Raw genomic sequence first — 49,789 nt, 5'->3', positions numbered from 1 at the left:
GCTTGTCAAGGCATCTTTCCCGCCTTGACAAGCACCCCCGAACCGTCAGCACACTGGGCTTCGGGGTGCCCCAAGAAGAACCACAAGCAATGTCGCCGCCAGGCGACGAGCCGCCCCCACCCCTACTTCAACAACCGAGACATCCGCCGATCAGCCAACGGCTTCCCCCCGGTCTGACAAGTCGCACAGTACTGAAACGACTTATCCGCAAACGAAATCTCCCGAATAGTGTCCCCGCAAACCGGACAAGGCAGCCCAGTCCGAGCATGCACCCGCAGCCCAGACCGCTTCTCCCCCTTCAACCTCGCCGCCTTCTGCCCCACCGACCGCTCGACCGCGTCCGTCTCCACCTCACGGATCGCCTCGGCCAGCACCTCCAACGCCCCCTCGTCCAGCTTCCCCACCGTCGCATACGGCGACAGCTTCGCCCGATGCATGATCTCGTCCGAATACGCGTTCCCGATCCCCGCGATCAACGACTGATCAGTCAACGCCCACTTCAGCCGAGTCCCCTTGCCCTGGAACAACTCCCGCAACCGCGAAGCATCGACCGCCAGCGCGTCCGGCCCCAACCGAGCCACACTCGCCACCTCGGAAGGATCCGCGACGATCCACACCGCGAGCCCCTTCTTCGTCCCCGCCTCGGTCAGATCGAAGCCAGGACCAGACGCCGACTCCAGATGCACCCGCAGCGAGATCGGCCCCTTCCCCGGCTTCAGCGGAGCCGGGGACAACCCGTCCGACCAGCGCAGCCAGCCAGCACGCGCCAAATGCACCACCAGGTGCAGATCGCCGAGGACCACGTCCAGATGCTTGCCGTGCCGAGTCGCGTCGGTGATCTCGCGGCCGTGCAGCTCGGTGTACGGCGGCACCGCGGTCTTCAGCACGCTGAGCGACGCGACGTCGAGCCGGAAAACGGTGCTCCCCACGGCGTGTTCGCGCAGGTGATGGGCCAGTGCTTCGACCTCGGGCAACTCGGGCATGGCACCAGTCTCGCGCGCCAGTCCCGTTCCGGCCAGGTCTATTCGACCGGGTGCAGCGGACCGTCGAAGTCCGGCAGCGAATGCTTCTGGATCGTCTTCGAGATCCGCTTCACCTCGCCGGACACGGTGAACATGCCGCGGATCGTGCCGACCCAGCGCTCCGAGGGACGGTCGCCCGCGACGTCGCCCTCGGTCTCGGCGACCACCGTCCACGGACGGCGCAGGATCCACCGCAGCGGGAAGAACAACACCACCAGCAGCAACGCCAGCAGCACCCACGCGGGCACCTTCACGACATCCGGTGTCCAGACCACCAGGGCGATCACCAGGAACGCCATGACCACGACCATCGCGATGCCAGGTCCGTAACTGCCTGCGACGTCGTGTTCGAAATCGTCTGCGGTGGCGGGAGCCCGCCACTCCATCTGGGCACGGACCACCCAATGGCGACCGTCTTCGCCGCGCACCAGCCGGTTCATCCTGTTGCCTCCCGGGCGACGTCGAACTCGGTCAACGTTACCGTGACCGTGCCGTCGAGCGCGAGGTGCTCACTGAGAGTTACTGATGGTTTGCCGGGTTTTGGCTGTTCGGGAGCTTGTGTCCGCTGAGGAATCGGCCGAACCGGTGACATCCTGCCCGGAAGTGGAATCCGTCCTGGCCGACTCCACCGGCTTGCCGGACTCGGCCGACCGGGAAGACGGGGCGGACTTGACGGGCTTTGAAGGCTTCGCGGACTTGGCGGACTTCGGGCACCCACGCGAGCCAGCGGGATCGGACGACATCGGAGCGGCCGGGGCGACGTGCCGCGACCCCGCCGGCGTCGTCGTGATCGACGGCGGCACGTACGAATCCGGCGACGGCACATACGACGAGGTCGGCGGAACGTACGACGGAGAAGTCGTGCCGTCCGTCGTCGTGCTCAGCACGCCCGGGCTGGACGAATTCGTGGACGTGTCCAGATCCGACCGCGACTCAGTGCTCGACGACCGGCTCGTCATCGGCGAACCCGAATGACTGCTTTCCTGGCCGGGAAGATCATCGCGCGGCGTCGAACCGGCCGAATCCGACGTCGAGGACGACGACGAATCCGGATCAGACACCGGCTGATGCACCGGCGGCAACGGCGGCACCTCGGCCGCGCCCAAATGCTGCGAAACACCCGGATGCACCGCCACGTGCGCCGGCCGGGCGCTGCCGTTCAACTTCCCGGAGATGACCCGCGGACCCTGCTGCGGCACCGGCGGCGGAGGCTGCTCCGGCGGCTGCAACGCCAGCTCCGGCGCACCGCCGCCCAGACCGACGTCCTGCACCGGATGCGAACCGAACACCAGCGGACCAGCGGTCAGGCTCACCGCGCCCGCCGCCGCGGTCGACGCCAACGCCAGCCCGACCTTCACCTTCGAGCCGAACAGCACGCTCTTCACCGTCGCGACCGCACCAGCGGCCTTCCCGACCCCGGCCAGCGCCGGAACCGCGAGCACCAGCACCCCGGCATGCGCCCGCAACGACGAACACACATCCCGCAGCTCGTCCTGCGTCGCCCGGCACGACGGACACCCCAGCAAATGCGCCTTGATCCGCTCCGCCTCCGCGCCGGTGACACTGCCCGCGGTGAACCCGCCCAGTTTCTCCACCACCGCCCGGCACGTCTCCGGACCGCGATTCACCGACAAATGCGCCTGCAGATACGCCGCCCGCAACCCCTGCCGCGCCCGCCGCGCCAACGCCGCCGTCGCGTTCGCCGACAACCCGAAATGCGGAGCCACCATCGCCGGCTGCTCGCCCTCGACCTCGGTCTGCCACAAAACCGTGCGCCACCGCTCCGGCAAACTCGTGAACGCCGTCGTGATCAACGTGTGCTCAGCCGTCCGCGCAGGCGTGTCCACCCCGGCGCCCGCCCGGAACGTCAGCTCGTCGTCAGTCACCGGGACATCGCGCCGCGCCCCATGCCACTCCCACGACACCCGGCGCGCGACCGTCAGCAGATAAGCCCGGATGTAATCCCGCGGACCCGCACCACGGCGCAACGCCTGCAGCACGCGGAAGAAGGTCTCCGCGGTGATGTCCTCAGCCTCAGAGCGATCCGCGGCAAGACTCTGCGCCAATCTGCGCACCGCCGCGGCATGCAGCTCGAACAACTCCCCGAACGCGGCGTCCTCGCCGTCGCGCAGCCGCTTCAAAAGTGCCTGCTCGTCGGATTCCGAGGCCGCTGGTGGCGGCGCCGTGCCCAGCTCGGTCATCCGGCAAGGCACCTCCTCCCCCGAAGGACTCACCACTGAAGTCGATTGGGGACACCATACGGAGCAGAGCGCCCGTCGTCACCCCTTGTGCGCTAGGCGTAACGCGCAAGCACCACATCTCAGCAGGTCCACGCGGATAACGGGGCCCCCGAAAGTGTCACCGAGGCGACGGTATAGAGTGTCTTCAACACCGAGCACCAAGCGGTTAACGCGGATGTAGCGCAGCTGGTAGCGCATCACCTTGCCAAGGTGAGGGTCGCGGGTTCGAATCCCGTCATCCGCTCGCGACTGAGCGGCCCGTATCCACAAAAAGCGTGGATACGGGCCGCTCGTCATATCTCCCGGGGGGCCGAGCCCCCCGGACCCCCGCGGTGCTGGTGAGTGGCGGATGGGTAGTGGGGTGGCTTTGTAGCTTGCGCAGCAAGCGGAAAAGGTCTCAGGCCGGTCTAGCGGGTTCCGTGCACAGCATCTGGTGGTTATAGCTCGTAGGTGTCCAGGACTGTGGGGGCTATTGGGGACAGGTGCGGGTCGCTTTGGCTCGTTATTTGGCCTCTGGCCATTCGGTAGACCTGGAAAGCGTTGTCGTTTTCTGGGTCTTGGTCGTCCCAGATGTGCAAAAGGCCGTAGGAGCCGGGGGCCAGTTCTCCTACTCGGGCGAACGTTTCCAGGAGTTGCGGGGTGATGGCTCCGCCGTGTTTGTCTAGACCACCCAGATGGAGCATGGGCAGGCCCGCGCTCCAGCGCAGGTCCACCAGGTCCAGCATGGCTGTGTCGCGCAGGGAGCGGTGCACTCGCTCGACCAGGCGCTCCAGCAGGGCGGCGTCGTCGTCGCCGGTCGTGGTGGCGGCGATGGTCACCCAGCCGTGGTATTCGAACACGTGCGAGACGGTAGCAGCGGCGGTGCTCAGCGGGTCAGCGCAGAGGGCTGGCCGTCCCGGCGCAGCTGGTTCGTGAGGATGCCGTCGGCGTGCTTTTCGACCGCGGGGAGCAGTTTGTCGCCGAAGACGCACAGGGTGCGCTCCCACGGGTGGCCGAGAGTGCCGTAGCTGAAGTCCGCAGCCAGGAACAGGTGGTAGTCGCCGCGCGGGAAGACCGAGACCGGCCAAGGCGCGTCCGGCTGCATGCGGTGCGGCCAGAACTTGAACGACTGGTGCTGCCAGTGCAGGACCCACAGCCAGTCGTCCTCGGCGGTGACTTCCTGCAGGGCGGCCAGGACCGCGCGGGCCACGTCGTGTTCTTCGACCGCGTACGGGCCGAGGCGGAACTCGGCCGAGGCGCGGTCGTACTCGCCGGTGGAGAGATCCCAGGCGGCCGACGGGCGCGGCTCATGGAAGCCGGGCCAATCGTGCGCGAAGGTGCTCGGCCAGAACCTGAGCTTGTCGTGCACCCAATACCAAGCTGGTTCGTCAGCCACTCGCGAGAGCGGCTCCCAGGCTGCAGCAGCGTTCACTTGTCGACCTCGAAGTCATCGGCCGGGCTCGAAACTGCCGAAAGCTTCGTGTCCGGGGCCGGGATTGTCCAGTCCACCGGAGCCGAGCGCCAAGCTGTCACTCGACCGGGTGGCCCGCGGACCGGGAAACACCGCCCGGTCCGCAGGTTCCTTACCCGAGGCCCCCGCCAGTCATGCACGCAGCCGTTATGCGGCGCGCCACAGCGTGACGAACGCGGACGCCTCGCTGAACGCCCACGGCCGCAGCCGCTCCCGGTCCCGCGCCGACAAGGTGAACTCCTTCGCCCGGCGCACGTCCACGACCAGCGCCTCCCCGCCCGGCAGCAGATCCGGCATGCCCTCGGTGAGCAGCCACAACGCGAGCTGCGCGGCGTCCCGGGTGAGCGGCTCCTCCTTGAAGTACAGCCAGGTGGCGAACCGGCGGCCGTTCGACTTCCGCAGGCCCAGCTGCGGGCTGATCCCGATCTCCAGCTCGCCGAGCGCGAACTTCGCCCGGCCGACCTCCACCAGCTTCGGATCCCGCCTGCCGAGATAGCGCAGCCAGCCCTCGGCGATGGCGGCGTAATGCGGACGGGTGCGCTCGTCGGCGTTGTTGACCAGCGCGCGCATGGCCACCTCGTCCTGGTGCGCCGCCCGGCCGGCCCGGATCGCGTTCGCCGCGCGCCGGTAGTAGTTGAACGCCGCCCGGGCCGGGTCCTCGTACAACCGGCGCTGCCTGCGGACGAACGACGAACGCGACGGGCCCTTGCTGGCGCTGTATCCGACGAACGTGGGCAACGTGACGTAAGCCGGCTTGGGAGAGGTCATGGGCGGCCGCCTTCCGGTGGATGGTTTCCCCAGTACACGCCCAATTTTAGAACATATGTACGACAGTTTTTGCCGCTTAACGGGTGACCGGCGGCCAGGGACCGGCCAGTACCGCGCGCGCCTGCTGCAGCACCTGTTGCTCGCAGTAGCTGACCGGCGTGACGTCGGTCGGGATCCAGGTCGCGAGCATCGCCAGCCACTGGCGCAACTCGGCGAGAGCGGCGGGGCGGCCGAGCCGTCCGTCGAGGGCTTTGACGCTCTTCGCCCCTTCGGCGAGCGGGACGTCCCCGCGAACCATCTCGCCGAGGTGTTCGCCGAGCAGCTGCCATTGGGCGGCGGTCGCGTCGGCCGGGAGTTCGATGCCCAGCTCTTCGACCACGTGCGAGAAGGCGTCGGAAACCGCCTGGTGGTTCCGGTGGTCGAGGGCGGCCAGTTCGGGCAGGGAGGGCGCTTCGAGGCCCTCGCCGACGGCTCGTGCCCCGGCCTCGACGAGTTCGGCAGCGGTGATGTCGAGACCGGCGAGCCGATCCACGGCAAGGGCGGCGAGCGCACCGCGCGCGGAGGACATGCTCCCGATCGTACGGACGCCCGCGCTTTACCGGCCGGCTCGCGAAGCGGGTGCCTGATCTGGGCAGATCTCGGCTGATCTTGTGCACCTGAGCCCCACGGAGCCGGGGCGCGTGGAACACTGTCGCCCGAACCGGTGACAGGGGGTTGCGTGATGAGCTGGCAGGAAGAGCTCCGGCGCTTGGACGCGGAGTTGGCCGCCGGCCGCCTCGGACACGCCGAACACCGCCGCCAGCGCGACGAACTGCTCGCCGAGGCGTCGGGCGGCGGGGCGGCTTCGCCAGTGGCGTCGCCGTTGCGGCAGGACGCGCCGTCGACCAGTGGGTCGCCCACTTGGAGCACCCCGGACGCCCAGGCGACCGCCAGCAGCTCTGACACGCCCGCCCCGGGCAACCAGGCAGCGAGCACCTCCACGGACAGCGGCTCGCCGGAAACCGCAGCAGGCACTCCGCAGGTCGTGGCGACGATGACCGGACACGGTCCGTTCGACGGCCCGACGACCAGCCTGCGGCTGGGACCGGACGGCACCGCCTTGCCGAGCACTCCGCCCGGAGGCACCGCCACGCCGGAGCAGCCCGCCGCCAATCCGGCGACCTCCACGACCGCTCCGGCAGCGCCCTTCTTCTCCCCGCCGCAGAACCCGGTCACGCCGCCGAGCCAAGCCAGCCCGCCCCCGCCGCATCAGCCCCAGCAGCCGATGCCCGCCCAGCCGGGCACGTGGCAGGGCGTCGCACCTGTCCAGTGGCACACCCCTGGCCAGCAGCAACAGCCGAGCCAGCCAGTCGTCGGATGGGCCAGCACCAACCCCGCGATGCCCGCGCCCGAACCGCCCGCGGTCGAGTCGTTCCTGAACTCCGCGAACTCCACAGCGGCGGTCCCGGCGTCCGAGAAGACCCAGCCCGCCTTCGCGCACACCCCGGGCGCCCCGTTCTCCACCGACCGGCCGACCACCGCGCCGAGCCCCGCCGACGACCGGCCCACCGCGGTCTTCGGGGCGATCCCCGCGAACGGAAACCAGCCGGAACCGCGTCGGCTCTGGGAGGACGACGCCAAACCGCGCCGGGGGAAGCCGACCTGGCTGTTCCTGTCGCTCGCCGTGCTCGTGGTGCTGGCGCTGGTCGTCGGCGGCATCTGGTTCCTCGGCAACAAGAACGATTCGAACGACACCGCCGCGCCGCCGCCCGCCGCTTCGTCCGCGCCGAACACCCAGCCCGCCTCGCTCGAGGACAAGCTGCCCACGCTGGCCGGCACGCCGAGCCCGGAAAACTCGACCATGGCGCTGGACAAGGCGGTCCAGGCCAAGGCCGTTTCCGACGCCGACGCGAACCTCATGCGCGCCGCGGGCGCGGACCAGCTCGTCTACCACGCCTACGGAAGCACTGACGGCGGCACGACGCTCATCGCCGTCCCGACGCCGTCGAAGGCGCAGGCCGGTCAGCTCGTCCAGGGACTGCGGCAGAACCTCGTCACCGGCGGGTTCGACAGCAGCCCGCTCGGCCCTGCGGCCACCGATCTGCTCTACACCGGGAGCAGCCCGGCCGGACGCGTGCTGGCCTTCTGGTACACCTCCGGCGGAGTGTCGGTCGGCATCGGCGTGTCGGGCCCGGTCGGCCAGGATCCGGCGGCACTGCGGTCGCGGATGGAAGAGATCCGCGCGAAGGTCGCGGCCGCGCTGCCCGCCAGCTGAACACACCCCGGCGCACAAGGCGACCCGCCAGGTCACGTGGGGTCGCACCCGTGCACAATGTCCACGTCGTCACACACAATCGGGTAGCGACGACGCATTGACCGTCGCCATGCCGACAGATAAGGGGGGCCCTGGTGTCCTGGCAGGAGGAGCTGCGCCGGCTGGACGAGGAGCTCGCGTCAGGGCGACTGTCCGCGGACGACTATCGCATCCGGCGTGATCAGGTGCTGTCCTCGGCCGTGGGCCAGCAGGACCAGCCCGCCCCGCCGCCGCAGAGCCAGAGCGCGGACTCGACGCAGGTGATCGCCCCGGTCAGCCCGCCCGGCGGCGTGCCGCAGCAGCAGCCGCAGGCCCCGCAGCAGCCGCCCGCCGACGGCGGTGCCGAGCGCACCCAGGTCGTGCAGTCGTGGCAGACCCAGCAGCCGCCCGCGGACGCCGGTCCCGAGCGCACCCAGGTGGTGCAGCCGCAGCAGCACCAGCCGCAGGCGCACTACTCCCCGCCCGGCGGGTTCCCGCAGGGCGCGCCGTCCTCGCCGCCCGGGGGTTTCCCGCAGCAGCAGCCGTGGAACGCGGCCGAGAGCGACCAGACCCCGCCGTGGGGCGGCGGCGATCTTCCGCCGCTCGGCCCGTCCGGCGGCGACTCCGAATGGGTCCGCCAGGGCCCGGAGTACTTCAGCGACAAGCCGAAGAAGAGCAACGGCAAGAAGATCGGCGCGATCGTCGGCGCCGTCATCGTGCTCGCCGGCATCGCGTTCGGCGCGTACTGGCTGTGGGGCCGCGACAGCGGAGGCGGCGGCACCGAGCAGACCAGCGCACAGCACCAGCCGGGTCCGTCGTCGGCTCCGAAGCCGCCGGACCCCCTCGGCGTCGCGAGCATGCCGGGCAAGGCCGAGACGCACGACGACGTCACGTCGTTCTCGCAGGTCGACACCCTGAAGTACCTCAACCCGCAGGAACTGAGCGCCTACCAGGCGGCGGGCACGTCCAAGGTCAAGTTCGTCGTGTACCACCTCGACGACGGCAACCTGATCACGCTTTTCCTCGCACAGGCCAGCAGCCCGACCGCGGCGAAGAACGCGGCCGAGAAGCTGATGGAGGTCCAGGTCACGAACGGGGCCAAGCGCGACACCACCGCCCCGAACGGCGTCTACGCCACCGCGATCGACCCGAAGGACGGCCAGTCGGCCCAGTCTCGCGGGCACTACGCGCACGGGAATGTGATCGTCCGCGTCGAGGTGTCCGGCAAGGCCGCCGAGCAGACGAAGACCGACTTCACCACCGCGCTGAACCAGCAGCTCACGGTACTGACCGCCGATGCCTGAGCCCGGTACCACCGCCTGCACGATCGTCGCCCGCAACTACGTGCCGGCCGCGCGTGTGCTGGCCCGGTCCTACCTCGAGCACCATCCGGGCGGCCGCTTCGTCATCGCGGTCATCGATGCCCCGCGCGATCAGGCGGAACGGGCCGGCGACGGACTCACCGTCGTCGGCCCGGCCGCGTTCGGCATCGACGAGGACGACTACCTGCGGATGGCGACCGCGTACTCGGTCACCGAACTGGCCACGTCGGTCAAGCCGTACCTGCTGCGCGAGCTGCTGAAAGAGTCCGAGGCCGCGATCTACCTCGACCCGGACATCGAGCTGTTCGCGCCGATTCCCGAGGTCGCCGAGCTGGCCAAGGAGCACGACATCGTGCTCGCGCCGCATTTCCTGACCCCGTTGCCGCAGGACGGCATGGAGCCGGACGACGCGGTGATCATGGGCACCGGCATGTTCAACCTCGGCTTCATCGGCGTTGGCCGCGGCGCTGGGCCGTTCCTCGACTTCTGGGCGGGAAGGCTGCGCCACGACGCGATCGTCGCGCCCGAGCAGCAGCTGTTCACCGACCAGCGCTGGGTCGACCAGGTGCCGTCGCTGTTCCGGCACCACGTCGTCACCGATCCCGGGTTCGACGTCGCGTACTGGAACCTCCACGAGCGGCCGATCGGCCGTGACAAGGACGGCAACTTGACCGCGGGCGGCGCGAAGCTGCGGTTCTTCCACTTCAGCGGCTACCGGCCGGAGAAGCCGTGGCTGCTCAGCTTCCACTGCGCGCGCAAGCCGCGCGTGCTGCTGTCGCACAACGACGACCTTCGCGCCATCTGCGATTCGTACGGCACGAAGCTGCGCGAAGCCGGGTACGCCGAGTCGCTCGACTCGATTCCGTATGGCTTCAAGGACTTCCAGGACGGCACGCCGGTGCCGAAGCTCGCGCGGCGCGTTTTCCGCGAGGGCTGGATCAAGGCCGAGCGCAAGAAGAAGCCCGCGCCGCCGCACGCGTACGCCGAGGACGGCGGGCTCGCGTTGCGCGAATGGCTTGCCACGCCGGAGGATCAGGGCCAGGCCGCGGCCGGGCTGAACCGGCTGACGCACGCGATCTGGGCGTCGCGGATCGACCTGCAGATGGCGTTCCCGCATCCCTACGGCGACGACGCCGACGGTTTCCGGCACTGGTGCGCCGGGTCCGGCGTCTCCGAGGCCGGGCTGCCGGAGTGGGCGCTGCCGTCCGAACCGGTCGCGACCCGTCCGCCGCACGACGAGTTCGGCGTGAACCTGCTCGGCTACCTGACCGCTGAGCTGGGGCTCGGCGAGATGGGCCGGATCGTGCTCGAGGCGATCGAAACCGGCGGCGTTCCGGTGGCCACGGTGCTGGAGGAGAAGGCGGTCTCTAACCGCACCGGCATCGAGCGGCCGGCAACGGTCGGCGATCCGCGGTTCCCGGTCAGCGTGTTCGCGGTGAACGCGGACCAGACGCGCACGATCCTGACCAACCACCCCGAGGTCGGCGCCGGGCGCTACCGGATCGGGCTGTGGGCGTGGGAACTCGAGGATTTCCCGCAGTGGCAGCACGAAGCGTTCGGGATGCTCGACGAGATCTGGACGGTCAGCGACTTCTGCCGCGAGGCGTTCGCCGCGCATTCGACGATCCCGGTCAAGACGATCCCGGTGCCGGTGCGCGATCCGGGCGAGCCGTCTCCGCCCGCACGCGACAAGGGCGAACCGGTGCGGTTCCTGTTCGCCTTCGACTTCAACAGCGTCGCTGAGCGCAAAAACCCTTGGGGCGCGGTCGAAGCGTTCCAGCGGGCGTTCCCTGGCCGCGACGACGTCCGGCTCACGGTCAAGGCGATCAACTCGAAGCTGCACCCGCAGGCCGCCGAACGGCTGCGCGCGGTGGTCCGCGGCGACGACCGGATCGAACTGATCGAGCGCTACCTCAGCGTCGCCGAGCTGCACGAGATGTACGAGACCAGCACCGCTTACGTTTCGCTGCACCGCAGCGAGGGCTTCGGCCTCACCGTCGCCGAGGCGATGGCGCGCGCGATGCCGGTGATCTCGACGGATTACTCCAGCACCACCGAATTCCTCGACGAGTCGACCGGCTGGCCGATCCCGTACCGGCTGGTGCCGGTCGGCGAGGGCAACTACCCGTACCACGCCGACGCGGTCTGGGCGGAGCCCGACCTGGACGCCGCCGCGGCCGCGATGGTGCGGATCGCCGACGATCCGGACGAGGCGACGGCCCGGGGCCGGCGCGCGCGGGAGGCCATCCTGCGCGACCGGTCGATGGCGACCGCGGCCGAGTGGATGCGGCGCGAACTGGAGCAGGCGCACGAGAAGTGGCAGGAGCGGCAGCGCACCGCGGCACCGCCGCCTGAGCACCCGCTGAACCCGCTGCAGCAGGCGACCGAGGCGTTGCGCTGGCGTCCGGAAGCGAGCGCGCCGTCGCGGCTGCCGCTCGCGCCCGCGCTGCGCAAGGCCGTGCTGCGCGCGATCGACCACTACGACGTGCACCAGCGCAACGTGATGGGCGCGCTGCTCGCGGCCACCGAGGAAAGCAACCGGCGGTTGCTGGACCGGATCGAAGGCCTGGAACGCACTGTCGACGAGTCTCGCCGGGCCGCGCTGTCCACGCGCACGCTCGGCGAACGGCTCGAAGCGTTGCGCGGCACGGTCAACGAGCTGCGTCGCCAGACCCCGGAAACGAACCTCGCGCTGCGCAATCTCGAAGCGGACGTGGCGAAGCTGGCCGAGGGTTACGACGGCGTCGGCGCGGAGGTCGAAGCCGCGGCGGGGACTGTGCACAAGATGTTCGCGCGCCGCGACGAACGGCTCGACGCCGACGAGAAGGCCATCCAGCGGGTGACCCTCGACGTCAGCGCGATGCGGGACGCCGCCCGGCTCCGGCACGCTCCGGTGCCGCGCGGGGCGGACGTCGTCCAGTGCGACGTCGGCGCGCTGCTGATGCCGGTCGACGAGGTCATGCTGCCGTGGATCCTGTTCCACCGGTCCTGGGAGGACAGCGAGGCCGAGCTGATGGCGTCGCTGGCGGACGGCGCGTTCCTCGACGTCGGCGCGCACGTCGGCTACCACACGCTGCGGCTGCTGCGGGCCACGCCGGAAGTGACCAGGGTGATCGCGGTGGAGGCCGATCCGGTCAACGCCGCGTACCTGCGCCGCAACGTCGAGGTCAACCTGCCCGCCGCGGCGGGCGAGCTGGTCACGGTGGTCGAGTCGGCCGCGTGGGACGAGCCCGGCACCGTGCACCTGGCGCAGGCGACCCCGGGCAACAGCGGCGACAACCGCGTCACCTTGGACGGCTCCGGCGTCGAGGTCCCGGCGGTGCGGCTGGACTCCGTGCCCGAGGTGACCGAGCAGCGGATCAGCCTGGTGAAGGTCGACCTGCAGGGCCGCGACCACCGGGCGCTGGCGGGTCTGGCCGAGGTGCTGCGCCGCGACCGGCCGCACGTCGTCTGCGAGTTCGACCCGGGCGCGATCACCGAGCTGGGCGACGACCCGGCCGCGGTGCTCGCCGGGTACCGCTCGTTCGGCTACACGCCGAAGGTGGTCACCGACGACGGTCCGGCCGACAAGGTGCTGGACGATTCGGCGATCATCGCGGCGGCGAAGGCGGACGAGAAGGAATTCGTCACGCTCTGGCTCGCGCCCTGAGCTGATCGCGCACGTGGTGCCTCAGGGTGCCACGTGCGCGATGGTCAGCAGGAACGCGCCGTACCAGGCGCTTCCGATGGTGATCACCGGCAGCAACACCGCCAGTACCCGGTTCGGCAGCTTCGCCAGCATGAGCGCGACCGGCACGGTCAGCACGAACGCCGGGAGCAGGAAACGCGCGCGGGACTGGAAGAAGTCCGACGAGCACAGCGCGATCAGCACGGTGAGCGTGCCGTAGATCTGCCACGGTAGCGGCAGCCGCGTCGCCCACGTCCAGAACTGCAGCGCGACCGCGGCGAGCACGACGAGCGCGGTCACGGTGATCCAGCTCGACTCGTCCGAGGTGAGGCCTTCGCGGACCTGGGTCCAGGTGAAGACGCCGAAATCGAAGTGCATCTGCCAGGCGTTCTGCAGCCAGAACCAGCCGTCTGGGCGGCCGGTCTGGATCCAGACGTAGCCGAGGTAGCCCAGCAGGCCGAGGGGCGCGATCAGCCCGCCGACCCACGGCCGCCAGCCGTCGCGACGCTGGAAAACCGCGATGAGCGCGGCGATGCCGACCGCGGCGATCAGCGCGCCGGAACTCGCCCGGGTCAGCCCGGCCAGCACCGCGAACCCGCCCGCGAGCAGCCATTCGCGGCGCTCGAGCAGGACGAGCGTCCAGGCCACGAGCGCCATCAGCAGCGCTTCCGAATACGCCAGGTGCAGCGCCGTCGAACCCGGCCCGATCGACCACAGCACGGCGACCAGCAGGCCCACGCGCGGTCCGGCCAGGTCGCGGCCCAGCACGAACAAGCCCCACGCCGCCGCGCACCCGGCCAGCAGCGAGATCGTCATGCCTGCCGCGAGCGGCGGGATCCCGACCAGTGTCAGCAAGGCCACCGTCGCCGGGTACAGCGGGAAGAACACCAGGCTGTTCTCTCCCGGCAGCCCGTCGGCGTCGAGCACGACCGGCTGGTCGTAGCCGTGCTGCGCGACCGAAAGGAACCAGTTCGCGTCGAAATTGTCGATGAACCGGCCCGGCGACACGTCGGCCTTCCAGCTCATCATCCACAGCACGCCGAACGCGAGGATCTGGAACAAGAGGTAGAGGCTGATCGCCGGGGCGGCTTGGCGGAAGGCGGCGCGCAGGGTCGGTGAACGCTCGACGGCTCCGTCGAGACTGGACTGCTGCACGCTCCCCGAACTCCTGAACTACCTAGCGCAAAACCGGATGAATTCGTGCCTGATCGTACCTGCCGACCGCATAATCCGAGGCCAGACCGGGTTTTGTGACTTATCCCCAGCACGGGTGCCAATTCCGGGGAGTACGTCCGGAGCGGGTCTGCGAGACGGTAACCTTCTCCGGGTTGTCGGTAGCGGAAGACGGGGGTGAGCACGCTGGCCGAGCCGAATTCCGCTGCCCTGGCCGAGCCGTCGCCCGCCGTGGCGAAGAAGACCCGGATCGTCTTCATCGACATCGGTCGCGGCCTCGGCGCGCTGCTGGTCTTCTACAGCCACATCGCCCATCCCTGGGTCATCGCGAAGAACGACAAAGCCCCGTACATCGACTTCATCGAGGCGCTCACGAGCGGCCCGATGCACATGGCGAAGCAGGGCATCGGGCAGATCGCGGTGCCGTTCTTCTTCCTGGTCAGCGGTTTCGTCGTGACGCCGATCGCGCTGCGCCAGGGTAGCGGGCGCTTCGCGCTCAACCGGTTCATCCGGGTGTACGCGCCGATGCTGTTCGTGGTGCTGCTGACCGCGTTCCTGCTGCTGGTGAACCTGCACCCGCCGTCGACCGGGCAGTCGCAGACGCTGAACCCGCTCACCGTCCTGACCAACACCGCGCTGGTCAACTACCTGATTTTCCCGCAGGTCGTGCTGGTGCCGGTGGCCTGGACGATGATCGTCGAGGTCATTTTCTACCTGCTGCTGATGGCGGTGCTGCCGCTGCTGCGCCGGTGGGTGTGGCTCGCGATCGCGGTGGAGCTGACGTTCATCTTCGTGGTGATGATGAGCCGGTCGCAGTTCGGGCCCTCGTGGTCGCTGTTCGCGGTGAACGTCTCGTACCTGCCCGCGATGGTGATCGGCCAGATCATCTGGGCGACGACCAAGAAGCAGATCCCGCTCTGGACCGGCGCGCTGTACGGCGGCTGCGCGTGGTCGCTGTACGTGCTGGCGGACGTCATCAACGTCGGCCGCGTGGACAGCTCGTACAACCTCGCGCTCGCCTTCGCCGTCGCCTGCTTCCTGATGGGCATGTTCGCCGAGGACCGGCTGAAGCAGCGCAAGATCTGGACCATGCTGTCCGAGCGCAGCTACTCGATCTACCTGCTGCACATGCTGGTCACGTTCGTGCTGCTGCAGCTGCTGCGCCCGGCGGTGCCGCTGCCGATCGCGCTGCTGATCGTGATCCCGGCGGTGTTCGGGGTGGTCGAGTTCAGCTACCGGTTCGTGGAACGGCCGAGCCACTCGCTGGCGCGGCGGTTGTCGCACCGGCCGAAGCCTCCTCCGCCCGCGCCGGAGACGCCCGAGCCTCCGGTGGAGCCGCCAGTCGAAACGCCGGGGGAAACCACCCAGCTCGTCGATGACGTCAATGACACTGAAGTGACCCTCGAGATCCCGAGGATTCCCGCCGAACCGCAGCCGCCGCGCCGTCCGGCACCTCGGCCGCTTCCGGTGCAGAACGGGCGAATGCCGAGGAACGGCGCTCCGCCGCCGAACGACGTTCCGCGCGCGATGCCGCCTCGCGCGAATGGCGGTGCGCACCGGGCGCGGCCGGTCGCCGAATCGGGCGTCGACCGCGCCGCCGAACCGCCGGTGCGCCGTGCGATGCCTCCGCGTCGCCGTCCGTCAGCTCCGCCGGAGCTGCGCTACCAGCCGGACCAGGAAAACCAGGCCCAGCGCGGCGACCAGGACGATCTCCCACGCCACCGGGACTCCTTCCGTCACACCCCTCGCTGAGGTGTGATGCTCTGCCGGTAAGGCGTGCGAGGGTGGGACGACGTTCATCGACACGGCGTAACTCACACTCCTGGCTTAGCTCACTTGTGCGAGCGGCGCGGGGTGACAAGACCGGATTCGTACGCCAGCACCACGAGCTGCGCCCGGTCGCGCGCCCCGATCTTGGTCATGATGCGGCTGACGTGCGTTCGCGCCGTTGCCGTGGAGATCACCAGGTGGGCGGCGATTTCGTCGTTCGACATCCCGCCCGCGACCAGCGCCAGCACCTCGCGTTCGCGTTCGGTCACCTCCTGCACGGCTGAGGTGTCGATCCGCCGATGTTCCGGCCGTCCGACGATCTCGGCGATCAACCGGCGCGTGACGGTCGGGGCGAGCAGCGCCTCCCCCGCCGCGACGACGCGCAGCGCGTGCAGGAGTTCGACGGGCTCGGTGTCCTTCAGCAGAAAGCCGCTGGCCCCGGCGCGGAGTGCCTCGTAGACGTACTCGTCGACGTCGAAAGTGGTCAGGACCAGCACTTTCACGCCGCCGAGGTCGGGGTGCGAGGTGATCCGGCGGGTCGCTTCGAGGCCGTCGGTGCCGGGCATCCGGATGTCCATCACCACGATGTCCGGCCGGTGCTCGACCGCCTGCGCGACGGCCTGCTCGCCGTCGCTCGCCTCGCCGGCGACCTCGAAGCCGTCCTCGGTGTCCAGCAGCAGCCGGAATCCGGCGCGGACCAGGGCCTGGTCGTCGGCCAGTACGACGCGGATGGTCATTTCTCCCCCTCCACGGGCAGTTCCGCCCGCACCTGGAAACCCTGCCCGGTGACGCTCGCCTCGACGCTGCCGCCGAGCGCGGTCGCGCGTTCCCGCATGCCGCGCAGGCCGTGCCCGGGCGTCGGCTGGACGGTGCCGCGGCCGTCGTCGCGCACGATCAGGACCAGCGTGCCCGGCTTCCGTTCGAAGCGGACTTCGACGCGCTGTGCCCCGTCGGCATGCCGGACGACGTTGGTCAGCGACTCCTGGAGGATCCGGTACGCCGCGCCGTCCACCGGCGCGGGCAGCTCGCCGGCTTCACCGTGCAGCTCGACGGCCAGCCCGGCGGCGCGTGCGTGGTCGAGCAGTTCGTCGACCTGCGCGAGACTCGGTGCGGGCGCGCGGTTCTCGCCGGAACGCAGCACGGCGAGCGTCGCGCGGAGATCGTTGAGCGCGGACGCACTGGCCGCCTTGATGTTGAGCAACGCCTCTTTCGCCTGCTCCGGCCGCCGATCCGCGACGTGTGCGGCGACGCCTGCCTGGACGTTGATCATCGCGAGGCTGTGCGCGACGACATCGTGCACTTCGCGGGCGATGCGCAAACGCTCCTGCTCAGCCATCCGGTGCCGGTGCTCGTCGGCCTGCTCGCGGCGGGCGGCGACGGCCGCGAACTGGAACCGCACCGCAGTCGCGATGCCGATCACGGCGGCCATCCAGACCACGGCGAACAATGCCCACGCACTGATCGCAAACGTTTGCGCGGCAAAGATGTGGACCACGTACGCCGCCGTGAGGACAGCCGCACCGGTGCTTCCGGCGACCACCGGACCCCTACGCCGAGTCAGCACGAACAGCGCGATGGTCGGGACGACGATCACCGGCCCGCCGGGCTCTGGCGACAGGTAGTAGGCGTAGGCCGAGGCCGCGGTGAGGACGAACAGCGGCAACGGGTACCGGTGGACGAACAGCAAGGTGAGCACGGTCGCGGCCAGCCACGCGGCACCAAGCGCGCTCAGCGGGTGCGAGGCATGCTGCCAGCGGCCGGACGCACTGGAACCGCCGAGCACGAAGGCGAGCACCACGAAGGTCCGGAACACCCGCCCGAACCACGGGTTCTGCGCCCGCCACCAGTACATGGTGCGAAAACTACCGGGGAAGACGGCCGCGCGCGTCCGTCGTGAAGCGCGGGATCCGGCTACGCGCGACGCGGTATGTCGAGAACGCTCGGCCAGCTCCGTTCACTGGTCAAACGGCGAAAAAAGGAGACGGTGATGGGCGAGGTAGTGGCCGGGGCGAGCATGTCGCTGGACGGTTTCGTGGCGGGGCCGGGCGAATCGGGGTTCGATTTGCTCTTCGGCTGGATGGGCGGCGGCACCGAAGAGGTGCAGACCGCTCAGCCGGACCGCGTACTGCGCATGTCCCCGGCGAGCGCGAAGGTCATGCGCGCGCAACTGGAGTCGACTGGGGCGCTGCTCGTCGGTCGGCGGCTGTTCGACCTCACTTCGGGCTGGGGCGGGACGCATCCGTTCGGCGGGCCGGTGGTCGTGGTGACGCATCAGCCGCCCGCCGGATGGGAGGACTCGCCGTTCACGTTCGTCACCGAAGGCATCGAGGTCGCGGTGGCGCGGGCGAAGGAACTGGCCGATGGCCGTGACGTCGGGGTGAACGCGGGCGAGATGGCCCGGCAATGCCTGGAGGCCGGGCTGCTCGACGCGGTGCGGATCGATCTGGTGCCGGTGCTGCTCGGCGGCGGGGTGCCGCTTTTCGGCGAGTTCGGTCTTGGCCCGGTACGCCTCGGCACGCCTGAAGTCACCCCCGGCGAGGGCGTGACCCACCTGCACTACCGCGTCGGCACGAACTCCCGCAGCTTCTCTAGCGTCTCGTCGTTCGCCGGGGTGTAGACCGACATCCGGATCTCTGAGCGGCGGCCGGCGTAGAGGTAGGTGAAGTCGAACGTCAGCAGGCCCGCCTCCGGGTGCAGGTACCGCTTGCTCTTGGCCAGCTCGGTGTTCACGTCGTGCTGGCTCCACAGCTCGTCGAAGCACGGCGACTCCGCCCGGAGCCGTTTGACCAGCGACTTCCAGCCGGGCTCGCCCACGTGCTCGGCCATCGCGGCACGGAAGGACGAGACCATCCGCGGCACGTTCTGTTCCCAATCGACCATCCGCTCTTTCCACTGTGGATTGAGCAGGCACTGGACGAGCGTGTTGCGGTCCTCATACGGGATCGTGTCGACACCGCCCATCAGCCAGTCGTAGCCGGCGTTGTGGCCGAGCACGTCGAAGCGCGCGTTGCGGACCGCGACCGGGAACGGCTCCAGCTGCACCATCATGTCGTGCATCGACGGCGTGATCGCGGAGCAGTGCTTCTTCTCGGTCACCGGTTCCGGAGCTCCGGCGAGGGTGAACAGGTGCACGTGCTCGTGCGGATCGAGCCGGAGCGTGCGGGAGATCGCGCTGAGCACCTGCTCGGACGCGTTGATGTCGCGGCCCTGTTCGAGCCACGTGTACCAGGTGACCCCCACCCCGGCGAGCTGCGCGACCTCCTCGCGGCGCAACCCCGGCGTGCGCCGCCGGCCGCCGATCGGCAGGCCTACCTGTTCGGGCGTGATCCGTCCGCGCCGGTTGCGAAGGAACTCTCCCAGTTCGGTCCGGCGCAGGCGGTCTTCGATGCCACTGGTCACGAGTACCAGGAAAGCACACCGCCGACCCTGTTACCAGGTAGTCGCAGTACCAGGATAAAAGCACACCTGGTACCAGGGTGTTCCGCAGCGGAACGTAGTACTCATGACGACTACCACCACCGCCCCGGCAACGGCCACCGCCGCCGTCGGGACGCCGGAGCGGACGGGACTCACGTCCGCCGGCTTGATCACTGTGCTGCTGGGGGCGGCGCTGCCGATCATCGACTTCTTCATCGTCAACGTCGCTCTGCCCACGATCGATGCCGACCTGCACGCCTCCACCGCGACGCTCGAACTCGTCGTCGCGGGCTACGGCATCGCTTACGCGGTGTTGCTCGTGCTCGGCGGACGGCTCGGCGACACCTTCGGCCGCCGCAAGCTCTTCCTGCTCGGCCTCACGCTGTTCACGCTCACCTCGCTGGCCTGCGGGGTCGCTCCGGACGCCGCGACGCTGGTCATCGCCCGCGCCGCACAGGGCGCGGCTTCGGCGATGCTGCTGCCGCAGGTGCTGTCGATCATCCAGGCCGGCACCACCGGTGAACGCCGCTCGCGGGCGATCGGCCTCTACGGCGCGACCGGCGGGATCGCCACCGTCGTCGGGCAGCTGCTCGGCGGGGCGCTGGTGGCGGCCAACCTGTGGGACCTGAGCTGGCGGCCGATCTTCCTGGTCAACGTGCCGATCGGGATCATCGGGCTGCTGCTCGCGCGCCGGACGGTGCCGGACAGCCGGGCGAGCAACCCGCTCGGCGTCGACCGCTGGGGCACCGTGCTGCTGGCCGTTTCGCTGCTGTCGCTGCTGATCCCGATCATGGAAGGCCGCGCGCTCGGCTGGCCGTGGTGGAGCATCGCGCTGCTGGTGGTCTTCCCGTTCGCGGCGTACGGCTTCGCCCGGGTAGAGCGGAATCTCGAAGCCACCGGCGGCACTCCGCTGTTGCCGCCGGCCCTGCTGCGGACCGCGAGTGTGCGGCATGGCCTGACCGTCGCGGTCCCGTTCTTCGCCACCTTCGGTTCGTTCATGTTCGTCTACGCGGTGACCCTGCAGAACGGCCTGCACCTCGGCCCGCTCGGCGCCGGACTGGCCTTGACCCCGATGGCCGTCGCGTACTTCACGACGTCGCTGGCCAGCAGCCACCTGGTCGCCCGGTTCGGCCGCAAGATCGTGCCGATCGGCGGGCTGATCCTCACCGTCGGCCTGATCGCGCTCGCCGGGACCGCGCTGCTGGACTGGCCCGACCTGTCGCTCTGGCAGCTGGCCCCGGCGATGGTGCTGATCGGGATCGGCAACGGGCTCGCGATGAGCACGCTGTTCCGCGTGGTGCTTTCGCGGGTGCCCGCCGACCTGGCCGGGGTCGGCGGAGGGGTGCTGACCACGACTCAGCAGACGTCGCTGGCGCTGGGCGTCGCGGTGCTGGGCAGTCTGTTCGCCAGCCTGAGCGTGCCGGGAGCGCTGGGTTACCAGGGGGCGTTTGTGCTGGTCATCGGGATTCTGGCGGCACTGGCGCTGCTGGTGAGCGGGCTGGCGCGCAAGCTGCCCGATCCGCGCTGAGAATTTCCCCCGACGGAAAACCCCGCTCCCGGACGACGATGGGGATGTGACGGAACCTCGGGTGCAGCCAGACCCGGCCTTCGCGCTGCTCGGCCTCTACGAGACGGCGCTGCCGGAGGTCTATGGCTACCTGCTCGCGAGGTGCGGCGACCGCGTGCTGGCGGAGGAACTGACGTCGGAGACGTTCCTCGGCGCGGTCGCCGCTTGCCGCAAGGAGCACGCGCCGCCGGTGAGCACGCCCTGGTTGATCGGGGTGGCCCGGCACAAACTGGCCGATCACTGGCGGCGCACCGAACGGGAACAGCGCGGGCTGCGGCTCGTGCACGACGCCGGATGCGACGTCGAAGATCCCTGGGACGAACAGCTCGACGCCCTGCGCGCGCGGCAGGTGCTCGAATCGCTGTCGGTCTCGCATCGGGCGGTGCTCACCTTGCGCTACGTCGACGGCCTCCCGGTGCGCGACGTCGCCGCACATCTCGGCCGGACCATCCACGCGACGGAGGCGTTGCTGACGCGGGCCAAAACCGCGTTCCGCCGCAGCTACCAGGAGAAGGAGGGACGCGATGGCTGAACCATTCGACGCGCTTGCGCTGCCCTCGACTCCGGCCGACCCCGATCCGGCCTTCGCCGAGCAGCTGCGGGACGACCTCCGCCGCCTGATCCTGAACGGAGCGGAGATGACCACCACCGAAACCCAGCAGGCCCAAGTGGGTGCGCTCACGCCATATCTCGCGGTGACCGACGCCAGGGCCGCGCTCGACTTCTACGTCGAGGTCTTCGGGGCGCGACGCCGGGCCGAGCCGATCGTGATGGACGACGGCCGGATCGGGCACGCCGAGGTCGCCATCGGCGGCAGCGTGCTGATGCTCGCCGAGGAGTTCCCGGAAATGGGCAACGTCGTCGCCCCCGAGGGCGGCGCGATGGTGCGGGTCGAGGTGCCCGACCCTCGGCGCGCGGCGCAGCGGGCGGTGGAACTGGGCGCGGAGCTGCTGCGTCCGGTCGAGGACCGCGGCTACGGACTGCACGGTGCGATCAAAGACCCGTACGGCCAGCGTTGGCTGGTCGCGCAGGCCGCGCCGCGCGCGAAGGCGCCCGAGGAGCGCACGTACCGGCACGGCGAGGCCGGGTACTTCACCTTCCAGGTGCCCGACGACGGCCGGGCCAAGGCGTTCTACGGCGCGGTGCTCGGCTGGCAGTTCACCCAGGGCAGCCTGCCGACCGCGTGGCGCATCGAAGGAGACGGTCTTCCCGGCGGGCTGTGGGGCGGGCCGGAACTGCAGACCGGCTGGAAGCTGATGTTCGCCGTCGACGACCTCGAAGCCGCGCTCAGCCGGGTGCGCGAGGCGGGCGGCCGGGCAGGCGAGGTGGAGAATCCGCCGTACGGCCGAACGGCGGATTGTGCCGACGACCAGGGGATCGAGTTCTGGTTGTGGGAACAGCCACGCACGTGACCTCGGCCAAAACCCCGGCGGCAAACCGGCTGCCGGGGCGCACACTCGGGAGATGGCCGCGCACTGGACGCCCCGCGACGAAGCCGAACTGACCGCCGGCTGGCAGCTGTGGCTCGCGCTGGGCTCGTGCGCCTGGCCGGGACCGGACTGGGACGGCACGCCCGCCGAAGCGGTCCGCGGCCTCGAACGGTGCTTCGCCGCGTGCGACGAAATTCTCGCCGCGCACGGCCAGCCGGACTCGGCGGTGGCCGGGCTGGTGCGTTCGATGATCCTGGCCGCCAACTGGACGCTCGAACTCTGGCGGGACGACGCGGCTCAGCTCGATTCCGAACGCGCCGCGCTGCTGCACGCCGACCTCGCCGCGTTCGCCGACCACGCGGAAAGCGTCCGGACCCTGCTGGCCGCGGGCGGCGGGTGGGCCTCGCTTTCGCTGTGACCCGCCCGCCGTCCGTCTACAAAGGACTTACCAGCGCGACGGCCGCTTCCGCTCCGGCTCGTACGGCTGCGTGAGGACCTCGATCCCGTTTCCGCCCGGGTCAAGGAAATACACGCCGCGGCCGCCGTGGTTGTGGTTGATCTCGCCGACCTGCTTGCCCATCGGATCGGCGTGGTACTCGACCCCGGTTTCCTTCAGCCGCGCGAAAAACGCGTCGAAGTCGTCCTCCGGAATGAGGAAGCAGTAGTGCTGCAGCTTGCGATCGGAGTCCGGAACCGTGGCGAAGTCGAGCCGTACGCCGTTGCTGGTTTCGACGGGGATGAACGGCCCCCACTGCTCGCCGATCTCGAAACCCAGCAGGTTCGCGAAGAATTCGGCGGATTCCCGGTTGTCCCGGGACGGGACCATCAGATGATTCAGTTCAAGAGAAACGGACACGAAGCAATGCCTCCAGAAGGCATCCCAGCACCTCCATGTCTCACCCAGCCGGTGACCGACACGCGATGCCGCCAAAGATCATAGCCCAACCGGAGCGAATCTCCAATCAGGAAACCGGAACTCGCCGACGGGCCGCGCGCGGACGGCCGACGCCCTGCCACGACAGCCCCGCGTCGAGGATCATCCCCGGGTCGAGCAGATTGCGGGTGTCGACGACGTCGTCGCCTTCCATCGCGTCCGCGATCGCGACCCAGTCCAGGTTCCGGAACTCGGCCCATTCGGTAAGCACCACAACAACATCCGCGTCCTTGGCAACCTGATAGGGATCGTCCACGACGGTCATCCCGGCGATCCCGCCGGACACCGCCGGGTCGTACGCGGTGATCTCCGCGCCGAGCGCGCCCAGCACGGAAGACACCGCCAGCGCCGGGGAATCGCGCAGATCGTTCGTGCCCGCCTTGAACGCCAGGCCCAGCACGCCGATCCGCGCACCGGCCAGAGTTCCGCCGCAGGCGCCGGCGATCTTCGCCACAATGCGGTCGCGCTGGGCGATGTTCTCGTCGATCGCCGAGGTCAGCATGCGGAAGTCGTAGTCGACCGACTCCGCGACCTTGACCAGCGCGCTGGTGTCCTTCGGCAGGCACGAACCGCCCCAGCCCGGGCCGGGTTTGAGGAACGTGCGGCCGATCCGCCGGTCGTAGCCCATGCCTTCGGTGACCAGGTCGATGTCCGCGCCGAGCCGTTCGCACAGTTCGGCGATCGAGTTCACATAGGACAGTTTGAGCGCGAGAAAGCAGTTGGCCGCGTACTTGACCAGTTCCGCGCTGGCCGCGTCGGCGACCACGATCGGCGCGGCGAGATCGCCGTACAACTGCCCGACCCACGCGGCCGCGGCGGGCGAATCCGATCCGACCACGATCCGGTCCGGGTTCAGGAAGTCTTGCACCGCAGTGCCTTCGCGCAGAAACTCCGGATTGGACACGATCGGCACGTCGTCGCGGCCGACCATCGCCTTGATCCGTTCCGCGGTGCCGACCGGCACCGTCGACTTCGTGATCAGCGCGCAGCCGGACGGAAGCACGTCGCCGATCTCCTCGGTCACCGCCTCCACCGCGCGCAGATCCGCGGACCCGCCCGCGCCCATCGGCGTCGGCACACAGAGGAACACGCCCTCCGCGCCGCGAACGGCTTCCCGCGCTCCGACGACGAACGACAGCCGTCCGTTCGCCAATCCGCGGGAGACCAGTTCGGCCAGTCCTGGTTCGAGGATGTCCACGCGACCGGCGGAGAGCCGGTTCACTTTCGCCACGTCCACGTCCACACAGGTGACGCGGTGCCCGAGGCTCGCGAGACAAGCCCCCGTGGTCAATCCGACGTATCCCGTCCCTACCACCACGATCCGAGCTGAGCTCATGACGCTGAAGGTGACAGCCGGAGTTGACCTCAGTGCTAACGGAAGCGGTCGTGGCCGAATACTCCTCGCGACGAGACAGCGGGTGAGGCGGCACACTCCGGCACCGGTGCGAACGAGCGTTAACCTGGGCCCGGAGGTGCACCGCGGCACCGGAGAGCAGGAGGAAGGCTGAAGATGCAGATCACCGACACCGCAGCGCTCGTCACGGGTGGCGCGTCCGGGCTCGGCGGCGCGACCGCCAAGGCACTGGCCGCGAAAGGCGCGCGAGTGTTCGCCCTCGACCTCGCGCCTTCGATCGAAAAGGCCGAGCAGATCGACGGCGTCACCTACGTCGAGGCCGACGTGACCGACCCGGACCAGGTGCAGGCCGCCGTCGACACCGCGGCCGGCTCGGGCGTACCGCTGCGCACGGTGGTCAACTGCGCGGGCATCGGGCCGTCCGCACGCATCCTGTCCCGCAAGGGCAGGCACGACCTCGCGCTGTACGCGAAGGTCGTCCAGATCAACCTGATCGGCACCTTCAACGTGGTCACCATCGCCTCCGAGGCGATCGCGAAGACCGAACCGCTGGCCGACGACGCACGCGGCGTCATCATCAACACCGCGTCCGTCGCCGCGTACGACGGCCAGATCGGGCAGGTGGCGTACGCGTCGTCCAAGGGCGGCGTAGTCGGGATGACGCTGCCCGCCGCGCGCGACCTCGCCTCGCACGGCATTCGCGTGCTGACGATCGCCCCCGGCATCGTCGACACCCCGATGCTCGCCACGGTCAGCGACGAGTTCCGCGCCGGGCTCGCCGCCGGCGTGCCGTTCCCGAAGCGGCTGGCGCGGCCGGACGAGTACGCGCAGCTCGCCCTGTCGCTGATCGACCACGACTACCTCAACGGCGAGGTCGTCCGCATGGACGGCTCGCTGCGGATGGCCCCGCGCTGACCTGCTGACGGGTGGCTGCAGCGCCCCCTCGGCGCTACAGCCACCCGCCCGGTCACTCCTTGCGCATCCGCACGTCGAGGCCGATCCCGTCGGGGGCCACCTCGCAGGTGCGGAACTTGCTCTCCGCGACGGTCGCGGAGAACTGCCCGGGCGTGTACGCCCGCCGCCGCAGGGCCCGGAGCGTGCGAACGGTGGTGAACGTGGCCACCGGGCCGAGATTCATCCGCGCGACCTCAGCGTCCAGCTCCGCGTCCGTGGTGCTCTTGCTCAGGTCCTGGATCAACGCGACGCCGCCCGGCCGCAGCACCCGGTGCATCTCGTCGAGCGCGTCCACCGGGTCGGCGAAGTTCTTGAACGCCGCCTGGCACACCAGGAAATCGAACGATCCGTCCACGAACGGCATCGCCGCCACGTCGCCGCGGCGGAAGTCCACCGAGACGCCCTGTTCCTTCGCATACTCCTTGGCCAGCTGGACGAACGTCCGGCTGACGTCCAGCCCGGTCACCGTGCACCGCCCGGAGCGGGCCAGTTCCACCGCGAAGAACCCCGGCCCCGGCGCGACCTCGAGCACGTCGGAGCCTTCGGCCAGCTCCGAAGCCAGCATTTCGGCCGATTCGCGGTACTGCACGAGCTGCGGTTCGGTTCTGCGCCCGCGCGCGTAAGCCCGGGCGACCGGCCCCTCCATCTCCGGCAGCAGTTTCGTGCGATGGCGTTTGACCTGGGTGTTCCCCATGTGCTTCTCCCTGTTCGGTTGAGACCGAACCAGAGGCCGCGGGGCCGGTATCCTTCTCGACGCAGCCTGAGGACAGGTTTCCGCACCCGCGGTTTCCGGTTCGACGGTTCCCGGTCCCGGGGGCGGTGTGCCAGCACCTCCTCCGGGACCTCTTCATTCGCCTTCGTTCGCCACGAAGGCGGCCAGGTCCGGCAGCTCTCCGGTTTCCCGGTAGCGCCGCCATTCCCCGACCCCCGGTATCGCGCCGGTGGCCAGCTCTTCGCGCAGCCCGCGGACCCATTCGGCCTCCGCGCGCCACATCGCCAGTTGGTACTCCGCCTCGACGAGAACCAGCCGCGGCACCTCGGTCCGCATCCTCGCCAGCACCTCGACGCGGTCCTCGATCATCCGCTCCAGCTCGCCTGCCCGGTGCCCCAGCTGCTGGTCGACGACCTCCGGCCGGAGCGCGAGCATCACCGACAGCCCGGTGTGAAAGCGCGTCGGCTCCGGATCCGGGACCCCGAGCAGCTCGGCGATCCAATCCTCCAGCTCGGCCTGGCCCGCCTCGGTGATCCGGTACACGGTCCGTTCCGGCCGGGCCCCGTCCCGCACGTTCTCGACCGCCTCGAGGAAGCCGTGCTTTTCGAGGTTGCCGACGACCGTGTAGAGCGAACCCCACTTGATTTTCAGGTCGCCTTCCTTGCCGCGTTCCCGCAGCAGAGTGGCGACCTCGTACGGATGCATCGGCCGTTCGAACACAGTGGCCAGCACGGCGAGGCCCAGCAGGTTGGAGACCTTCCGCCGCTTCACCTCGGACCTCCTCGCAGACGAGTACTCGCCGACGAGTATATGCAGAAGCGCGCGGAACGGCAACGCCGAAACCGGGGCGCCGCCAACGGATCAGAGGTCCAGCATGTACGGGACCTCGTCCTGGGCCCGTCCGCTCATCCACTCCCGCAGGGCCTTGGTCGCCAGCACGTCGTCCTCGTTGTAGCGCAGCAGCCGCTCGCGCTGTTCGTCGTCGGGGACCTCGCCGTCCATCCCGACCGCGTCGCGATACCACCGCATCGACGCCTCGCCGCCCGCCTCCGGATCCCGCCAGGCGAACCCGGCCACCGGCGCGATCACCTTCAGCCCCTTGCCCCGCGAGCACAGGAACTGATCCGTGACGCTGCGGAACAGATCCACCCATTCCTCGGAGTCCACAAAGGACTGAATGGTGCGCTTCTCCGGAATCCCGGGGTACTCCCCGAACCGCTCGACCGACCCGAACAGCCACCGGTTCTCCGCGAGCGCGTTGTAGCAGTACGCCCGGAAAGTCAGCCCGGCGGCGAGAGTCCGCTCCCGCACGTCGGTGAACCAAGCCCAGAACTCGGCGAACGACCGCGCCTCGTCGACCGTCGGCAGCGGCTCCCAGGTCGCGAACGCCCGGTAGCCCCGCGGCACCCCGATGTCCGCTCCGGACAGCAGCGTCCCCCACAGGTACGCCCCGGAATCGCCGAAACTCTCCATGTCCACGTCGACCTCGACGTCCGCGCGCGGCACCTCGACCTTCGGCGTCCGCCGCACCACCGTCAGATCGGCCAGCCACGCCCTGGCCAGCATGATCGCGTCGGAGAACGTGCCGCCCGTCCAGTTCATCGGCGGCATCTCGGCTGCCGGGTCCAGCGCAGCCAGTTTGTCTACAGTGGACACTCCGACGCGGCGCAGCTCTCCCGCGTCCTCGCCGCGCACCACCAGGCTCACGTCGCGGGTTTCAGTGAGCACGACCTCGCACGTTGCCCAGAACGGACACCGGCGGCACTCCAGCACCCGCGAAGGCGCGGCCAATGCCTCAGCTCCGGTGGCGGCCGCCGTCGCCACAGCCAGCCGGTCCTCGAATCGCGCGTCGTACTCTTCCAGCGCGCTGCGGCCGCCCGGCCAGGTGCCCGCGGTGAGGTCGTGCCACACGACGACATCGGCGTCGAGACCGATCACGCCGCCGACCGCCCGACCGGCCGCGGCTAGCCCGCGCGTCTCCAGCATCCGCCGCAGATGTGCGAGCCGCAGCTGGTCCCGCGGCTGCGAACGCACCTTGCGCAGCTCGTCCGGCGAACGGCGCGCCGGATCCAGCTCAGTCATCGCGGTGGTGGGCGCGCCCTGGCCGCGGTCGGTGATCCGGTGCCGGACCACCAGCACCGGCACGTATCCCTCGCCGACGCGCACGAGCAGGTCGATCCCGCCGCGCCGGTGCCCGACCGGATCGGCGGGCAGCAGCGCGCCCCAGATGTACTGCACGCCCTCAGCGAACGCTTGCTCGGTGAGCCGCACCCGCTCGCCCGCGGACGCGGTGCGCGGGACCCGCGCCCAGGTGGCCTCTGGCCCCGAGGCCGCGACCAGCTGTTCGAGAATTTCCGCGCGGTGCGCGGTCGCGTCGTCGATGCGCTGCTGCGCCGTCGGATCCGGCGGCGGCAGCGGCACGTCGCGCATCGCCGGGTCGTGTTCCAGGTGCACCCGGCGGCGGCAACGACTCACTGCTCCCGCGTCGAGCAACACCTCGTCTCCCATAGCGATCACAATAGATCGTGGGTACGACATTCCCCGCGCGAGCCGACATGCCCGTCACGTCGGGGACCAGTAAGTTCATGCGGAGAAGGCGTGGGAGGTAACGGCCATGGCGCGCAAGGCCAAGCAAGACAAGGCCAAGCAGGACGAGGGTGAAGCCCGGTTCACCCCGAAGAAGGCGAAGAACGCGGTCGCGGTGGCCAAGGTCATCGGGCCGGCGGTGCTGCCCGTGCTCGCGCCGTACGCGGTCCGTGCGGCGGGCGCGGCGCGAGAGGCATACGACCGCTACCAGGCCCGCAAGCTGGGCGTGGCGGTCGATCAGCTCGGCGAGTACACCGGCCGCGGCGCGGCGCTGCACGCCCGGATCGCGGGGCTCGTGCAGGGGCTCGGCGAGCTGAAGAAGTCGGCGAAGGCGACCGAGCAGGACCAGAAGTTCGCTGCCGAAACGCAGTCGACGCTGGAGCAGCTGTCGGCCACGGTGCGCGCTGCCGAGCGCATGCCCTCGGCTCGGCGCAAGGCCGCGCACCGCGCGGTGACCGGCGAACTCGAACGGCTGGAAGAACAGCTGCTGCACCGGTTGGGCATCTGAAAATCCGTGAAGGGCTCCTTGAGGGAATCTGATTCCCTCAAGGAGCCCTTCACGGACCTTGGGCGCTACTTGATGAAGCCCTTTTGCAGCATCCAGTCGTGCGCGACGGTTCCGGCGTCCTTGCCGTCCACGTCGACCTGTTTGCACAGCTCGACCATCTGCTTGTTGTCGATCGCCGCCGCCACCTTCTCCAGCGGCCCGCGGATTTCCGGGTGCTGGTTCAGGAAGTCGGTTCGCAGCGTCGCCGCCGCGTTGTACTGCGGGAACGCCTTCTTGTCGTCCTCGAGCACGCGCAGGTTCAGCCCGGAGATCCGGCCGTCGGTGGTGAACACCTCGCCGACCGGGCAGGTGCCGTTGGCCACCGCCGAATAGATGGTGCCGATCCCGAAGTTCTCGATCTTCGGGTTCTTGAACCCGTACGCCTTGACCGCCGCCGGGAACCCGTCCTGGCGGCTGGTGAACTCCGTCTCCAGGCAGAACCGGTTCTGGTCCGGATGCGAGGTCAGGAATTTCGCCAGGTCCGAGGTGGACTTGAGGTTGTTCTTCGCCGCGTACGCCTCGGTGGTGGCGAACGCGTACTGGTCGTTCAGCGGCGAGTAGTTCAGCCAGGTGACGCCGTACTTCTCCGCGTCGGCCTTCTTCGTGGCCTCGTACTGCGCCTTCTCCCCGCCCGGCACCGGCAGTTCGTTGCCCTGGTAGTTGATCCAGCCGGTGCCGGTGTACTCCCAGGTCACGTCGGTCTGCCCGTTGAGCAGCGCCTGCCGCGACGAGTTCGACCCCTTGATGTCGGTGAGGTCGATGACGTCCGCGCCCGCCGCGCTCAGCGCCATTTCGGCCATGTAGCCGAGGATGATGTTCTCGGTGAAGTCCTTCGACCCGACGACCACGCGCACGCCCTCGAGCGACGGGATCGGCCGGATCGACCCTGGTTCGATCTTGAACGGGATCGAGGTGTTGACGTCGAGCCCGCACGCCGAGAGCGTCCCGGCGAGCAGGGCGGCGCCGACGAGCGCGCCCGCCTTTTTCAGGACGTTCATCAGCGCAGTCCCTTCGGTCCGAAGTACTGCTCGGCGACCGCGCCCAGCCAGTCCACCAGCAGGGCCAGCGCGACGGCCAGCACCGAACCGGTGATCAGCACCTTGGTGAGGTTGAGCTTGTAGCCGGTGTCGATCAGGAGCCCGAACCCGCCTGCGTTGACGAACATGCCGAACGTCGCGGTGCCGACCGCCAGCACGAGCGACGTGCGCAGACCGGCGAGGATCAGCGGGACGGCGAGCGGGAATTCCACCCGCCACAGCACCTTCGACGCGGACATCCCGATGCCGCGGCCGGCGTCGATGAGCGACGGGTCGACCTGCTGGATGCCGACCATTGTGTTGCGCAGCACCGGGAGCAGCGAATAGAACGCCAGCGGCAGCGCCGCGACCCACAGCCCGCCGACCGCGCCGGTGAAGATGAACCACAGCACCAGCACGCCCAGCGCGGGCGCGGCCTGTCCGATGTTCGCGATCGCCAGGAACACCGGCGCGAGCCATTTCGCCCACGGCCGGGTCACGATGATGCCGAGCGGCACCGCCACCAGCACCACGATCGCGGTGACCACGACGGTCATCGCCAAGTGATCGCGCAGTGCGGTGAGCAGCGATTCCGCGTTGAGCGTTTCCTTTTCGGTCGCGGTGAGCCCGCTGGCGAACACCCAGACGAGCGTGGCCGCGACGATCAGCACGACCACGACGGGCTGGGCGAACAGCCGGACGCGTTCCGCGCGGCGGGAGCCTGATTCGGTGCTGAATCCGGTATCGACGGCAGCGGTCATGCCGTGGCCCCGTCCTCGTCGACGTGGTCGTCGGCGTGCTCGTCGCGCAGCTGCTGGATGGTGGCGATGACCGTGTCCAGCTTGATCGTGCCCGCGTACTCGCCGCGCGGGCCGGTGACCGGCACCGAACCGCCTTCGGCGAGCATCGCCTCAAGCGCGTCCTGCAGCGTCGACTGGAGGCTCACGATGTCGCGCAGCGGCTTGCCGACCGAACCCAGCGACGTGGCGTTGGTCAGCTCGCGCACGTGCACCCAGCGGATCGGCCGCCGCCGCTGGTCGAGCACCAGCGCGAACGGCTTGCGCGATTTGCTCAGCTTCTCCCGCACGTCGGCGGGCGCTTCGTCGATCGTCGTGGTGAGCGCGTCCTGTTGCAGTTCGACGTCGCGCACGCGCAGCAGAGTCAGCTGCTTGAGCGAAGCGCCGGCGCCGACGAAACCGGCGACGGTGTCGTCGGCCGGGTTCGCCAGGATCGACTCCGGCGTGTCGTACTGGAGGATCTTCGACTGGTTGCCGAGCACCGCGATCCGGTCGCCGAGCTTGACCGCCTCGTCGAAATCGTGCGTGACGAAGACGATGGTCTTCTTCAGATCGGTCTGCAGCCGCAGCAATTCGTCCTGAAGGTTGCCGCGGGTGATCGGGTCGACCGCGCCGAACGGCTCGTCCATCAGCAGCACCGGCGGGTCGGCGGCGAGCGCGCGGGCCACGCCGACGCGCTGCTGCTGCCCGCCGGACAGCTGGCGCGGATAGCGGTCGCGGAAATCGGCCGGGTCGAGCCCGACCAGGTCCATCATCTCCTCGACCCGCGCGGACACCTTCTTCTTGTCCCAGCCGAGCAGACCCGGCACGACGGCGATGTTCTGCGCGACGGTGAAGTGCGGGAACAGCCCGGCCTGCTGGATCGCGTAGCCGATCTGGCGGCGCAGGGTGTCCACGTCGAGCTTCAGCGCGTCCTGCCCGCCGATGGTGATCCGGCCGGACGTCGGCTCGATCAAGCGGTTGATCATCCGCATCGTGGTGGTCTTGCCGCAGCCGGACGGGCCGACGAACACCACGATCTTGCCGGCGGGCACGACCATCGAGAAATCGTCGACGGCCGGGGCGCGGGTGCCGGAGTAGCGCTTGGTGACGTGGTCCAGTTCGATCTCGACGCCGGAGACGTTTTCTTCGGTCGCAGTGTGCTCAGCCACGGACACCCCTAGAAATGGTGAATCGCTTGATCAGGACGTAGATGCCGTCGAGCACCAGCGCGAGGATGACGACGCCGACGGTGCCGGTGAGGGCCTGGTTGAGGGAGTTCGTGCTCCCGGCGTTGGTGAGGCCGGAGAAGACCTCCGCGCCGAGGCCGGGGCCCTTGGCGTAGGCCGCGATCACCGCGATGCCCATGAGCATCTGCGTGGCGACCCGCATCCCGGTGAGGATCGCCGGCCAGGCCAGCCGCAGTTCGACCCGGGTGAGCACGGAGATCCGGCTCATCCCGATGCCGCGGGCGGCGTCGGTGATCGCCGGGTCGACCGCGTCGAGGCCGACGATCGTGTTGCGGACGATGGGCAGCAGGCCGTACAGCACGAGCGCGATCACCGCGGTGGTCGAACCGAGGCCCGAGAGCGGGATCAGCAGACCCAGCAGGGCGAACGACGGGACGGTGAGGATCGTGCTGGCCAGCGCCGTGGCGACAGCGGAACCGATGGGGCTGCGATAGACGGCGATGCCGATCAGCACGCCAAGGATCGCGGCGAGGATCGTGCACTGCACCACCATGCTGGTGTGCAGCCACGCCTGCAGCAGCAGCCTTCCCCACCGGTCCGAGATGTACTCGAAGAGGTTCATCCGTATTCGTTCTCCCGCCAGCTTGCGAGCCCCGGACGTCACCCGTTCGGAGTAGCCCATCAATCGGCAGGGTGACTACCCGGAACGGATACGGTCGAAACCCCCACTTCTCGGTTGTGATTTCCCACCGTTTCGCATCGGCGATGGGTCGGCAACCGAAGCGAGGGGCCCCACCGGGCGGTTTTTACCGGATCGAGACCCGTCTACCTGTGCGTTTTCCGCGAGTGCTCACCATTCGAGATGCTTCAGTCACCCACCGGAGTGCCGTTAAGCTGCCCGAATGAGCACTCCGGCCCGGCACCGCGGCGCACTCGCCGCTGTCCGCGGCGGACTGCTCGCGCTGAGTTCGGCGTCACTCGCCGTCACCGCGCACGCGGCCGCCGACGGCGGGCTGCCGGATCCCGCGCTCACCCTGCTGCTGACCGGACTGCTCGGCTGGACCGCCACCGCGCTCGCCGGCCGGGCGCGCGGACCGCTCGGCACGATCGCCGTGCTCGGCGGCGGGCAGCTCGTGATGCACCTGGTGCTGACGACGCTCGGCGGGCACGACCCCAGCGGTGCGGCCACCGCGCCGGACGGCTGGGCGATGACCGCGGCGCACGCCGTCGCGACCCTGCTCACCGCGCTCGTGCTGGCGCGGGCGGACGCGATGCTGCTCGCGGTGCTGCACGTCGTGCGGATGATTCTCCCGCTGCTGATCCGGCCGGTGCCGGTTCCGGTGGCGGCGAGCGGTGTCGTGCGGCCGCGTGCGGCTGGGGCGGTGCCGCTGCTGAGCGTGGAATTGCGGCGAGTCAGGGGAAGACGCGGGCCGCCCTGGGTGCTCCTGAACTTCTCGTGAGTGTTCAAGCCGGTTAGAACCGGCTTTACCACTCACAACCCTTTCCCCCTTTCCGGCGCAGGCTTCGCCCTCCGCCGGCCCTTCCCTGTTCAGGAGCATTTGTGTCCCACCATGTCTTCCGTCGCGCCGGCGTGCTCGCCGCGACCGTCGCCGCCACCGGTCTCCTCGGCGCCGGCATCGCGTCCGCGCACGTGACCGCCAACGTCTACGGCGAACAGCCCGCCAAGGGCGGTTACGGCACGATCTTCTTCCGCGTCCCGAACGAGGACGCGAAGCTCGGCACCGTCAAGGTCGAGATCGACGTCAAACCGGACTACGGCATCGGCAACATCCGCACCAAGCCGATCCCCGGCTGGACCGCCGAGGTCACCAAGTCGAAGCTGCCGCAGCCGGTGACCACCGCGTCCGGCACGAAGATCACCGAGGCGGTCACGAAGATCGTCTGGACCGCGCAGCCGGGCACGAAGATCGGAGCCACCGAATTCCAGGAGTTCCAGATCAGCGGCGGCCCGCTGCCGTCCAATGTGGACCAGCTTGAGTTCCCGGCCGTCCAGACGTACGAGGGCGGCAAAGTGGTGGACTGGAACCAGCCCACCCCGCCCAGCGGCGAGGAGCCGGAGCACCCTGCGCCGGCGATCAAGCTCGCCGCCGAATCCTCGGAGCACGGCGGCGGCCACGCCCAGACCACGGCCGCCGAAGACAAGAACGCGGAAGCCGCGGCGGCGTCGGACAACACGGCGCGCTGGCTCGGCGGGGCCGGCCTCGTGGTCGGCGCGCTCGGGCTCGGCGTCGGCGCGGGCGCGGTGCTGCGTTCCCGTCGCCCCGCCACCGGAAAGACCGAAGGAAGCAAGTAATGCGGAAAGCGCTTCTCGCGCTGGCGATTTCCGGGGTGGCCCTGCTCGGCACGGCCACCCCGGCGCTGGCGCACAACGTGCTGATCAACTCCGATCCGGCCAACGGCGCGTCCGTCGCCAAGGGCCCGGAGAAGATCACCCTGACGTTCGACCAGTACGTGCAGAACGCCGACGTCAACCAGATCGCGGTGACCGGACCGGACAACACCCAGTGGGCCGAGGGTCCAGTGACGGTGGAGAACAACGTGCTCAGCGCGCCGCTGCGGCCGCTCGGCCCGGCGGGCAAGTACACCGTCGGCTATCGCGTGCTCTCCGCCGACGGGCACCCGGTGTCCGGGGAGATCCCGTTCACCCTCACCACCGCGGGCACCGGCACCCCGGCCACGGGCGACGCGGCCAAGGCGGCCGGGGCTCCCGCCCAGTCGTCCCCGGCGGAGGCCTCGTCGTCGAGCGGCGTGCCGATCTGGGTGTGGATCGCCGGCGCCGTCGTCCTGCTCGCGATCGGCCTCACCGTCGCGCTGCGCACCGGCCGCGACCCCGGATCGGACAAGGCGGACCAATGACGCGAGCCGAGACCACCTCCGCCGTCCGCTGGGCCACGCTCGCCTGCGTGGTCGTGGCGGGACTGCTGGGCGCGCTGATCGGCATCGCGCTCACCGCGTCCTCGCCCGTTCCGGGCGTGGTGGAACCCAGCGAGGTGGTCTCGGCGGCCATCCCGATCGTGCGAGTGCTGCTGGATCTGGCGGCGGTCGCGACGATCGGGCTGGCCCTGTTGTCCGTGCTGGTCGGGTACGACCGGCCGAAGCTCACCGAACCGGTCATGCGCCGGGCCCGTCCCGCCGCCGTCGCCGCCGCGCTGATCTGGGCGGCGACCGCGGTGGTCGCGCTGATCCTGCAGACCGCGGAGTACAAACCGGGCAACCGGATGCTGACCGCGGGCGATATCGGCAGCTACATCGCCGACGTCGGCGCGGGCAAGGCGCTGGTGATCGTGGCGGTGCTCGCGCTGCTGCACGCCGCGCTCGGATTCGTGGCGCTGCGCAAGGGCGAGAAGGTGCCCGCCGAGGTGCGAGTGGGCCTCGGCATGTTCGCGCTGCTGCCGTTGCCGGTCACCGGCCACGCGTCGAACTGGGCCTACCACGACTACACGATGATCTCGATGGAACTGCACGTCATGAGCGCGGTCGCCTGGTGCGGCGGCCTCGGCGCGATGATCGTGCTCCTCGCCGCCAACCGGACGCTGCTCGCGCACGCGCTGCCGAGGTTTTCGAAACTGGCGACGCTGTGCCTGGCGCTGTCGGCGGTGACCGGTCTGTTCAACGGCGTCGTGGAAATCCTGGCCAACCCGACGATCGGCTTCTGGGCAGGCGTCTTCACCACGCCGTACGGCCAGCTCATGGTGCTGAAGGCGCTGTGCACCGGCGCGATCGCGGTGCTGGCCGCCAACTTGCGGTGGCGGCTGATGCCGCGCATCGTGCGACATCAGCGGACGGCGCTCGCGTCGTGGGCCACGCTGGAACTGACCGTGATGGGTCTCGCTTTCGGGTTCGCGGTGGTGCTGACCCGAGCCCCGGTCGCGGTGTCCTGACCGGTCGAAGTGACGGCGGGTAGCCGCAACTTGCACAATGGGACTAGCAGTACGCTAAGTGGGGCGACCACCCGGACCGAATTATCGCTGCGCAGCGATACCTCGTCAGCCATCGACGGGAAAGCGGCGAACGGTCATCTGCAGTCGGCGAATGCACGTGCAGAATCCCGCTCAACGGTATCTCGTCCACGCGGTGGCCGTCCGGCCAGCACGCAGATCCGCTAGCCGGCGGCGCAATTCGGCCCGTACCGGCGGATGACTGCGCAGGATCGGCAGCACGCTCGTCGTCAGCTTCAGCTCCCGCACCGCCCGGAGCACCGAAAACCCTGGCCAGGACGTCACGTCGAACCCATACGCCGCGGCGAACTCCGCATACCGGCCAGGCGGGTCCCCGAACCGTTCGCGGCCGACGGCGAGCGGCGTCAGATCCCATTCCGGCGGGCCGACGCAGGAGGAATCGAAATCGCACAGCACCGGACCGTCCGGGCCGGGCAGCACGTTTCCCGGATGCGCGTCGCCGTGCACGAATCCCCTGGCCAGCGGGAATTCCAGGGTGTCAAGCCGGTCCCGCACCTCGGCGCAGCGCTCCAGCAGGAACCGCCGGTCGGCCGCGGCGAGTTCCTCGGCGTCGGCGACCCGGGCCTCGATCGAGCGCAGCGGCTCCCATTCGGGCAGACCGTCCGGCGGCGGCAGCGCGTGCACCTGACGCAGCAGTCCGGCCAGGTCGGCCGGGGTCGGCGGCGGGCCGGCGAACGGGACCAGATCCCAGACGGTGACCAGATGTCCTTGCACGTCAAGCGGTTGCTCGACCCCGGCCAGCAGCCGGACCGCGGGCACGTCGTGCCGGGCGAAATGCTCGGCGACGCGCACGACCGTGCCGACGCGGTGGCGCAGTCTGGTGGAGCCGACGATCCGGACGACGACCGGTGCGCCGTTCAGCGCGAAGACCGCGTTGTTGGTGAACCGCAGCAGCCGCGCGCCCGCCGGGTCGAGGCCGAGCCGGGCGCACGTGAGGGCCAGCACCCGGCGCAGTTTCGCAGGGGTGAACCTGCCTTCGGGCAAGGCGGATCCGGTCGGGCTCAGGCCGCGTAGAAGATCTTGAGCCGGTCGGCGAGGTCGCGGGCGTCGGGGTTGTTGCGCCGCCGTTCGGCCTCCGCCTGCAGCGGCCGCATCCGGTCCTTGACTCGGGCGGATTTGATGCTCTCCGCGCAATCGATGGCCTTGCCGCCGATCTTCACGCCATGGTCGATATCGCCCTCGAGCAGGTGATTCGTGGCGAGCGCGCTGAGCATGAACGCCTTGCTGCGCGCCATGTCGTCGGTGTAGGAGTCGACCGCCCGGCTCAGCGCCGGGATCGCGTACTTCGTGTGCTCGGGGTTCTTCATCGCCAGCACGGTGTGCACGGTGCCGGTCATCGCGTAGACGTCGGTCTCGTTGAAGAATTTGACCCACGATTCGGCCGAGGCCAAGTCGGCGCGCGCGAATTCGTCCTTGCACCGGCCGAGCAGCTTCACCGACTGCTCCTCGTTGCCCATCATCGCGTAGGCCCACGCCTCGTTGGCGCAGAGCACGGCGACCGCCAGCTCGGAACCGGATTCCTGCGCGGCGATCTGGCCGAGCTGGAACAGTTTGAGCGCGTCGTTCGCAGCGTCCTGGTGCAGGTAAACGCGGCCCATCCGGTACAGCACGTTCGCCACCAGATGGTGGTCGCCGCCCTGTTTGGCCAGGTCGAGCGCCTGCGCGAAATGGCCGCGGGCGGAATCCATCAGACCGGTGTCGAACGACGTCCAGCCCGCGAGGCTGTGCAGGTCGGCGATCGCGGTGTACAGCCGGTTCTTCACCTGCTCGACCGCGCTGGAGTCGAGCATCTGCTGGCCCCAGGACAGCTGGGCCACGACCGCGTCGCGGCAGAAACCGCCGCCGTACTGGTAATCGAGCGCGCGCAACGCCCTGGTCGCCGCCTCCACCTGGCGCACGTCGGTCGTCCCGATGCGCCCGGGGGCGGGAGTGCGCGCGGGCGCCTCCGACCACGTGCCGGATTCCGGACCGAACACCGCCGCACCCATCGTGACCTGGGCGGCGTGCGCGAGGAACCTCCGTCGCTTCACGGACTCGTCCTCCTCAGCCTGCCGGCCGTCGGACGCGCCGACGACCCGTATCGCCGTGGTCTCGTCATAGGCGAGACCCATGTATCCACGGGGGACACCCAGGCCGTCGGCGATTCTCGTGAGCACGTCGTAGGCCATGACCTGGCGACCCTTGAGGATCTCCGACACCTCGGACTGCGACTGGCCGGTCATCGCGGCGATCTGGCGCTGCGATACTCCGTGTTTGCGCAACAGCCGGTACACGGCACTGACTTCGCGGGCGGCGAGCGCCTCCCGCATTTCGGGCTGTTCCCAGGCATCGGCCGGAACCGGATTGCCTGACCGGGTGTCTGCGTTAGAGACTCCGGAACCACTGCCAGCACTGGCATCCATTGCCATTGCGCCCCCTCACCGTCTCCTGGGCGTCTGATCAGCACCCTAAGCACACGCGAGAACCTTGTGAAACGCGCGGACGCACGGGTTGATCGGCAGGGCCGAACTCCGCTGACCGCTTACCGTGGAACGCGGTCCGGTCACCGCTATGACGCGGTTTCGACCTTCTCTCGCACCCGGTTTCACTTCACTGTAGTTGCCAGATCTCCGTCACCGCCCGGACACCCGCGGCGATCACGGAGAGCGATGGACCCGACGACACAGATCTGCCGGCCCGGATGCATCCCGCAAGGTGCACCGGCCGGGACGAGAAAGCGTGGAGGGACAGTGGAGTTCGTGGATTCGCTCGGTGGAGGACAAGCCGGGACCGCGGTGCGGTCCGTCCGGCCCGCCGCACCGGGAATCGCCACGGCGCGTCCGGTGCCGCCTACTGTCGCTTCCGCCGTCGCCGCTTCGGTGTCCGCCGACCCGCGCACCGCGGGCGTGCGGCATTTCGAGGGCGGCCAGGTCGTGTGGCGCGTGCAGTGCGGAGATCTCATCAGCCGCGAGCGCGCTGTCACGGTGTTCGTCGAGGACGACGAGGTCGTCGTGGTTTCCCCTCCCGGGGAGACCGCCCGCCTCACGTCCGGTCAGCTCGGCCAGCTCCGGGCCGCGCTCAACGAAGCCGCCACTATGGCGGAAAGGTGACGGTGAGTTTCTCCATGGATCAGGTTCTCGGCCAGGTTCTCCGCAACGCCGTATGGGAGCGCCTCGACATGCTGTCCGACCTGGCGGAACGCGCCGACGCCCCGTCGCTGGTCTCGGTCGCCCGCTCGGAATTGCCCCGCCTCGCCGAAGGCTGGCGCGCGATGCTGCAGGCGCACGAGCCCGACGAGCGCGGCGATTGCCCCACCTGCTCGACGCGCTGGCACCGCTGCAAGGCCCCGTGTTCGGTGTGGCAGGTGGCGCACGAACACCTGGTCGCCGGCGGTCTCGCCCCGCAGGCGCTGTCCGCGGCCGGACACCGCCCGGCCCGCCGCCGCGCCGCGGTGCCCGCCGTCCCCGGCCAGAACCGGCGAGCCGAATCGCCCGCGGAGACCACCGGCAGGCACGCACTGGTGAAGCCGCGCCCGGTCAGCGCCTGACTCCTCGGGTGGGGTGCCTCCGGGCGGAGCACCCCACCCGGGCCCGACTGGCGAGCGCGCGACCGGCCGGAAGCCCCAACCGGCCAGGTCGTCCGGCATCCTCGCCCGGCCGAGGGCTGGTCCGTCCGTCCCCCCGAGCGAGACGGACCGCCCTCGGCCACCCCCTAGCCCCCAACGCGATTAATCGAAAAATATCCGGTAGAACACCTAGCGGACGCAGTAATCGGACGCTAGGTTGAAGATCATCGCGCTGGTTGGCAAGCCGCCAGTCGCGACCCAGAACTCCGCGGGCCGGTGCCGTTGCACTCCCCTCCCCCGACCGGCACCGGCCCGCGGTTCCACTTCCCGAAACCCGCCGATTCTTTCGGCGGGTTTCGGTGTTTGTGCCGCTGATCACCGCTTACGCGACGCACACGGGTGCACTGGCGAGGTAATTCCGCGCAGCACCACCGCAACCGCCGCGAACCTGTCGGTAACCTGCCAAGGGGGGCCGTGCGTTCGAATTCGGCTGCGCGCCCAGGTGAGTGAGTTGAGCGCGGAGAAGGGCCGGGTATGTCGAATCCATTGGTGGCTGAAAAGAAGGACTCGACCTCGGCGATCTCCGGCATCTCGATCCTCGAGGCCGGAAAGGGCCTGAAGGAGGGCATCGAGTCCGGCGACTGGGCGGCGACCGTGATGGGCGCGGTCGGGGTCGGCATGGAAGCCCTCGCCGCGGTGATGGACCCGTTCGGCGCGATCCTCGCCGCGGGCGTCGGCTGGCTGATCGAGCACGTCGGCCCGCTCAAGGAGGCGCTGGACAAACTGGCCGGGGACCCGGACCAGGTCCACGCCTACTCCGAGACCTGGAAGAACATCTCCAAAGAGGTCGGCTCCGTCGCGCAGGATCTCGCCGCACAGGTCAAAAAGGACATCGAGTCCTGGGAGGGCGGCAGCGCCGACGCCTACCGCAAACAGGCCGAGGAGGTCGCCAAAACCCTCGAGGGCGCCGCGCAGGCGTGCGAGGGCGCGGGCAGCGGGGTGAAGACTGCGGGAGAGGTCGTCGGCGCGGTGCGGATGCTCGTGCGCGACATCATCGCCCAGGTCGTGGCGCACCTGATCTCGTGGGCGCTGCAGGTGCTGTTCACCCTCGGCATCGGCATGGCCTGGGTGGTGCCGCAGGTGGTCAACCTGGTGGCCAAGACCGCCAAGCAGATCGCCGAACTGGTCAAGAACCTGACCAAGGCGCTCAAGGAACTCGGCAAACTGCTCACCAAGGCGCGCGGCCTGTTCGACGACGTCGCCAAGTCGATGAAGAGCATCAAGTCGGGCGGCAAGGACGCCGGGCACTCGCCGAAGGACATCAAGACGGGCGGCGGTTCCACCAAACCCTCCGGCGCGAAGGACACCCCGAACGAAAAGGGCGGCGGCGGTGGCGGCGAGAAACCGCCGCCGGTCAAGGACGAATCCACCAACACCTCCGGTGCCCACGACGGGCCGCCGGAAAACAAAGGCGGCGCGAACCACGAGCCGCCCCCGCGCGAACCCGCGAAGGACGAGACGCCGAGCAACGGCGAATCCGGTGGCGGAGCGGGCAAAAACGACCGCGGCGGGAACGAGCGGTCCACTCCGGAAAAGGACAAGACCGAGGCGTCCAACGCGAAGAACGAGGGCGACGGCGATCCGCCCTGCCTGACCGACCCGGTCGTCATCTCCAGCGGCGAGGTGCTGGTCGAGGACTACGACCTCGAACTGCCGGAAGTGCTGGTGCGGCGGACGCATCGCTCGTCCTACCGTTCCGGGCGCTGGTTCGGCCCGACCTGGGCGTCCACTGTGGACCAACGGCTGGAGTCCGGCGACGAATACCTCCGGTTTTACGGGCCGGAGGGCGTCATCCTCTACTACCCGAAGCCCGCTGGGGACGAGCCGGTGCTGCCGATCGAGGGTGCGCGCTGGCCGCTGACCCGGAACGCCGACGGCAGCTGCACCATCGAGCAGGTGCGCCCGGACCGGACCATGCGGTTTTCCGGCGAGGGCAAGACTTTGCGGCTGCGTTCGATCGAGGACGCCGACGGCGCGCGGACCGAACTGTCCTATGCGGACTCCGGCGCGCCGGAGCTGCTCACGCATTCCAGCGGCATCCGGGTCGGCTTCCGCACCGACGGGCACCGCGTCACCGAACTGCGGATGATCGGCGCCGGCCCGGCTCCGGACGTCGTCGTGCGCAGCTATCGCTACAACTACCAAGGCCATCTTTCCGAGGTCGTCAACTCCTCGGGAACGGCGATGCGCTACACCTACGACCCCGACGGCAGGGTCACGAGCTGGGAAGACCGCAACGGGGTTTCCTACCGCTACGTCTACGACGCCGAAGGCCGCTGCGTGCGCACCGAGGGCGACCAAGGCTTCTACAGCGGCGCTTTCGAATTCAACCCCGCGGCCCGCATCACCCGGTTCACCGATTCACTCGGCCACGTCTCGGAATACGAGTACAACCTGGAGGGCCGCCCGGTCCGGGAGACCGATCCGCTGGGCAACGTGACGCTGTCCGAATGGGACCGCTACGGCAATCTGCTCCGCCGGGTCGACCCGCTCGGCCGGGTCACCGAGTACACCTACGCCGACGACGGCACGCCGCTCACCATCGCGCGTCCCGACGGCAGCCTCGCCGAGCTGGAGCACGACGGCACCGAGCTGGCCTCGATCACGGTGCACGGCAACGGACGGACCTGGCAGCGCCGGTACGACCGGCCCGCGGGGCCGGAGCCGATCGGCTTTCCGGGCGAAGCCGAGGTCTCCGACGAGGAGCTGGACCAATTCGGCAGGCCGCGCACGGCGCCCGAGGTCGGCGGCGGAAGCGTGCAACTGGGCTGGACGGTCGACGGCAAACCCGCCTCGCGCGTCGGGGTGCGCCGCGAGCGCGCGATGTGGCGGTACGACCGCGAGGGCAACGAGATCGAGCACGTCGACGAACTCGGCCGGGCGACCCGGCGCGAATACGGCCCGTTCGACGTGGTCACCGCGGTCATCGACCCCTCCGGCGCGCGCACCAGCTACACCTACGACACCGAGCTTCGGCTGACGTCGGTGACCGATCCGCTGAACCGCACCTGGACCTACACCTACGACCCGCTCGGCAGGCTGGTCGCGCAAACCGATTTCGACGGCCGGACCCGGACCTACGCCTACGACGCGGCCGGACAGACCATCCGGGTCACCGAGCCGGACGGTTCGGTGACCGAGAACGAGTACGACCTGCTCGGCAACCGGGTCGAGGTCCGCACCCCGCACCGCACCGTCCGCTACGCCTACGATCCGGTCGGCAACGTCGTTCGGGTGGAGTCCGCGGACTCGGTGGTGGAGTTCGACCGCGACCTGTACGGCCGGGTCGTCCGCGAGGCGATCGACGGCGTCGAGGTGCACTTCGCCTACGACGAGCAGGCACAGACCATCCGCCGCCGCACCCCGTCCGGCGCGGAGAGCGTGTGGGCCTTCGACGAGGAGGACCGGCCGGTCTCGCTGACCACCGCGGGACACACCGTGCGCTATCGGCTGGACGACGACGGCCGCGTGCTCGCCCGCGACACCGACGGCATCAGCACCCTTCAGCAGGCCTTCGGCCCTCGCGGACTGGTCACCGCGCAACAGGTTTCCCGTGGAACAACTCCGGTGCAGCGGCGCGGCCTCGAGTACTACGCGGACGGCAGTCTCGCCGCGGTGCAGGACAGCCTGTCCGGGAAGACCGTCTACACGCGGGACCCGGCCGGGCGTGTGGTCGCGGTGGCCTCCCCGGCGGGCACGGAAGAGCTGCGCTACAACCCGGCCGGCGAACTGACCGCCTGGTCGGGCAGTTCCGGGCTGTCGTCGGACTACGACGCCCTCGGCCGCCGGATCCGGCACCGCGAGGTGCATCCGGGCGGCGTGCGGGTGTGGGAGTACTCCTGGACCGGCGATCTGCTGACCGGTCTGCGCACGCCGGACGGTGCGCAATGGCGCTACCGGTACGACCCGCTCGGCCGCCGGATCGCCAAGGAGCGGCTGCTGGCCGACGGCTCCGTCGCGGAATCGACCCGGTTCGTGTGGGACGGTTTCGTGCTCATCGAACAGGAGCACACCGACCCGGCCGGAGTGCGCCGGACGACCACCTGGGAACGCAGGCCGGGCAGCGACGAGCCGGTCACCCAACTCGAACGCGGCCCCGGCGGCGACCGGTTCGCGTCGGTGGTCACCGACGCCATCGGCACGCCGACCGAACTGATCGACGAGCACGGCGGACTCGCCTGGAGTGCGCGCCGTTCGCTGTGGGGCCGGGTCCAGCCCGGCGGAATCCCGCTGCAGTTCCCCGGCCAGTACGCCGACGCCGAATCCGGCTTGCACTACAACGTGTTCCGCTATTACGACCCGGCCGTCGCGCGCTACATCAGCCAGGACCCGCTCGGGCTGGAAGGCGGGCCGAACCCGAGCAACTACGTTCCCGACCCGTTCGCCGCCACCGACGTGCTCGGTCTCAAATGCGGCGACAAGGGCAAAGGCAAGGACACCGACCCGCCGCCCGCGGACTCCACGGCCAAGCACAACGCCGACAACGGCGGCGGGAGCACCAGTTCCTCCTCGACCGGCAAGGGCAAGGGCAAGGCCGACAACAAGCGCAAGCGCGACAAGGACGACGACGGCTCCAGCGGCTCCGACGGCAAGTCGGACGCGAAGAAAAAGAAGGACGACGTCTGGGACCGGATGGCGTGGAACTCAGACGCCAAGAACGCGCGCAAGAACCAGACCGGTGACAAAAACGATCCGTTCCACAAGGCCGGTTCCGATGTGGCGCAACGGCACATCATCTCGTTCCAGAAAATGCGCGACGGCCTGAAGAACTGGGTGCACGAGCAGCCGGTCGAGAAACAAAGCGCGCTGACCAAGAAGTACGGCGAGGAAGAGCTGCCGAAGCTGCACAACCAGCCCAAGAACCTGCCGCTCGGCCCGCAGCACACCAACGCCGGGATCGGCGGCGTCTCGACCCGGATCGGCAACATCGAGGACGGGATCGCGGGCAAGCTCAAGGTCGGCAAGAACGACAACATCAAGACCGAGAACCCGAAGTGGCCGAGCGACTCCTTGGACAAGAGCGGCGGCTACAAGCACAAGGACCACCCGGATCTCGACAAGAACTGGCGTCCGATCGGCCAGCAGGCGGACCGCATCACCGATCCCAAGGAGATGAACCGGGCCACCCGGGACATCGGCGACAGCGCGGACTTCGACTGGCCCGGCGGAAACAAGAAAGAATTCGAGCAGTGGCACAAGTCCTTCCTCGAATTCACCGATCTCAAGGAAAACCCGAAGAACTACACGCAGAAAGACGTGGACGGCATCATCGACCGCTTCCACAATCTGCCCTCGCCGTCCGGGCGGCATCCGACGATCGACGAGTACAACAAGGCCCCGGACGGCCACCCGCACCGGTTCGACGACCAGGGCAAGCCGGTCGACATCAACACTGACCCGCACAAGGACTGGAAGCGCCCGGACAAGCCTCTCGACGGCAACGATATGCGCACCGAATGGGGCAACCGGAACGAGCAGGGCGTCGGGCCGACCAAGAAGGACTGGGACGACCTCGAAAACGGGAAGTACGACCCGAAGGAGTGGAGCGACCCCGAGAAGAAGAAGTATCTGGACGAGGTCGGCGAGCCCAGCAAACAGGACATCAAGGACGCCGCCGCGGAGGCGAAAGCCAAGTCCGAAAAGATGGCGGAAGACGCGAGGAAGAACCGGGGCTGGTGACCACGGAAGCCCGGTGCGGTCTGACCGCGCCGGGCTCCGCGGACGTCAGGCGGTTTCCTCCGCGTCGCGGGCGGCGAACACCTCGCGTGCGGCGAAGGTGGCGTTCAGCGCTCGCGGGAATCCCGCGTACACTGCCGAGTGCATCAGCGCCTCAGTGACTTCCTCGCGGCTGAGCCCGACGTTCAGCGCCGCGCCGATGTGCACCTTCAGCTGCGGTTCGCAGCCGCCGAGCGCGGTCAGCACGCCGAGGGTGACCAGCTGGCGGCTGCGCGGGTCGAGGCCGGGCCGGTCGTACATGTCGCCGAAGGCGAACGCGGCCACGTGGTGCCCGAGCGCGGGATTGATGTCGGCGAGGGAATCGATGACGGCTTCGCCCTGGTGACCGTCGATGCGGGACAGCACCTCGAGCCCGTGCTTGCGGCGGGCGAGGTTTTCCGGGCTGTCGATGTCGTACTGGTTCACGGCCGGGGGCCTTCCTGGTAAGTGGCGATCTTGTATTCGGTGGCGGCGAGGGAAAGCTGCAGCTGGGCGATCTGTGCGCGCAGGGTGTCGCGATGCTCCAGGAGCATTTCGACCCGCTCGGGCACGGTGTCCGCGCCGGACTCGATCAGCTCGACGTAACGGCGCAGGTCGCTGATCGGCATGCCCGACGTGCGCATCCGGGTCAGGAACACGAGACGGCGCACCGACGCCGCGTCGTAGACCCGATGCCCGGCACTGTCGCGGGCGACCTGGACCAGCCCGATCCGCTCGTAGTACCGCAGCGTGTGCGGGTTCAGCCCGAGGTGTTCCGCCGTGGTGGCGATGTCCCACTCGGTCGCGTCGTCGTCGCGGGCCAATTCCCGCAGCGCCTCGACCGACACCCCGCCCGGCGGGTCGACCGCAAGCCGTAGCGCCTCGATCAGCGCGTCTTCCTTCTCCATGCCGAAGACGCTAAGCCTGTGAGCGCGCTCAAACGCAAGCCCTAACCCACCGACCGCACCCGGGTCACCAGAATCCCGGCCAGCAACGTCGCCGCCGCGGACGCCGCGAACAGCCCCGGATAGCCGCCCAGCCACTGCAGGATCAGCGTCGTGAGCAGCGGCGCGACCACCTGCGGCAGGGAGTTCGCGATGTTGACCACGCCGAGGTCCTTGGCCCGGTTCTGCGCCGCGGGCAGCACCTGGGTCAGCATCGCCAGCGCCACCGCCATGTACGTCCCGAACCCGATCCCCAGCAACGGCGACGCCACCAGCGCCACCGGCCACGACTGCCAGATCACCAGCAGCAGCGCAGCCAACGCCATGATCGCCGCCGAGCCGAGGACGTACGGCTTGCGCTTGCCGGACTTGTCCGAGAAATGCCCGGCCAGCACCGCGCCGATCACCAAAGCCACGCCGTACAGGCCCATCATGATCAGCAGCCCGCTGTCCGGATCCGGGTAATGCACCGCGTCCTTGAGGAAGAACAGCAGGTAGAGCGTGCCGAACGCGTTGCCGAGGTTGATCATGAAGTGGCAGCCCCACGCCCACGCGAAGTCCGGATGCCGCCGCGGCGAGACCCACAGGTCGGCGAGGATTTCGCGGAACCGGCCGCTCGGCCGGAACTCCACCGGAAGCCGCGCGTCCGGCGTGCGCAGCACGAACGCCGCCGCGCCGGCGAGGACGATCGCGGCGCAGACCGCGTAACCGAGCGGCAGTCCGGCGAGGTCGAGCATCACCACGACGACCACCGCGCCGAGCACGGTGCCGAGCATCTGCGCGATGCCGACCAGCCCGCCCACCTGCGCGCGCTGCCCGACCGGAACCCGGTCGGCGATGCCGGACATCAGCGTCGCGAGCATGCCGTTGAGCCCGGCCTGCACGAGGCACCAGCCGATCGTCATCACGACGACGTTCGGGGCCTCGGCCAGCACCAGCAGCCCGGCCGCGCCGATCGCGCCGCCCGCGATCGTCCACGGATGCCGCCTGCCGAAGCGCGAGCAGGTGCGGTCCGAGAGCAGGCCGATCGCCGGGTTCGCGACGAGCGCGACAGCCGCGCCGATGCCGGTCACGATGCCGAACACGGCTTCCTTGTGCGCGGCGTCGAGCAGTTCGGCCTGCTGCGGCAACAGAACCTGAATCGGGGCGTAAATCCCCAGCCACAGCGCGATATTCGCGAGGAACAGCAGCGTCATCCACCCGGCGCGGACGCGCTTGACCGGCTCGGCGAAGACGTCCGGGACGGCAGCGGCGGCGGTGTCACTCATGGCGAACCAGCTTCCGGTACCAGGAGAAGGATTCCTTGGGCGTACGGCGTTGCGTCTCGTAATCCACGTGCACGAGCCCGAACCGCGGCGCGTAGCCCTTGGACCATTCGAAGTTGTCCAGCAGCGACCAGACGAAGTATCCGCGTACATCCACGCCCGCATCCATCGCTTCGCGCAGCGCTCGCAGGTGGCTGGCGAGGAAATCGATGCGCTCGGGGTCGGGCACAGTGCCGTCCGCGGCCGGTTCGTCGGCGAAACTGCAGCCGTTCTCGGTGATCTGGATCGGCGGCAGGTGCTCGCGGTAGCGCTCGTGGAAGGACACCAGCAGTTCGCGCAACGCCTGCGGGACGATCGGCGAATCGTTGGTGGTCATCGGATAACCCTCGATCGGGCGCAGTTCGAACGGCAGCGGGTTGCCCTCGCCGGGAGCCGTGACGCCTTGGGGTTCGTAGTAGTTGACGCCGTAGAAGTCGAGCGGCTGCGCGATGGTGGCCAGGTCGTCGGCGAAGTTCTCCGGCAGGTGCGGATGGACCTGCTCGGGGTAGCTGCCGAGCAGCATCGGGTCGGCGAAGGTGCGGTTGATCAGCGCGTCGAGCCATTCCGCGGCCGCGCGGTCGGCGGGGGTGTCGTGGCCGGGCCAGATCGGCGAGTGGTTGTTCGCGGTGCCGATGCCGGTCGCGCCCGCCGCGCGCAGCGCCTGCACGGCCAGGCCGTGCGCGAGATTCTGGTGATGCGCGGTCGGGAGCGCGTCGAGCAGCAGGAACTGGCCGGGTGCGTACTCGCCGATGCCGTAACCGTAGATCGACATGACCATCGGCTCGTTGAGCGGAATCCAGAGTTTCGCCCGATCGGCGAAATGCTCCCCCACGATCGTGGCGTATTCGGCGAAGCGGAAAGCGGTGTCGCGCGAACGCCAGCCGCCCTTGTCCTCGATCGCCTGCGGCGTGTCCCAGTGGTACAGCGTGATCGCCGGGGCGATTCCGGCCGCGCAGACCTCGTCGATCAGCTTGTCGTAGAAGGCGAGTCCCTCCGCATTGGGCTTGCCGGTGCCGTCCGGCTGGATCCGCGGCCACGCGATCGACATCCGGTAGGCGCCGACGCCGAGTTCCGCCATCAGGGCGATGTCCTCGGAGTAGCGGTGGTAGTGGTCGGCCGCTACCTTGGCGTCCTCGCCCCGGGCGATCTTGCCTTCGGCGGCGGTGAACGTGTCCCAGATGGACGGTCCGCGACCGCCTTCGGCTGTCGCCCCCTCGATCTGGAACGCCGAGGTCGAGACACCCCACAGGAAGCCGGGAGGGAAGGTCGGATGGTCCACGCTGAGCACCCCAAGCTTTCGGCCACCCTCACGGGTGAACGTGAAAAGTTCTCATATGCTAGGCCGTCACTCTTCTCGGGGGAAGCCCCCGGGGACGCTAAAGTCCCAGATCAGATGAGTGAATCGCGAGAGACTCCGAGGAACGACGTGGCCGAGACTCAGGCTGAACCCACGCCGCTGCGGCGAAAGCCGGTTCAGCAACGCAGCGCCCGGCGGGTGGAACAGATGCTCGACGCGAGCGCCGTGCTCATCGACGAGCTGGGCTACGACGCGCTCACCACCACGCTGATCGCCAAACGGGCGGGCGTCGCGGTCGGGTCGCTGTACCAGTTCTTCCCGGACAAACGCGCGGTCGTGCAGGCGCTGACGCAGCGGAACCTGGAACGGTTCGTCGCCGCGGTGAACGAGCGGCTGCAGCAGCTCAGCCCCGAGCACTGGTGGAACATCGTCGACTCGGTGCTGGACATCTACCTGCAGATGCACCGCGAGGTCCCGGGGTTCTCGAAGGTCCACTTCGGAGACGTCATCGACGTCCGGCTGCTGGCCGAGGACCGCGACAACAACTCGGTCATCGCGGATTCGCTGGTCGAAATCCTGCGCGGGCACGTCGACCGGCCCGCCGACGAACTCCGCTTCGCCATCGCGATCGCCAACGAGACGGCGGACGCGCTGCTGAAGCTCGCCTTCCGCCGCGACCCGAACGGGGACGAGCGGATCGTCGCCGAGGCCAAGCACGTGGTGAAGGGTTATCTGGCAAGCAAATTCGGGGACTGAGCCGGTCGACGCCACGCTACCGGGCGCGCCCCAGTGAGGTTTT

At 69.4% G+C, this 49,789-nt stretch carries 45 protein-coding genes and 1 tRNA gene; 20 read left to right on the top strand and 26 right to left on the bottom strand.

What is annotated here, in order from left to right:
- Positions 1-122: 122 nt before the first annotated feature.
- From ACWGIC_RS10335 to ACWGIC_RS10325, 3 genes are all read right to left on the bottom strand, one after another.
- Positions 123-983, bottom strand: a complete 861-nt coding sequence (locus ACWGIC_RS10335) for an Fpg/Nei family DNA glycosylase (RefSeq protein ID WP_452075593.1) — start codon at positions 981-983, stop codon at positions 123-125.
- A 38-nt stretch (positions 984-1,021) separates the two neighbouring features.
- A complete protein-coding gene (locus tag ACWGIC_RS10330) occupies positions 1,022-1,462 on the bottom strand; it encodes a DUF983 domain-containing protein (RefSeq protein ID WP_452075592.1) in 441 nt (146 codons plus the stop codon).
- Positions 1,463-1,531: 69 nt separating this feature from the next.
- Positions 1,532-3,223 carry a zf-HC2 domain-containing protein gene (locus ACWGIC_RS10325; RefSeq protein ID WP_452075591.1) on the bottom strand — a complete coding sequence of 564 codons (1,692 nt, stop codon included), beginning with the start codon at positions 3,221-3,223 and terminating at the stop codon, positions 1,532-1,534.
- A gap of 210 nt (positions 3,224-3,433) precedes the next feature.
- Between ACWGIC_RS10325 and ACWGIC_RS10320 the strand changes: the two genes are divergently transcribed.
- Positions 3,434-3,506 (top strand) — tRNA-Gly (locus ACWGIC_RS10320).
- Positions 3,507-3,699: 193 nt separating this feature from the next.
- On the opposite strand, the gene ACWGIC_RS10315 is transcribed toward ACWGIC_RS10320, so the two are convergent.
- The 4 genes from ACWGIC_RS10315 to ACWGIC_RS10300 all read right to left on the bottom strand — a co-directional run bounded on the left by ACWGIC_RS10315 (position 3,700) and on the right by ACWGIC_RS10300 (position 6,048).
- Positions 3,700-4,101 carry an Imm7 family immunity protein gene (locus ACWGIC_RS10315; protein ID WP_452075590.1) on the bottom strand — a complete coding sequence of 134 codons (402 nt, stop codon included), beginning with the start codon at positions 4,099-4,101 and terminating at the stop codon, positions 3,700-3,702.
- Between the two features lie 26 nt (positions 4,102-4,127).
- On the bottom strand, positions 4,128-4,637 hold the full coding sequence (locus tag ACWGIC_RS10310; protein WP_452075600.1) for a DUF2716 domain-containing protein: 510 nt from the start codon (positions 4,635-4,637) through the stop codon (positions 4,128-4,130).
- Positions 4,638-4,859: 222 nt separating this feature from the next.
- Positions 4,860-5,480, bottom strand: a complete 621-nt coding sequence (locus ACWGIC_RS10305; RefSeq protein ID WP_452075589.1) for a hypothetical protein — start codon at positions 5,478-5,480, stop codon at positions 4,860-4,862.
- A gap of 76 nt (positions 5,481-5,556) precedes the next feature.
- Entirely contained in the window at positions 5,557-6,048 is a 492-nt protein-coding gene (locus ACWGIC_RS10300) for a hypothetical protein (RefSeq protein ID WP_452075588.1), read from the bottom strand.
- Positions 6,049-6,201: 153 nt separating this feature from the next.
- Between ACWGIC_RS10300 and ACWGIC_RS10295 the strand changes: the two genes are divergently transcribed.
- The 3 genes from ACWGIC_RS10295 (at position 6,202) to ACWGIC_RS10285 (ending at position 12,723) form a co-directional block, all read left to right on the top strand.
- The gene (locus ACWGIC_RS10295) at positions 6,202-7,734 is read left to right on the top strand and encodes a hypothetical protein (protein ID WP_452075587.1); all 1,533 of its coding nucleotides are present in this window, start codon (positions 6,202-6,204) and stop codon (positions 7,732-7,734) included.
- A gap of 134 nt (positions 7,735-7,868) precedes the next feature.
- Positions 7,869-9,056 carry a hypothetical protein gene (locus tag ACWGIC_RS10290; RefSeq protein ID WP_452075586.1) on the top strand — a complete coding sequence of 396 codons (1,188 nt, stop codon included), beginning with the start codon at positions 7,869-7,871 and terminating at the stop codon, positions 9,054-9,056.
- Positions 9,049-12,723: an FkbM family methyltransferase gene (locus ACWGIC_RS10285; RefSeq protein WP_452075585.1), complete on the top strand. Its 3,675-nt coding sequence runs from the start codon at positions 9,049-9,051 to the stop codon at positions 12,721-12,723. Before ACWGIC_RS10290 ends, ACWGIC_RS10285 begins: the two co-directional genes overlap by 8 nt.
- 21 nt (positions 12,724-12,744) lie before the next feature.
- On the opposite strand, the gene ACWGIC_RS10280 is transcribed toward ACWGIC_RS10285, so the two are convergent.
- On the bottom strand, positions 12,745-13,896 hold the full coding sequence (locus ACWGIC_RS10280; protein ID WP_452075584.1) for a hypothetical protein: 1,152 nt from the start codon (positions 13,894-13,896) through the stop codon (positions 12,745-12,747).
- A gap of 195 nt (positions 13,897-14,091) precedes the next feature.
- Between ACWGIC_RS10280 and ACWGIC_RS10275 the strand changes: the two genes are divergently transcribed.
- Positions 14,092-15,666, top strand: a complete 1,575-nt coding sequence (locus tag ACWGIC_RS10275) for an acyltransferase family protein (protein ID WP_452075583.1) — start codon at positions 14,092-14,094, stop codon at positions 15,664-15,666.
- Between the two features lie 80 nt (positions 15,667-15,746).
- Here the strand turns inward: ACWGIC_RS10275 and ACWGIC_RS10270 are convergent, their stop codons facing one another.
- On the bottom strand, positions 15,747-16,421 hold the full coding sequence (locus ACWGIC_RS10270; RefSeq protein ID WP_452075582.1) for a response regulator: 675 nt from the start codon (positions 16,419-16,421) through the stop codon (positions 15,747-15,749).
- Entirely contained in the window at positions 16,418-17,536 is a 1,119-nt protein-coding gene (locus ACWGIC_RS10265) for a sensor histidine kinase (protein ID WP_452075581.1), read from the bottom strand. Before ACWGIC_RS10265 ends, ACWGIC_RS10270 begins: the two co-directional genes overlap by 4 nt.
- A gap of 135 nt (positions 17,537-17,671) precedes the next feature.
- Here ACWGIC_RS10265 and ACWGIC_RS10260 point away from each other — a divergent pair, with 135 nt between their 5' ends.
- The gene (locus tag ACWGIC_RS10260) at positions 17,672-18,301 is read left to right on the top strand and encodes a dihydrofolate reductase family protein (RefSeq protein ID WP_452075580.1); all 630 of its coding nucleotides are present in this window, start codon (positions 17,672-17,674) and stop codon (positions 18,299-18,301) included.
- Here ACWGIC_RS10260 and ACWGIC_RS10255 read toward each other — a convergent pair.
- Entirely contained in the window at positions 18,241-19,083 is an 843-nt protein-coding gene (locus tag ACWGIC_RS10255; RefSeq protein WP_452075579.1) for a helix-turn-helix transcriptional regulator, read from the bottom strand. The two genes, ACWGIC_RS10260 and ACWGIC_RS10255, sit on opposite strands and share 61 nt — an antisense overlap.
- 103 nt (positions 19,084-19,186) lie before the next feature.
- Between ACWGIC_RS10255 and ACWGIC_RS10250 the strand changes: the two genes are divergently transcribed.
- The 4 genes from ACWGIC_RS10250 to ACWGIC_RS10235 are packed head-to-tail and all read left to right on the top strand — an operon-like array spanning position 19,187 to position 22,516.
- Entirely contained in the window at positions 19,187-20,629 is a 1,443-nt protein-coding gene (locus ACWGIC_RS10250) for an MFS transporter (protein ID WP_452075578.1), read from the top strand.
- Between the two features lie 46 nt (positions 20,630-20,675).
- On the top strand, positions 20,676-21,200 hold the full coding sequence (locus ACWGIC_RS10245; protein ID WP_452075577.1) for an RNA polymerase sigma factor: 525 nt from the start codon (positions 20,676-20,678) through the stop codon (positions 21,198-21,200).
- Complete coding sequence (locus ACWGIC_RS10240) at positions 21,193-22,080, top strand: VOC family protein (RefSeq protein WP_452075576.1); 888 nt, start codon at positions 21,193-21,195, stop codon at positions 22,078-22,080. Before ACWGIC_RS10245 ends, ACWGIC_RS10240 begins: the two co-directional genes overlap by 8 nt.
- Before the next feature lie 52 nt (positions 22,081-22,132).
- Positions 22,133-22,516 (top strand): hypothetical protein, encoded by a 384-nt coding sequence (locus tag ACWGIC_RS10235; RefSeq protein WP_452075575.1) that lies wholly within the window; start codon positions 22,133-22,135, stop codon positions 22,514-22,516.
- A 27-nt stretch (positions 22,517-22,543) separates the two neighbouring features.
- Here the strand turns inward: ACWGIC_RS10235 and ACWGIC_RS10230 are convergent, their stop codons facing one another.
- Both ACWGIC_RS10230 and ACWGIC_RS10225 read right to left on the bottom strand, forming a co-directional pair.
- A complete protein-coding gene (locus tag ACWGIC_RS10230; RefSeq protein ID WP_452075574.1) occupies positions 22,544-22,954 on the bottom strand; it encodes a VOC family protein in 411 nt (136 codons plus the stop codon).
- A gap of 106 nt (positions 22,955-23,060) precedes the next feature.
- Positions 23,061-24,368, bottom strand: a complete 1,308-nt coding sequence (locus ACWGIC_RS10225) for a UDP-glucose dehydrogenase family protein (RefSeq protein ID WP_452075573.1) — start codon at positions 24,366-24,368, stop codon at positions 23,061-23,063.
- Between the two features lie 174 nt (positions 24,369-24,542).
- Here ACWGIC_RS10225 and ACWGIC_RS10220 point away from each other — a divergent pair, with 174 nt between their 5' ends.
- Positions 24,543-25,301 carry an SDR family NAD(P)-dependent oxidoreductase gene (locus tag ACWGIC_RS10220; RefSeq protein ID WP_452075572.1) on the top strand — a complete coding sequence of 253 codons (759 nt, stop codon included), beginning with the start codon at positions 24,543-24,545 and terminating at the stop codon, positions 25,299-25,301.
- A gap of 52 nt (positions 25,302-25,353) precedes the next feature.
- On the opposite strand, the gene ACWGIC_RS10215 is transcribed toward ACWGIC_RS10220, so the two are convergent.
- From ACWGIC_RS10215 to ACWGIC_RS10205, 3 genes are all read right to left on the bottom strand, one after another.
- Positions 25,354-26,034, bottom strand: coding sequence for a class I SAM-dependent methyltransferase (locus tag ACWGIC_RS10215; protein ID WP_452075571.1), 681 nt, complete (start codon positions 26,032-26,034; stop codon positions 25,354-25,356).
- Between the two features lie 153 nt (positions 26,035-26,187).
- Positions 26,188-26,823, bottom strand: a complete 636-nt coding sequence (locus ACWGIC_RS10210) for a PadR family transcriptional regulator (protein ID WP_452075570.1) — start codon at positions 26,821-26,823, stop codon at positions 26,188-26,190.
- A 90-nt stretch (positions 26,824-26,913) separates the two neighbouring features.
- A complete protein-coding gene (locus tag ACWGIC_RS10205) occupies positions 26,914-28,560 on the bottom strand; it encodes a TM0106 family RecB-like putative nuclease (protein ID WP_452075569.1) in 1,647 nt (548 codons plus the stop codon).
- Between the two features lie 106 nt (positions 28,561-28,666).
- Between ACWGIC_RS10205 and ACWGIC_RS10200 the strand changes: the two genes are divergently transcribed.
- Positions 28,667-29,146 (top strand): DUF6474 family protein, encoded by a 480-nt coding sequence (locus ACWGIC_RS10200; RefSeq protein ID WP_452075568.1) that lies wholly within the window; start codon positions 28,667-28,669, stop codon positions 29,144-29,146.
- A gap of 65 nt (positions 29,147-29,211) precedes the next feature.
- Here the strand turns inward: ACWGIC_RS10200 and ACWGIC_RS10195 are convergent, their stop codons facing one another.
- Genes ACWGIC_RS10195 through ACWGIC_RS10180 form a run of 4 tightly spaced genes read right to left on the bottom strand, consistent with a single transcriptional unit; the run spans position 29,212 to position 32,789 of the window.
- Positions 29,212-30,183 (bottom strand): glycine betaine ABC transporter substrate-binding protein, encoded by a 972-nt coding sequence (locus tag ACWGIC_RS10195; protein WP_452075567.1) that lies wholly within the window; start codon positions 30,181-30,183, stop codon positions 29,212-29,214.
- Positions 30,183-30,962, bottom strand: coding sequence for an ABC transporter permease (locus ACWGIC_RS10190; RefSeq protein ID WP_452075566.1), 780 nt, complete (start codon positions 30,960-30,962; stop codon positions 30,183-30,185). The genes ACWGIC_RS10195 and ACWGIC_RS10190 overlap by 1 nt, the downstream gene beginning before the upstream one ends.
- Positions 30,959-32,155 (bottom strand): ABC transporter ATP-binding protein, encoded by a 1,197-nt coding sequence (locus tag ACWGIC_RS10185; protein ID WP_452075565.1) that lies wholly within the window; start codon positions 32,153-32,155, stop codon positions 30,959-30,961. The genes ACWGIC_RS10190 and ACWGIC_RS10185 overlap by 4 nt, the downstream gene beginning before the upstream one ends.
- The gene (locus ACWGIC_RS10180; protein ID WP_409186827.1) at positions 32,142-32,789 is read right to left on the bottom strand and encodes an ABC transporter permease; all 648 of its coding nucleotides are present in this window, start codon (positions 32,787-32,789) and stop codon (positions 32,142-32,144) included. The genes ACWGIC_RS10185 and ACWGIC_RS10180 overlap by 14 nt, the downstream gene beginning before the upstream one ends.
- A gap of 280 nt (positions 32,790-33,069) precedes the next feature.
- Here ACWGIC_RS10180 and ACWGIC_RS10175 point away from each other — a divergent pair, with 280 nt between their 5' ends.
- The 4 genes from ACWGIC_RS10175 (at position 33,070) to ACWGIC_RS10160 (ending at position 36,069) form a co-directional block, all read left to right on the top strand.
- Positions 33,070-33,627, top strand: a complete 558-nt coding sequence (locus ACWGIC_RS10175) for a hypothetical protein (protein WP_452075564.1) — start codon at positions 33,070-33,072, stop codon at positions 33,625-33,627.
- A 101-nt stretch (positions 33,628-33,728) separates the two neighbouring features.
- Positions 33,729-34,481 (top strand): YcnI family copper-binding membrane protein, encoded by a 753-nt coding sequence (locus ACWGIC_RS10170; protein WP_452075563.1) that lies wholly within the window; start codon positions 33,729-33,731, stop codon positions 34,479-34,481.
- The gene (locus ACWGIC_RS10165; protein WP_452075562.1) at positions 34,481-35,044 is read left to right on the top strand and encodes a copper resistance CopC family protein; all 564 of its coding nucleotides are present in this window, start codon (positions 34,481-34,483) and stop codon (positions 35,042-35,044) included. Before ACWGIC_RS10170 ends, ACWGIC_RS10165 begins: the two co-directional genes overlap by 1 nt.
- Positions 35,041-36,069, top strand: coding sequence for a copper resistance D family protein (locus ACWGIC_RS10160; protein WP_452075561.1), 1,029 nt, complete (start codon positions 35,041-35,043; stop codon positions 36,067-36,069). The genes ACWGIC_RS10165 and ACWGIC_RS10160 overlap by 4 nt, the downstream gene beginning before the upstream one ends.
- 171 nt (positions 36,070-36,240) lie before the next feature.
- Here the strand turns inward: ACWGIC_RS10160 and ACWGIC_RS10155 are convergent, their stop codons facing one another.
- Together ACWGIC_RS10155 and ACWGIC_RS10150 are read right to left on the bottom strand one after the other, a co-directional pair.
- Complete coding sequence (locus ACWGIC_RS10155; protein ID WP_452075560.1) at positions 36,241-37,131, bottom strand: phosphotransferase enzyme family protein; 891 nt, start codon at positions 37,129-37,131, stop codon at positions 36,241-36,243.
- Between the two features lie 17 nt (positions 37,132-37,148).
- On the bottom strand, positions 37,149-38,456 hold the full coding sequence (locus ACWGIC_RS10150; protein ID WP_452075559.1) for a tetratricopeptide repeat protein: 1,308 nt from the start codon (positions 38,454-38,456) through the stop codon (positions 37,149-37,151).
- 420 nt (positions 38,457-38,876) lie between these two features.
- On the opposite strand from ACWGIC_RS10150, the gene ACWGIC_RS10145 reads away from it, so the two are divergent.
- The 3 genes from ACWGIC_RS10145 to ACWGIC_RS10135 all read left to right on the top strand — a co-directional run bounded on the left by ACWGIC_RS10145 (position 38,877) and on the right by ACWGIC_RS10135 (position 45,430).
- Complete coding sequence (locus tag ACWGIC_RS10145) at positions 38,877-39,236, top strand: hypothetical protein (RefSeq protein ID WP_116205318.1); 360 nt, start codon at positions 38,877-38,879, stop codon at positions 39,234-39,236.
- 14 nt (positions 39,237-39,250) lie between these two features.
- The gene (locus ACWGIC_RS10140; RefSeq protein WP_037806884.1) at positions 39,251-39,673 is read left to right on the top strand and encodes a hypothetical protein; all 423 of its coding nucleotides are present in this window, start codon (positions 39,251-39,253) and stop codon (positions 39,671-39,673) included.
- A gap of 567 nt (positions 39,674-40,240) precedes the next feature.
- Positions 40,241-45,430, top strand: coding sequence for an RHS repeat-associated core domain-containing protein (locus ACWGIC_RS10135; protein WP_452075558.1), 5,190 nt, complete (start codon positions 40,241-40,243; stop codon positions 45,428-45,430).
- 45 nt (positions 45,431-45,475) lie between these two features.
- Here the strand turns inward: ACWGIC_RS10135 and ACWGIC_RS10130 are convergent, their stop codons facing one another.
- Genes ACWGIC_RS10130 through ACWGIC_RS10115 form a run of 4 tightly spaced genes read right to left on the bottom strand, consistent with a single transcriptional unit; the run spans position 45,476 to position 48,972 of the window.
- Entirely contained in the window at positions 45,476-45,892 is a 417-nt protein-coding gene (locus ACWGIC_RS10130; protein ID WP_452075557.1) for a carboxymuconolactone decarboxylase family protein, read from the bottom strand.
- Positions 45,889-46,353 carry a MerR family transcriptional regulator gene (locus tag ACWGIC_RS10125; protein WP_452075556.1) on the bottom strand — a complete coding sequence of 155 codons (465 nt, stop codon included), beginning with the start codon at positions 46,351-46,353 and terminating at the stop codon, positions 45,889-45,891. Before ACWGIC_RS10125 ends, ACWGIC_RS10130 begins: the two co-directional genes overlap by 4 nt.
- 41 nt (positions 46,354-46,394) lie before the next feature.
- Entirely contained in the window at positions 46,395-47,657 is a 1,263-nt protein-coding gene (locus ACWGIC_RS10120) for an MFS transporter (RefSeq protein WP_452075555.1), read from the bottom strand.
- Positions 47,650-48,972 carry a GH1 family beta-glucosidase gene (locus ACWGIC_RS10115; RefSeq protein ID WP_452075554.1) on the bottom strand — a complete coding sequence of 441 codons (1,323 nt, stop codon included), beginning with the start codon at positions 48,970-48,972 and terminating at the stop codon, positions 47,650-47,652. Before ACWGIC_RS10115 ends, ACWGIC_RS10120 begins: the two co-directional genes overlap by 8 nt.
- A gap of 114 nt (positions 48,973-49,086) precedes the next feature.
- On the opposite strand from ACWGIC_RS10115, the gene ACWGIC_RS10110 reads away from it, so the two are divergent.
- Complete coding sequence (locus ACWGIC_RS10110) at positions 49,087-49,746, top strand: TetR family transcriptional regulator (RefSeq protein ID WP_452075553.1); 660 nt, start codon at positions 49,087-49,089, stop codon at positions 49,744-49,746.
- Positions 49,747-49,789 lie beyond the last annotated feature (43 nt).

This window comes from Amycolatopsis sp. NPDC054798, from assembly GCF_053611505.1.
The sequence above is the reverse complement of the archived record's forward strand: the minus strand, read 5'-3'. Positions and strand labels throughout refer to the sequence as shown.

Excerpts from the sequence above, each read along its gene's own strand:
- ACWGIC_RS10265 (WP_452075581.1), bottom strand. The coding sequence starts at position 17,536 with ATGTACTGGTGGCGGGCGCAGAACCCGTGGTTCGGGCGGGTGTTCCGG.
- ACWGIC_RS10285 (WP_452075585.1), top strand. The coding sequence starts at position 9,049 with ATGCCTGAGCCCGGTACCACCGCCTGCACGATCGTCGCCCGCAACTAC.
- ACWGIC_RS10270 (WP_452075582.1), bottom strand. The coding sequence starts at position 16,421 with ATGACCATCCGCGTCGTACTGGCCGACGACCAGGCCCTGGTCCGCGCC.
- ACWGIC_RS10205 (WP_452075569.1), bottom strand. The coding sequence starts at position 28,560 with ATGGGAGACGAGGTGTTGCTCGACGCGGGAGCAGTGAGTCGTTGCCGC.
- ACWGIC_RS10165 (WP_452075562.1), top strand. The coding sequence starts at position 34,481 with ATGCGGAAAGCGCTTCTCGCGCTGGCGATTTCCGGGGTGGCCCTGCTC.
- ACWGIC_RS10120 (WP_452075555.1), bottom strand. The coding sequence starts at position 47,657 with ATGAGTGACACCGCCGCCGCTGCCGTCCCGGACGTCTTCGCCGAGCCG.
- ACWGIC_RS10220 (WP_452075572.1), top strand. The coding sequence starts at position 24,543 with ATGCAGATCACCGACACCGCAGCGCTCGTCACGGGTGGCGCGTCCGGG.
- ACWGIC_RS10195 (WP_452075567.1), bottom strand. The coding sequence starts at position 30,183 with ATGAACGTCCTGAAAAAGGCGGGCGCGCTCGTCGGCGCCGCCCTGCTC.
- ACWGIC_RS10330 (WP_452075592.1), bottom strand. The coding sequence starts at position 1,462 with ATGAACCGGCTGGTGCGCGGCGAAGACGGTCGCCATTGGGTGGTCCGT.
- ACWGIC_RS10300 (WP_452075588.1), bottom strand. The coding sequence starts at position 6,048 with ATGTCCTCCGCGCGCGGTGCGCTCGCCGCCCTTGCCGTGGATCGGCTC.
- ACWGIC_RS10335 (WP_452075593.1), bottom strand. The coding sequence starts at position 983 with ATGCCCGAGTTGCCCGAGGTCGAAGCACTGGCCCATCACCTGCGCGAA.
- ACWGIC_RS10260 (WP_452075580.1), top strand. The coding sequence starts at position 17,672 with ATGGGCGAGGTAGTGGCCGGGGCGAGCATGTCGCTGGACGGTTTCGTG.
- ACWGIC_RS10160 (WP_452075561.1), top strand. The coding sequence starts at position 35,041 with ATGACGCGAGCCGAGACCACCTCCGCCGTCCGCTGGGCCACGCTCGCC.
- ACWGIC_RS10180 (WP_409186827.1), bottom strand. The coding sequence starts at position 32,789 with ATGAACCTCTTCGAGTACATCTCGGACCGGTGGGGAAGGCTGCTGCTG.
- ACWGIC_RS10200 (WP_452075568.1), top strand. The coding sequence starts at position 28,667 with ATGGCGCGCAAGGCCAAGCAAGACAAGGCCAAGCAGGACGAGGGTGAA.
- ACWGIC_RS10150 (WP_452075559.1), bottom strand. The coding sequence starts at position 38,456 with ATGCGGGAGGCGCTCGCCGCCCGCGAAGTCAGTGCCGTGTACCGGCTG.
- ACWGIC_RS10295 (WP_452075587.1), top strand. The coding sequence starts at position 6,202 with ATGAGCTGGCAGGAAGAGCTCCGGCGCTTGGACGCGGAGTTGGCCGCC.
- ACWGIC_RS10225 (WP_452075573.1), bottom strand. The coding sequence starts at position 24,368 with ATGAGCTCAGCTCGGATCGTGGTGGTAGGGACGGGATACGTCGGATTG.
- ACWGIC_RS10325 (WP_452075591.1), bottom strand. The coding sequence starts at position 3,223 with ATGACCGAGCTGGGCACGGCGCCGCCACCAGCGGCCTCGGAATCCGAC.
- ACWGIC_RS10305 (WP_452075589.1), bottom strand. The coding sequence starts at position 5,480 with ATGACCTCTCCCAAGCCGGCTTACGTCACGTTGCCCACGTTCGTCGGA.
- ACWGIC_RS10175 (WP_452075564.1), top strand. The coding sequence starts at position 33,070 with ATGAGCACTCCGGCCCGGCACCGCGGCGCACTCGCCGCTGTCCGCGGC.
- ACWGIC_RS10235 (WP_452075575.1), top strand. The coding sequence starts at position 22,133 with ATGGCCGCGCACTGGACGCCCCGCGACGAAGCCGAACTGACCGCCGGC.
- ACWGIC_RS10190 (WP_452075566.1), bottom strand. The coding sequence starts at position 30,962 with ATGACCGCTGCCGTCGATACCGGATTCAGCACCGAATCAGGCTCCCGC.
- ACWGIC_RS10215 (WP_452075571.1), bottom strand. The coding sequence starts at position 26,034 with ATGGGGAACACCCAGGTCAAACGCCATCGCACGAAACTGCTGCCGGAG.
- ACWGIC_RS10250 (WP_452075578.1), top strand. The coding sequence starts at position 19,187 with ATGACGACTACCACCACCGCCCCGGCAACGGCCACCGCCGCCGTCGGG.
- ACWGIC_RS10240 (WP_452075576.1), top strand. The coding sequence starts at position 21,193 with ATGGCTGAACCATTCGACGCGCTTGCGCTGCCCTCGACTCCGGCCGAC.
- ACWGIC_RS10140 (WP_037806884.1), top strand. The coding sequence starts at position 39,251 with ATGGATCAGGTTCTCGGCCAGGTTCTCCGCAACGCCGTATGGGAGCGC.
- ACWGIC_RS10125 (WP_452075556.1), bottom strand. The coding sequence starts at position 46,353 with ATGGAGAAGGAAGACGCGCTGATCGAGGCGCTACGGCTTGCGGTCGAC.
- ACWGIC_RS10110 (WP_452075553.1), top strand. The coding sequence starts at position 49,087 with ATGAGTGAATCGCGAGAGACTCCGAGGAACGACGTGGCCGAGACTCAG.